General features: G+C 66.3%; 51 protein-coding genes and 1 pseudogene (1 of these 52 only partly in view). 23 read left to right on the plus strand and 29 right to left on the minus strand.

Annotation, left to right across the window (positions count from 1 at the left end; genetic code table 11):
- Positions 1-53 precede the first annotated feature (53 nt).
- The 3 genes from A5791_RS11695 (at position 54) to A5791_RS11705 (ending at position 2,901) form a co-directional block, all read left to right on the plus strand.
- A complete protein-coding gene (locus A5791_RS11695) occupies positions 54-1,007 on the plus strand; it encodes an ABC transporter ATP-binding protein (protein ID WP_067235952.1) in 954 nt (317 codons plus the stop codon).
- Positions 1,004-1,777 (plus strand): ABC transporter permease, encoded by a 774-nt coding sequence (locus A5791_RS11700; protein ID WP_067235954.1) that lies wholly within the window; start codon positions 1,004-1,006, stop codon positions 1,775-1,777. Before A5791_RS11695 ends, A5791_RS11700 begins: the two co-directional genes overlap by 4 nt.
- Before the next feature lie 143 nt (positions 1,778-1,920).
- A complete protein-coding gene (locus tag A5791_RS11705) occupies positions 1,921-2,901 on the plus strand; it encodes a heme A synthase (RefSeq protein ID WP_067235957.1) in 981 nt (326 codons plus the stop codon).
- Here the strand turns inward: A5791_RS11705 and A5791_RS11710 are convergent.
- Positions 2,848-3,717, minus strand: coding sequence for a hypothetical protein (locus tag A5791_RS11710; RefSeq protein WP_067235960.1), 870 nt, complete (start codon positions 3,715-3,717; stop codon positions 2,848-2,850). The two genes, A5791_RS11705 and A5791_RS11710, sit on opposite strands and share 54 nt — an antisense overlap.
- A gap of 19 nt (positions 3,718-3,736) precedes the next feature.
- On the opposite strand from A5791_RS11710, the gene A5791_RS11715 reads away from it, so the two are divergent.
- Complete coding sequence (locus A5791_RS11715) at positions 3,737-4,717, plus strand: quinone oxidoreductase (RefSeq protein WP_067235965.1); 981 nt, start codon at positions 3,737-3,739, stop codon at positions 4,715-4,717.
- Positions 4,718-4,878: 161 nt separating this feature from the next.
- Here the strand turns inward: A5791_RS11715 and A5791_RS11720 are convergent, their stop codons facing one another.
- Positions 4,879-5,850, minus strand: a complete 972-nt coding sequence (locus A5791_RS11720; protein WP_156661171.1) for a heme o synthase — start codon at positions 5,848-5,850, stop codon at positions 4,879-4,881.
- Between the two features lie 269 nt (positions 5,851-6,119).
- Between A5791_RS11720 and tkt the strand changes: the two genes are divergently transcribed.
- Genes tkt through A5791_RS11750 form a run of 6 tightly spaced genes read left to right on the plus strand, consistent with a single transcriptional unit; the run spans position 6,120 to position 13,016 of the window.
- The gene (gene tkt, locus A5791_RS11725) at positions 6,120-8,210 is read left to right on the plus strand and encodes a transketolase (protein ID WP_067235973.1); all 2,091 of its coding nucleotides are present in this window, start codon (positions 6,120-6,122) and stop codon (positions 8,208-8,210) included.
- A 15-nt stretch (positions 8,211-8,225) separates the two neighbouring features.
- Entirely contained in the window at positions 8,226-9,347 is a 1,122-nt protein-coding gene (gene tal, locus A5791_RS11730; RefSeq protein WP_067235976.1) for a transaldolase, read from the plus strand.
- Positions 9,344-10,897, plus strand: a complete 1,554-nt coding sequence (gene zwf / locus A5791_RS11735) for a glucose-6-phosphate dehydrogenase (RefSeq protein ID WP_067235980.1) — start codon at positions 9,344-9,346, stop codon at positions 10,895-10,897. The genes tal and zwf (A5791_RS11735) overlap by 4 nt, the downstream gene beginning before the upstream one ends.
- 58 nt (positions 10,898-10,955) lie before the next feature.
- A complete protein-coding gene (gene opcA, locus A5791_RS11740; RefSeq protein ID WP_067235983.1) occupies positions 10,956-11,867 on the plus strand; it encodes a glucose-6-phosphate dehydrogenase assembly protein OpcA in 912 nt (303 codons plus the stop codon).
- Positions 11,864-12,601: a 6-phosphogluconolactonase gene (gene pgl / locus A5791_RS11745; protein ID WP_067235986.1), complete on the plus strand. Its 738-nt coding sequence runs from the start codon at positions 11,864-11,866 to the stop codon at positions 12,599-12,601. Before opcA ends, pgl begins: the two co-directional genes overlap by 4 nt.
- A 16-nt stretch (positions 12,602-12,617) precedes the next feature.
- A complete protein-coding gene (locus A5791_RS11750; RefSeq protein ID WP_067235992.1) occupies positions 12,618-13,016 on the plus strand; it encodes an ATPase in 399 nt (132 codons plus the stop codon).
- A 23-nt stretch (positions 13,017-13,039) separates the two neighbouring features.
- Here the strand turns inward: A5791_RS11750 and A5791_RS11755 are convergent, their stop codons facing one another.
- Together A5791_RS11755 and ppc are read right to left on the minus strand one after the other, a co-directional pair.
- A complete protein-coding gene (locus tag A5791_RS11755; protein WP_067235995.1) occupies positions 13,040-13,852 on the minus strand; it encodes a DUF1206 domain-containing protein in 813 nt (270 codons plus the stop codon).
- Between the two features lie 16 nt (positions 13,853-13,868).
- Positions 13,869-16,670, minus strand: coding sequence for a phosphoenolpyruvate carboxylase (gene ppc, locus A5791_RS11760; protein ID WP_067236001.1), 2,802 nt, complete (start codon positions 16,668-16,670; stop codon positions 13,869-13,871).
- A gap of 194 nt (positions 16,671-16,864) precedes the next feature.
- Here ppc and secG point away from each other — a divergent pair, with 194 nt between their 5' ends.
- Both secG and A5791_RS27215 read left to right on the plus strand, forming a co-directional pair.
- Positions 16,865-17,104: a preprotein translocase subunit SecG gene (secG, locus tag A5791_RS11765; RefSeq protein WP_067236004.1), complete on the plus strand. Its 240-nt coding sequence runs from the start codon at positions 16,865-16,867 to the stop codon at positions 17,102-17,104.
- A gap of 8 nt (positions 17,105-17,112) precedes the next feature.
- A complete protein-coding gene (locus A5791_RS27215; RefSeq protein WP_231995868.1) occupies positions 17,113-17,727 on the plus strand; it encodes a hypothetical protein in 615 nt (204 codons plus the stop codon).
- A gap of 46 nt (positions 17,728-17,773) precedes the next feature.
- On the opposite strand, the gene tpiA is transcribed toward A5791_RS27215, so the two are convergent.
- The 6 genes from tpiA to A5791_RS11800 all read right to left on the minus strand — a co-directional run bounded on the left by tpiA (position 17,774) and on the right by A5791_RS11800 (position 25,015).
- Positions 17,774-18,559 (minus strand): triose-phosphate isomerase, encoded by a 786-nt coding sequence (tpiA, locus tag A5791_RS11775; protein WP_067236010.1) that lies wholly within the window; start codon positions 18,557-18,559, stop codon positions 17,774-17,776.
- The gene (gene pgk, locus A5791_RS11780) at positions 18,556-19,815 is read right to left on the minus strand and encodes a phosphoglycerate kinase (protein WP_067236014.1); all 1,260 of its coding nucleotides are present in this window, start codon (positions 19,813-19,815) and stop codon (positions 18,556-18,558) included. Before pgk ends, tpiA begins: the two co-directional genes overlap by 4 nt.
- 2 nt (positions 19,816-19,817) lie before the next feature.
- Entirely contained in the window at positions 19,818-20,837 is a 1,020-nt protein-coding gene (gene gap / locus A5791_RS11785) for a type I glyceraldehyde-3-phosphate dehydrogenase (RefSeq protein ID WP_067236018.1), read from the minus strand.
- A gap of 264 nt (positions 20,838-21,101) precedes the next feature.
- Complete coding sequence (locus A5791_RS11790) at positions 21,102-22,652, minus strand: wax ester/triacylglycerol synthase family O-acyltransferase (RefSeq protein ID WP_067236021.1); 1,551 nt, start codon at positions 22,650-22,652, stop codon at positions 21,102-21,104.
- A 14-nt stretch (positions 22,653-22,666) separates the two neighbouring features.
- Complete coding sequence (locus A5791_RS11795; RefSeq protein WP_067236024.1) at positions 22,667-24,226, minus strand: long-chain-fatty-acid--CoA ligase; 1,560 nt, start codon at positions 24,224-24,226, stop codon at positions 22,667-22,669.
- 24 nt (positions 24,227-24,250) lie between these two features.
- Positions 24,251-25,015: an SDR family NAD(P)-dependent oxidoreductase gene (locus tag A5791_RS11800; RefSeq protein ID WP_067236038.1), complete on the minus strand. Its 765-nt coding sequence runs from the start codon at positions 25,013-25,015 to the stop codon at positions 24,251-24,253.
- 165 nt (positions 25,016-25,180) lie between these two features.
- On the opposite strand from A5791_RS11800, the gene A5791_RS11805 reads away from it, so the two are divergent.
- The gene (locus A5791_RS11805) at positions 25,181-25,777 is read left to right on the plus strand and encodes a QsdR family transcriptional regulator (RefSeq protein WP_231995869.1); all 597 of its coding nucleotides are present in this window, start codon (positions 25,181-25,183) and stop codon (positions 25,775-25,777) included.
- On the opposite strand, the gene A5791_RS11810 is transcribed toward A5791_RS11805, so the two are convergent.
- Positions 25,772-27,541, minus strand: a complete 1,770-nt coding sequence (locus A5791_RS11810; RefSeq protein WP_067236039.1) for a DUF3556 domain-containing protein — start codon at positions 27,539-27,541, stop codon at positions 25,772-25,774. The genes A5791_RS11805 and A5791_RS11810 overlap by 6 nt on opposite strands.
- 250 nt (positions 27,542-27,791) lie before the next feature.
- On the opposite strand from A5791_RS11810, the gene A5791_RS11815 reads away from it, so the two are divergent.
- Genes A5791_RS11815 through A5791_RS11825 form a run of 3 tightly spaced genes read left to right on the plus strand, consistent with a single transcriptional unit; the run spans position 27,792 to position 31,441 of the window.
- The gene (locus A5791_RS11815) at positions 27,792-28,532 is read left to right on the plus strand and encodes a lysophospholipid acyltransferase family protein (protein WP_067236285.1); all 741 of its coding nucleotides are present in this window, start codon (positions 27,792-27,794) and stop codon (positions 28,530-28,532) included.
- Between the two features lie 3 nt (positions 28,533-28,535).
- Entirely contained in the window at positions 28,536-30,158 is a 1,623-nt protein-coding gene (fadD12, locus tag A5791_RS11820) for an acyl-CoA ligase FadD12 (RefSeq protein ID WP_067236041.1), read from the plus strand.
- Complete coding sequence (locus A5791_RS11825; RefSeq protein WP_067236044.1) at positions 30,155-31,441, plus strand: alpha/beta hydrolase; 1,287 nt, start codon at positions 30,155-30,157, stop codon at positions 31,439-31,441. Before fadD12 ends, A5791_RS11825 begins: the two co-directional genes overlap by 4 nt.
- A gap of 4 nt (positions 31,442-31,445) precedes the next feature.
- On the opposite strand, the gene A5791_RS11830 is transcribed toward A5791_RS11825, so the two are convergent.
- The 5 genes and pseudogenes from A5791_RS11830 to uvrC form a co-directional block, all read right to left on the minus strand.
- Positions 31,446-32,834 (minus strand): wax ester/triacylglycerol synthase family O-acyltransferase, encoded by a 1,389-nt coding sequence (locus A5791_RS11830; protein WP_067236047.1) that lies wholly within the window; start codon positions 32,832-32,834, stop codon positions 31,446-31,448.
- Between the two features lie 407 nt (positions 32,835-33,241).
- On the minus strand, positions 33,242-34,219 hold the full coding sequence (gene whiA / locus A5791_RS11840; RefSeq protein ID WP_067236052.1) for a DNA-binding protein WhiA: 978 nt from the start codon (positions 34,217-34,219) through the stop codon (positions 33,242-33,244).
- A pseudogene (gene yvcK, locus A5791_RS11845) lies at positions 34,216-35,305 on the minus strand (uridine diphosphate-N-acetylglucosamine-binding protein YvcK). Before yvcK ends, whiA begins: the two are co-directional and overlap by 4 nt.
- Positions 35,302-36,186, minus strand: a complete 885-nt coding sequence (gene rapZ / locus A5791_RS11850) for an RNase adapter RapZ (protein ID WP_067236056.1) — start codon at positions 36,184-36,186, stop codon at positions 35,302-35,304. The pseudogene yvcK and the gene rapZ overlap by 4 nt, the downstream one beginning before the upstream one ends.
- Positions 36,183-38,126, minus strand: a complete 1,944-nt coding sequence (gene uvrC, locus A5791_RS11855; protein ID WP_067236057.1) for an excinuclease ABC subunit UvrC — start codon at positions 38,124-38,126, stop codon at positions 36,183-36,185. Before uvrC ends, rapZ begins: the two co-directional genes overlap by 4 nt.
- 130 nt (positions 38,127-38,256) lie before the next feature.
- Between uvrC and zwf (A5791_RS11860) the strand changes: the two genes are divergently transcribed.
- Positions 38,257-39,753 carry a glucose-6-phosphate dehydrogenase gene (gene zwf, locus A5791_RS11860; protein ID WP_067236060.1) on the plus strand — a complete coding sequence of 499 codons (1,497 nt, stop codon included), beginning with the start codon at positions 38,257-38,259 and terminating at the stop codon, positions 39,751-39,753.
- Positions 39,754-39,779: 26 nt separating this feature from the next.
- Here the strand turns inward: zwf (A5791_RS11860) and A5791_RS11865 are convergent, their stop codons facing one another.
- The 6 genes from A5791_RS11865 to A5791_RS11890 form a co-directional block, all read right to left on the minus strand.
- A complete protein-coding gene (locus A5791_RS11865; protein WP_067236063.1) occupies positions 39,780-40,433 on the minus strand; it encodes a hypothetical protein in 654 nt (217 codons plus the stop codon).
- Positions 40,430-40,894 (minus strand): PH domain-containing protein, encoded by a 465-nt coding sequence (locus A5791_RS11870; protein ID WP_067236066.1) that lies wholly within the window; start codon positions 40,892-40,894, stop codon positions 40,430-40,432. The genes A5791_RS11865 and A5791_RS11870 overlap by 4 nt, the downstream gene beginning before the upstream one ends.
- Positions 40,891-41,373: a 6,7-dimethyl-8-ribityllumazine synthase gene (ribH, locus tag A5791_RS11875; protein ID WP_067236069.1), complete on the minus strand. Its 483-nt coding sequence runs from the start codon at positions 41,371-41,373 to the stop codon at positions 40,891-40,893. The genes A5791_RS11870 and ribH overlap by 4 nt, the downstream gene beginning before the upstream one ends.
- A 10-nt stretch (positions 41,374-41,383) precedes the next feature.
- On the minus strand, positions 41,384-42,661 hold the full coding sequence (locus A5791_RS11880) for a bifunctional 3,4-dihydroxy-2-butanone-4-phosphate synthase/GTP cyclohydrolase II (protein ID WP_067236073.1): 1,278 nt from the start codon (positions 42,659-42,661) through the stop codon (positions 41,384-41,386).
- 92 nt (positions 42,662-42,753) lie between these two features.
- Positions 42,754-43,311, minus strand: a complete 558-nt coding sequence (locus A5791_RS11885; RefSeq protein ID WP_156661173.1) for a hypothetical protein — start codon at positions 43,309-43,311, stop codon at positions 42,754-42,756.
- 23 nt (positions 43,312-43,334) lie between these two features.
- Positions 43,335-43,970 (minus strand): riboflavin synthase, encoded by a 636-nt coding sequence (locus A5791_RS11890; protein WP_067236079.1) that lies wholly within the window; start codon positions 43,968-43,970, stop codon positions 43,335-43,337.
- 252 nt (positions 43,971-44,222) lie between these two features.
- Between A5791_RS11890 and A5791_RS11895 the strand changes: the two genes are divergently transcribed.
- Together A5791_RS11895 and A5791_RS11900 are read left to right on the plus strand one after the other, a co-directional pair.
- The gene (locus tag A5791_RS11895) at positions 44,223-44,993 is read left to right on the plus strand and encodes an LppX_LprAFG lipoprotein (RefSeq protein ID WP_082966879.1); all 771 of its coding nucleotides are present in this window, start codon (positions 44,223-44,225) and stop codon (positions 44,991-44,993) included.
- 5 nt (positions 44,994-44,998) lie between these two features.
- Positions 44,999-46,555 (plus strand): MFS transporter, encoded by a 1,557-nt coding sequence (locus A5791_RS11900; RefSeq protein WP_156661175.1) that lies wholly within the window; start codon positions 44,999-45,001, stop codon positions 46,553-46,555.
- 4 nt (positions 46,556-46,559) lie between these two features.
- Here A5791_RS11900 and ribD read toward each other — a convergent pair whose 3' ends face one another.
- From ribD to A5791_RS11925, 5 genes are all read right to left on the minus strand, one after another.
- Positions 46,560-47,585, minus strand: a complete 1,026-nt coding sequence (ribD, locus tag A5791_RS11905) for a bifunctional diaminohydroxyphosphoribosylaminopyrimidine deaminase/5-amino-6-(5-phosphoribosylamino)uracil reductase RibD (RefSeq protein ID WP_067236083.1) — start codon at positions 47,583-47,585, stop codon at positions 46,560-46,562.
- 18 nt (positions 47,586-47,603) lie between these two features.
- On the minus strand, positions 47,604-48,293 hold the full coding sequence (rpe, locus tag A5791_RS11910; RefSeq protein ID WP_067236086.1) for a ribulose-phosphate 3-epimerase: 690 nt from the start codon (positions 48,291-48,293) through the stop codon (positions 47,604-47,606).
- 24 nt (positions 48,294-48,317) lie between these two features.
- Complete coding sequence (locus A5791_RS11915) at positions 48,318-49,718, minus strand: RsmB/NOP family class I SAM-dependent RNA methyltransferase (RefSeq protein ID WP_067236088.1); 1,401 nt, start codon at positions 49,716-49,718, stop codon at positions 48,318-48,320.
- The gene (fmt, locus tag A5791_RS11920; RefSeq protein ID WP_067236295.1) at positions 49,715-50,653 is read right to left on the minus strand and encodes a methionyl-tRNA formyltransferase; all 939 of its coding nucleotides are present in this window, start codon (positions 50,651-50,653) and stop codon (positions 49,715-49,717) included. The genes A5791_RS11915 and fmt overlap by 4 nt, the downstream gene beginning before the upstream one ends.
- Before the next feature lie 62 nt (positions 50,654-50,715).
- Positions 50,716-51,198, minus strand: coding sequence for a MarR family winged helix-turn-helix transcriptional regulator (locus A5791_RS11925; protein WP_067236091.1), 483 nt, complete (start codon positions 51,196-51,198; stop codon positions 50,716-50,718).
- A gap of 176 nt (positions 51,199-51,374) precedes the next feature.
- On the opposite strand from A5791_RS11925, the gene A5791_RS11930 reads away from it, so the two are divergent.
- Positions 51,375-52,199, plus strand: coding sequence for a class I SAM-dependent methyltransferase (locus A5791_RS11930; RefSeq protein ID WP_067236093.1), 825 nt, complete (start codon positions 51,375-51,377; stop codon positions 52,197-52,199).
- A 108-nt stretch (positions 52,200-52,307) separates the two neighbouring features.
- Here A5791_RS11930 and A5791_RS11935 read toward each other — a convergent pair whose 3' ends face one another.
- Both A5791_RS11935 and A5791_RS11940 read right to left on the minus strand, forming a co-directional pair.
- Positions 52,308-54,266 carry a primosomal protein N' gene (locus A5791_RS11935; protein ID WP_067236298.1) on the minus strand — a complete coding sequence of 653 codons (1,959 nt, stop codon included), beginning with the start codon at positions 54,264-54,266 and terminating at the stop codon, positions 52,308-52,310.
- 134 nt (positions 54,267-54,400) lie between these two features.
- Positions 54,401-55,186 carry a lysoplasmalogenase gene (locus A5791_RS11940; RefSeq protein WP_067236096.1) on the minus strand — a complete coding sequence of 262 codons (786 nt, stop codon included), beginning with the start codon at positions 55,184-55,186 and terminating at the stop codon, positions 54,401-54,403.
- On the opposite strand from A5791_RS11940, the gene A5791_RS11945 reads away from it, so the two are divergent.
- The 3 genes from A5791_RS11945 to A5791_RS11955 form a co-directional block, all read left to right on the plus strand.
- On the plus strand, positions 55,185-56,150 hold the full coding sequence (locus A5791_RS11945) for an alpha/beta hydrolase (RefSeq protein WP_067236098.1): 966 nt from the start codon (positions 55,185-55,187) through the stop codon (positions 56,148-56,150). The genes A5791_RS11940 and A5791_RS11945 overlap by 2 nt on opposite strands.
- Positions 56,151-56,218: 68 nt before the next feature.
- Positions 56,219-57,202 carry an alpha/beta hydrolase gene (locus tag A5791_RS11950; RefSeq protein ID WP_067236101.1) on the plus strand — a complete coding sequence of 328 codons (984 nt, stop codon included), beginning with the start codon at positions 56,219-56,221 and terminating at the stop codon, positions 57,200-57,202.
- 76 nt (positions 57,203-57,278) lie between these two features.
- Positions 57,279-57,552, plus strand: partial view of an NAD(P)/FAD-dependent oxidoreductase gene (locus A5791_RS11955; protein ID WP_067236106.1) — the 5' portion only. The gene runs 1,211 nt beyond the window's last position; the window shows 274 of its 1,485 coding nt (coding positions 1-274); its start codon is at positions 57,279-57,281; its stop codon lies off the right edge, out of view.

A 57,552-nucleotide genomic window follows, 5' to 3' on the forward strand; every position in this document is an offset into this window, starting at 1 on the left:
CCTCCGCCCACCCCCCGCTCCAAGTCGGCACCCGACGCCTACGCTGATTCCACGTGAGCTCGGCCCCTCAGATCCCCGATACGGTCGTTCGGCTGCGCGGGGTCAGCAAGCAGTACGGGTCGGGCGCGTCGGTGTGCAATGCCGTCTCCAACCTCGATCTCGAGGTACACGCTGCCGAGGTGCTGGCCCTGCTGGGACCCAACGGCGCCGGAAAGACGACGACGGTCGAGATGTGCGAAGGATTCGTGCGGCCGGACGCCGGAACCATCGAGGTGCTTGGGCTGAACCCGATCACCGACAACGCGCGGTTGCGCCCGCGCATCGGCGTCATGTTGCAGGGCGGCGGCGGCTATCCCGCGGCGCGCGCAGCCGAAATGCTGAACCTCGTAGCCGCCTACGCCGCCGACCCGCTGGACCCGCAGTGGCTGCTGGACACCCTGGGCCTCACCGAGGCCGCACGCACCACTTATCGACGGCTATCCGGCGGACAGCAGCAACGGCTCGCGCTGGCATGCGCGCTGGTCGGGCGTCCCGAGCTGGTATTTCTCGACGAGCCAACCGCGGGCATGGACGCTCACGCCCGCCTGCTGGTGTGGGAGCTGATCGATGCGCTGCGCCGCGACGGCGTGACCGTTGTGCTGACCACCCACCAGCTCAAGGAGGCCGAAGAACTCGCCGACCGGCTGGTCATCATCGACAACGGGGTGACGGTCGCCGCGGGCACACCGACCGAGTTGACACGCGCCGGCGCCAAAGACCAATTGCGGTTCAGCGCGCCGCCGCGGCTCGAGCTCTCCCTCTTGGCCACGGCGCTACCGGAGGATTACAAGGTCACTGAGGTGACACCGGGCGAGTATCTGGTCGAAGGCCCGGTTGATCCGCAAGTGCTGGCCACCGTGACGGCGTGGTGCGCCCAGATCAACGTGCTCGCCACCGACATGCGCGTCGAGCAACGCAGCCTCGAGGATCTGTTCCTCGATCTCACCGGGCGGAGCCTGCGGCCATGACTGACGTGTTTCCGCCGGGCACCTTCACCCCGGACCCGCGGCCCAACGCCGTGCCCCGGATGCTGGCCGCGCAGTTCGGCCTGGAGCTGAAGCTGCTGCTACGCAACGGCGAACAGCTGCTGTTGACCATGTTCATTCCGATCACGCTGCTGGTCGGGCTGACCTTGCTGCCGCTGGGCTCGTTCGGCCCGCACCGCGCCGCGGTGTTCGTTCCCGCCATCATGGCGCTGGCGGTCATCTCCACCGCCTTCACCGGACAGGCCATCGCCGTGGCGTTCGATCGCCGCTACGGGGCGTTGAAGCGGCTCGGAGCAACACCCCTGCCGGTGTGGGGAATCATCATCGGCAAGGCACTGGCCGTGGTCTTCACCGTCTTCCTGCAGGCAATTCTGTTGGGCGTCATCGGGTTTGCGCTCGGCTGGCGACCGGCGCTGGCGGCGCTGGCCCTGGGCGCGGCAGTCATCGCGCTGGGCACCGCGGGGTTTGCGGCGCTCGGCCTGTTGCTCGGCGGCACCTTGCGCGCCGAGATCGTCCTGGCGCTCGCCAACCTGCTGTGGTTCGTCTTCGCCGGGTTGGGTGCCCTGACTCTCGAAACCGGCATGATCCCGCCCGCGGTCAAGTGGGCCGCCCGGCTCACCCCGTCGGGAGCGCTCACCGAGGCGCTGTCGCAGGCCATGAGCCTGTCGGTGGACTGGTTCGGGTTCGCCGTGCTGGCGGTGTGGGGTGCGCTCGCCGCTCTGGCCGCGCGCCGCTGGTTCCGCTTCACCTGACGTCCCCTACGGACCGACGCCGCGACATTTAATCCACGGACTCGACACGCCGAAGCGGGTGTGCGTGGTTTACATCTCGATGCCAAACCCGCTCGGCGCGGCCCGTTTCTACTACGTGACGTAGTTGTCGTTACGATCGGGCGATGCCCGTCGGACGAGCACTGCTGCGGTTGGTGGACCTGCTCCCCGACCCCAGCCTGCGCGTCCAGCGGGTCATCGCCGCCGCCGTCATCCTGACTCAGGGCGGCATCGCCGTCACCGGCGCGATCGTTCGGGTCACCGCCTCAGGCCTGGGCTGCCCGACCTGGCCGCAGTGTTTTCCGGGCAGCTTCGTCCCGGTAGCGGTGGCCGAAGTGCCGCGTATCCATCAGGCGGTCGAGTTCGGCAACCGGATGGTCACCATCGCGGTGGTCATCACCGCGATACTGGCCGTGCTGGCCGTCACGCGGGCCAGACGGCGCACCGAGGTGCTCGTCTACGCATGGCTGATGCCGGCGTCGACGGTCGTGCAGGCGGTGATCGGCGGCATCACCGTGCGCACCGGGTTGCTGTGGTGGACGGTGGCCGTCCACCTGCTGGCGTCGATGACCATGGTGTGGTTATCCGTGCTGCTCTACGTCAAGGTCGGCGAGCCCGACGATTATCCCCGGGAAGGCGTGGTCGAGCATCGGGTGGCAAAGCCGCTGCGTGCGCTGACCGCGCTCAGCGCGGTGAATCTGGCCGCTGTGCTGGTGACGGGCACACTGGTGACCGCCGCCGGACCGCACGCGGGCGACAGGAGCCCCAGCCGGACCGTGCCACGGCTGAAAGTCGAGATCACCACCCTGGTGCACATGCATTCGTCGCTGCTGGTCGCCTACCTGGCACTACTGGTCGGACTGGGCTTCGGATTGCTGGCCGTCGGCGCCGCCCGGCCCGTCAGAGTGCGGCTGGCCGTGTTGGTGGCCCTGGTGTTCGCGCAGGCCGCCGTCGGCACCACGCAGTACTTCACCGGAGTGCCGCCCGCGCTGGTCGCCATCCACGTCGCGGGCGCCGCGGCATGCACCGCGGCCACCGCCGCGCTCTGGGCCTCAATGCGGGAACGGTCGCGAGAACGGGCCGAGGCCCAACCGCTCCAGAGCTGACTCGACACCCAGCGCGAACTCGCGCTGGGCCAGGTCGCGGGTGCGGGCATCCAGGTTTCGCCAGCCCAGCGACGGCTCCACCAACTGAAGTTCCAGCAGTCGCGGATTGTCGGCACCGCCTATCACATGGGCGCGCGCGTACAGCAAATCGCTTGTGCTGATGCCGATTTGGGTCGCCGCGCCGGCCAGCGCCGCAGCTCCGGCATCCCAGATTTCGAAATCGGGTTCGGCCTGGTGCAACGCGCCGGCCCGCAGAGTGAAGGCATGCGACTGCTCGCCACACAAGAAAACCAGCACGGTCTCGGGAGCCGAATCGCAGGGCTGCACGAACACACTGCGACCGGCCGCCTGCAGTTCGGCGGCGCACTCGGCGGCCGCCGACCGGTCGGGGCAACGCCGCGTTCCCGACCCGAGGGTCGCGCTGACGAAAACCTGCTCGGTGCGCGGCAACCGGACCTGATCGCCGGGGGCGAAGATCTCGCCAGGCACCGTCGGCACCTGCTGGTTCGCGAGCTTGTCCAGATAGTGCCGGTCGGCGTTCCAGGCCACCGCCGGGGGCGGGTTCAGCAGGTTTTTCACCTCCAGCGTCCAGGCCAGGAATTCGCCGAGCCGGTCCGCGTAGTCGCGGGCAGCCCGCAGTATCACCAGGTCCGCGCGGCGTATCTCGGGATCGTCCCAGGACATCCAGTGAGCGTGCAGGCCGCGGTGTCGCAAGGCGCCAAGCAGCCCGGCGTCATCGCCGTCGCCGGCGACTTGTCGCGGACACCCGGCCAGCACGATGCGCGGGTGGAAGACGTCTGGCCGCGCTAACTTCATTCACGGGCATGATAACCACATGCATGCGATCGAAGTGTCCGAAACCGGTGGCCCCGATGTCCTGCGCTACGTCGACGTCCCGCGACCCGAGCCCCGGCAGGGCGAGCTACTGATCAAGGCCGACGCGATCGGCGTCAACTTCATCGACACCTATTTCCGTTCGGGGCAGTATGCACGCCCGTTGCCGTTCATCGTCGGATCCGAGGTGTCCGGGACGGTCGCCGCCCTCGGAGACCAAGCGGACAGTGTTGGCCTAGCCGTGGGCGATCGGGTGGTGAGCCCCTCGGCAAACGGCGGCTACGCCGAATTCTGCACTGCGCCAGCACTTTTGACTGCGAAAGTGCCCGAATCGGTGGCTTCCGACGTGGCGGCTTCGGTACTGCTGAAGGGCCTCACCGCCCATTACCTGCTGAAGTCGGTATATCCGGTGCAAAGCGGCGACACAGTGCTGATACACGCCGGCGCCGGCGGGGTCGGGCTGATCCTGACGCAATGGGCCACCCGCCTCGGTGCGCGGGTGATCACCACCGTGTCGACTCCCGAGAAAGAGCGGCTGTCGCGGCAGGCCGGCGCCACCGAGGTGCTCCCCTACCCCACCGACGCGGCTGAATTCGGCAGCAAGGTGCGTGCGATGACCGGGGGCGCCGGCGTCGCCGTGGTGTATGACGGCGTCGGCGCCAGCACGTTCGACGCCAGCCTGGCCAGCCTGGCCGTCCGCGGAACGCTGGCGTTGTTCGGCGCCGCCAGCGGACCCGTCCCGCCCTTCGATCCGCAGCGCCTCAACTATGCCGGCTCGGTATACCTCACCCGCCCCTCGCTGGCGCACTTCATCCGCACCGGCGAGGAGTTCAGCTGGCGCGCAGCCGAGCTGTTCGACGTGATCGGCAGCGGGGCTGTGACCGTCGAAGTGGGCGGACGTTATCCGCTATCCGATGCGGCGCGGGCGCACGAGGACTTGCAGGGCCGCAAAACGGCCGGCTCGATCGTGCTGCTCCCATAGCGGCAAGCAGAGGCCGGCCCTCCAAATCCCATCTGCCACACCAGTATCGGCAGAGGAAGGGCTTGTCGTTTTCCGAATCCGCTAGCGCCGGTGATATCGCATTCCCAACTCGAATGTCGTAGCCCGTGGCGGTGCTGAAGTGACCTGTGTGACTACGTGGCTCAGATCAACGTCGGCAGCGCGATCACCGAATCGACCGCCAAAGCGCAGAAGACGAGCGCCAGGTAGTTGTTCGACTGCAGGAACAGCCGCAGCGGCTTCACCGGTTCTCCCGCACGCACCCCGGCGTACAACTGGTGGGCCATCGCCAGGAACCACACCCCTGCCACCACCGCGACCGCCGCGTACAACCAGCCGGTGGCCAGCGCCAGAGCCAGCGTCGCCAGCACGGTCAGCCAGGTGTAGACCAGAATCTGCTTGGTGACCTGACGTTCGGTGGCCACGGCCGGCAGCATCGGCACACCGGCCGCTTTGTAGTCCTCCTTGTACCGCATCGCCAGGGCCCAGGTGTGCGGCGGCGTCCACAAGAAGATGATCGCGAACATCGCCAACGCCGGCCACCCGATGCCGCCGGTCACCGCCGACCAGCCGATCATCACCGGCATGCAGCCCGCCGCGCCGCCCCAGACGACGTTCTGTGACGTGCGGCGCTTGAGCAGCAGGGTGTAGACGAACACGTAGAAAGCGATGGTCGCCACGGCCAGCAGCCCCGACAACAGATTCGTCGTCCACCACAGCCAGAAAAAGGAGCCGATGCTCAAGACCAGGCCCAGCACTAATGCGTTTCGCCGGGGCACCGCTTCGCGGGCCAGCGGCCGCCGCGCCGTGCGCTTCATCACCTTGTCGATATCGGCGTCGGCCACGCAGTTGAGCGTGTTGGCGCCGCCTGCGGCCATCATGCCGCCGATCAGCGTGTTAAGGATCAACAGGGGGCTCACGTGTCCCCGATCGGCCAGCAGCATCGCGGGTATCGCGGTCACCAACAGCAGCTCGATCACTCGAGGCTTGGTCAGCGCCAGGTAAGCCAGGACGATGCCGGCTGCCCGGCTCCTTGCCTTTCCGGCGTCCGGCCCGGCTCGTCGCCGGGCGGCGCCGGTCATCCGGCTCGACGTAACGCGCCCGCGAACGCTCAACGCTTTTACTCCTCGGGGTCGCAGCAGCGCGCAGCTTCTACTACACACGATGGTAGACAGCATGCCCACCGCCGCCGCGCTGCAGGGTCTATTCACCGACTTTTTCGGCGGATCGCCGGATTGATCGGACAGCGTATGCGGCCGGCACGTAATTTTCACATTGGATTTCGCAGGGCCGGCCCTGGGTACCCGAAATCCGGCCCTGCAATAGCAAGCCCTCCCGCACTAGGGTGAGGATTGATCAGCTTCATGACCCAAGGACTGCGTCTGTGACCACACTCGAAGAGATCTCCACGCTTACCCAACCGCGCCACCCCGACGACTGGACCGAGATCGATTCGGCTGCGGTGGACACCATCAGGGTGTTGGCCGCCGACGCGGTACAAAAGGTCGGCAACGGTCACCCCGGCACGGCGATGAGCCTGGCCCCCCTGGCCTACACCCTGTTTCAGCGCACGATGCGTCACGACCCCAGCGACCCGCACTGGCTGGGCCGCGACCGGTTCGTGCTGTCGGCCGGGCACAGCAGCTTGACTCTCTATCTGCAGCTCTACCTCGGCGGCTTCGGCCTGGAGCTCTCCGATATCGAGTCGCTGCGCACCTGGGGCTCCAAGACCCCGGGGCATCCAGAGTTCCGGCATACCAAAGGTGTTGAGATCACTACGGGTCCGCTGGGACAGGGCCTGGCCTCGGCGGTCGGCATGGCGATGGCGTCGCGCTACGAGCGCGGGCTTTTCGACCCGGACGCCGAACCGGGGACCAGCCCGTTCGACCACTACATCTTCGTGATCGCCTCCGACGGCGACATCGAGGAGGGGGTCACTTCGGAGGCGTCGTCGCTGGCCGCGGTTCAGCAGCTGGGCAACCTCATCGTGTTCTACGACCACAACCAGATCTCGATCGAGGACGACACCAACATCGCGCTGTGCGAGGACACCGCGGCCCGCTATCGCGCCTACGGCTGGCACGTACAAGAGGTGGAGGGCGGCGAGGACGTCGTCGCCATCGAGGAAGCCATCGCCAACGCGAAAGCCGCCACCGACCGACCGTCGTTCATCTCGCTGCGCACCATCATCGGGTATCCGGCACCCAACCTGATGAACACCGGCAAGGCGCACGGCGCCGCCCTCGGCGATGACGAAGTGGCCGCCGTCAAGAAGATCCTCGGCTTCGACCCCGACAAGAACTTCGAGGTCCGCGACGACGTCATCGCCCACACCCGCAAGCTGGTCGAGCGGGGCCGCGAAGCGCACGAGAAGTGGCAACCCGAGTTCGATGCCTGGGCACAGCGCGAACCCGAACGCAAGGCCCTGCTGGACCGGTTGACTGCCGAGGACCTGCCCGACGGCTGGGACGCCGACCTACCGCACTGGGAAGCCGGTTCGGACGAAATCGCCACCCGGAAAGCATCCAACGCGGTGCTTGACGCGGTGGGACCGAAGCTGCCCGAGCTGTGGGGCGGTTCTGCCGACCTCGCCGGCAGCACCAACACCACCATCAAGGGTGCGGATTCCTTTGGCCCGCCGTCGATTTCCACCAAGGACTACACGGCGCACTGGTATGGGCGCACTTTGCATTTCGGTGTTCGCGAACACGCGATGGGCGCCATCCTGTCCGGCATCGTGCTGCACGGCCCGACCCGGGCCTACGGCGCCACCTTCCTGCAGTTCTCGGACTACATGCGCCCGGCGGTCCGGCTGGCGTCGCTGATGGACATCGACACCATCTATGTGTGGACGCACGACTCGATCGGCCTGGGCGAAGACGGCCCGACCCACCAGCCGATCGAACACCTTTCGGCCCTCCGCGCGATTCCCAACCTTTCGGTGGTGCGCCCGGCCGACGCCAACGAGACGGCGTACGCCTGGCGCACGATTCTGGCCCGCGGTAACGGCAGCGGGCCGGTCGGGCTGATCCTGACCCGCCAGAATGTGCCGGTGCTGGACGGCACCGACGCCGACGGGGTCGCCCGCGGCGGCTATGTGCTGGGCGACGACGGAGGTGAGGAACCCGACGTCGTGCTGATCGCCACCGGCTCCGAGGTCCAGCTTGCGGTTGCGGCACAGAAGTTGTTGGCGGACAAGGACATCATCGCCCGGGTCGTGTCGATGCCGTGCGTGGAGTGGTTCGAGTCGCAGTCGCACGAATACCGCGACAGCGTCCTGCCCCCGTCGGTGTCGGCCCGGGTGGCCGTCGAGGCCGGCGTCGCGCAATGCTGGCACAAACTCGTCGGCGACACCGGGAAAATCGTTTCTATAGAGCACTACGGAGAATCCGCGGATTACAAGACATTGTTCCGTGAGTACGGCTTCACAGCGGAGGCCGTCGCAGATGCCGCGGAACAGGTAGTGGACAACTGAGAAGAGGTAATTGGCATGACCACTCAAAACGCCAACCTCGCGGCGTTGAGTGCCGCGGGGGTATCGGTATGGCTGGATGACTTGTCGCGGGAGCGACTGCGTTCGGGCAACCTGCAGGAGCTGATCGACACCAAATCCGTGGTCGGAGTGACCACCAACCCGTCGATCTTCCAGAAGGCGTTCGCCGAAGGCGACGTCTACAACGACCAGATCGCCGAGCTGGCCGAGCGTGGTGCCGACGTCGATGCCACCATTCGTACCATCACCACCGACGACGTGCGCAGTGCCTGTGATGTGCTGACCCGTGAGTGGGAGGCCTCCGATGGCGTCGACGGCCGGGTGTCCATCGAGGTCGACCCGCGCCTGGCCAACGAGACCGAAAAAACCATCCAGCAGGCCGTCGAATTGTGGAAGATCGTCGACCGGCCGAACCTGTTCATCAAGATCCCGGCCACCAAGGCGGGCTTGCCGGCCATCACGGCTGTTCTGGCAGAAGGCATTTCGGTCAACGTCACGCTGATCTTCTCCGTCGAACGGCACCGCGAGGTGATGGACGCCTACCTGGCGGGCCTGGAGAAGGCCCGCGAAGCCGGTCACGACCTGTCCAAGATCCATTCGGTGGCATCGTTCTTCGTGTCCCGGGTGGACACCGAAGTCGACAAGCGGCTGGAGAAGATCAACTCCGAAGAGGCGCTCGCGTTGCGCGGGCAGGCCGGTGTCGCCAACGCCCGGCTGGCCTACGCCGCCTATCAGGAGGTGTTCGAGGGCGGCGACCGCTATCAGGCGCTGCTGTCCGACGGAGCCCGGGTACAGCGGCCGCTGTGGGCGTCGACGGGCGTCAAGAACCCCGACTACTCCGACACCCTCTACGTGACCGAACTGGTGGCTCTGAACACCGTTAACACCATGCCGGAGAAGACGATTGACGCCGTCGCCGACCACGGTGTGATCAACGGCGACACCGTCACCGGGACGGCTTCGGCCGCCCAGGGGGTGTTCGACCAGCTGTCGGCGGTCGGCGTAGATCTGACCGACGTGTTCGTCGTCCTGGAAAACGAAGGTGTGGAGAAGTTCGTCGACTCCTGGACGGAGTTGTCGACCGAGACGCAGAAGCAATTGGACTCTGCCGCCAAATGACGCCGGCCCGTGCCTCGGCCGACGCCGCCCAGTGGCGAAATCCTCTGCGCGACAAGCTGGACAAGCGGCTGCCGAGAATCGCCGGCCCCTGCGGGATGGTGATTTTCGGCGTCACAGGTGACCTGGCCCGAAAAAAGGTGATGCCGGCCATCTATGACCTGGCCAACCGCGGTCTGCTGCCACCGTCGTTCGCCTTGGTGGGATTCGCCCGCCGGGACTGGACCACGCAGGATTTCGGCGAGGTGGTGTACAACGCGGTCAAGCAGCACTGCCGCACGCCGTTCCGGCAGCAGAACTGGGAACGGCTGGCCGAGGGATTCCGTTTCGTCCCAGGGTCTTTCGACGACGACGATGCGTTCGCGCGGCTGGCCGAGACGCTGGAGAAGCTCGACGCCGAGCGCGGCACCGGCGGTAATCATGCCTTCTATCTGGCGATCCCGCCCAAGTCGTTCCCGGTGGTGTGCGAGCAGCTGCACAAGTCGGGACTGGCCCGGCCGCAGGGCGACCGGTGGAGCCGGGTGGTCATCGAGAAACCGTTCGGTCATGACCTGAAAAGCGCTCAGGCCCTGAACAAGTCGGTGAATACGGTCTTTCCGGAGGAGGCGGTCTTCCGCATCGACCACTACTTGGGCAAGGAGACGGTGCAGAACATCCTGGCGCTGCGGTTCGCCAACCAGCTCTTCGACCCGATCTGGAATTCGCACTACGTCGACCACGTGCAGATCACCATGGCCGAGGACATCGGATTGGGCGGTCGCGCAGGCTATTACGACGGCATCGGTGCGGCCCGCGACGTCATCCAGAATCACCTGATGCAGCTGCTGGCGCTGACCGCGATGGAAGAGCCGGTCAGCTTCAACCCGTCGTCGCTGCAAACCGAGAAGATCAAGGTGCTTTCGGCGACGCAGCTCGCCGAGCCACTCGACGAGACCACCAGCCGCGGGCAGTACACCGCCGGCTGGCAGGGCGGCGAGAAGGTGGTCGGGCTGCTCGACGAGGAGGGGTTCTCCAAGGACTCCACCACCGAGACGTTCGCCGCCATAACGCTTGAAGTCGACACACGGCGGTGGGCCGGCGTGCCCTTCTACCTGCGTACCGGAAAACGACTGGGGCGCAGGGTCACTGAGATCGCACTGGTTTTCAAACGCGCGCCGCACCTGCCGTTCGACGCCACCATGACCGACGAGCTGGGCACCAACGCCATGGTCATCCGGGTGCAGCCCGACGAGGGCATCACATTGCGGTTCGGTTCCAAGGTGCCCGGTACCGCGATGGAGGTCCGAGACGTCAACATGGACTTTTCCTACGGCTCGGCGTTCGCCGAGGAGTCACCGGAGGCCTACGAGCGGCTGATCCTCGACGTCCTGCTCGGCGAGCCCTCACTGTTTCCCGTCAACGCGGAGGTCGAATTGGCTTGGGAAATACTAGATCCCGCCCTCGACCGCTGGGCGGCGCACGGGAAGCCCGACCCATATGAGGCGGGCACCTGGGGACCGGAGTCGGCGTTCGAAATGCTTCGCCGCACCGGCCGGGAATGGCGGCGGCCGTGATCCGCGCCGCGACGATGCAGAACGCAGCGAAGCGGCGTGATGAGGAGGAGCGGCGCAAATGATCGTCGATCTACCCGCAACGACCACCACGGCGGTCAACAAGAAGCTCGACGAGCTCCGCGAGGAAATCGGTGCCGTCATGATGGGCCGAGTGCTCACCCTGATCATCGCGCCGGACAGCGACGCCGTGGTGGAAGAGTCCATCGAGGCGGCCAACGACGCCAGCCATGAGCACCCCAGCCGGATCATCGTCACGATGAGGGGTGACCCGTACGCAGACGAAGCGCGGCTTGATGCCCAGCTGCGGGTAGGAGGCGATGCCGGCGCCGGAGAAGTCGTGGTGCTGCGGCTGTCCGGGCCGCTCGCCGGGCACGCCGAGAGCGTGGTGATCCCGTTCTTGCTTCCGGACATTCCGGTGGTGGCGTGGTGGCCCGACATCGCCCCTGCGGTGCCTGCCCAGGATCCGTTGGGCAAGTTGGCGATCCGCCGCATCACCGACGCCACCAACGCGATCGACCCGTTGGCGGCTATCACCAGCCGGCTACCCGGCTACACCGCTGGCGACACGGACCTGGCCTGGGCGCGCATCACCTACTGGCGGGCACTGTTGACTTCCGCGGTTGACCTGCCGCCGCACGAGCCCATCGAGTCGGCACTGATCTCCGGATTGAAAACCGAACCGGCGCTGGACATCCTGGCCGGCTGGCTGGCCAGCCGGATCGACGGGCCGGTGCAACGCAGAGTGGGCGAACTCAAGGTCGAGCTGGTACGCAAGAGCGAGACCATCGTGCTAAGCCGTCCGCAAGAGGGCACCACGGCCACCCTGAGCCGGACGGCCCGGCCCGACGCCCTGGTTCCGTTGGCGCGCAGGGTAACCGGCGAATGCCTGGCCGAAGACCTGCGCCGGCTCGATCCGGACGAGATCTACCTGTCGGCACTCGAAGGCATCAAGAAGGTCCAGTACATATGAGCACCGCCGTTGAAATCTTCCCGGACAGCACGACGCTGGTGGATGCCGCGGCCAAGCGGCTGACCGAGGCCATCGAGTCGGCCGTCGCGGCGAGGGGCCGGGCGCTGATTGTGCTGACTGGCGGCGGCAACGGCATCGCGCTGCTGCGCCAGCTGGGCACGCAACAGATCGACTGGGCAAGAGTGCATCTGTTCTGGGGCGATGAGCGCTACGTTCCCGAAGACGACGACGAGCGCAACGACAAGCAGGCGCGCGGCGCATTGCTCGGTCACATCGACATCCCGTCGAGCAACGTGCACGCCATGCCGGCCAGTGACGGTGAGTTCGGTAGCGATATGGCCGCTGCGGCACTGGCGTACGAGCAGGTGCTGGCCGCCAACGCCGAACCCGGCCAACCGGTGCCCAATTTCGACGTGCACCTGCTGGGAATGGGGCCGGAAGGCCATATCAACTCGCTGTTCCCGGATACCCCCGCGGTGCGGGAGACCAGCCGCATGGTGGTCGCGGTCGACGACTGCCCGAAACCGCCGCCACGGCGAATCACCTTGACACTGCCCGCTGTTCAGCGTTCTCGCGAGGTCTGGCTGATGGTGTCCGGTGCCGCGAAAGCTGACGCGGCGGCCGCTGCAATCGGTGGCGCCGACCCGGTCTCGGTACCGGCGGCCGGAGGCGTCGGGATGCAGACCACGCTCTGGCTGCTCGACGAGGAAGCGGCGGCCAAGCTTCCTGGCTAACCCGTGCGGGGTGATAATGACCGTCATGACAGACAAGACCGACCGTCCCACACCGGTGCGGAAGCGGATGAAGACCCTCACCCAGGCGGCGCTGAACGCGGACAAGACGGTCGAGCAGGTCGAGGACGTTCTCGACGGCCTGAGCAACACGATGGTCGAGCTCAACAGCTCGCTGTCGGCGCTGAACGCCACGGTTGAACGACTTGAGACCGGCCTGGATCATCTCGAGGGCACCCTGCACAGCCTCGACGACCTCGCCAAGCGGCTCATCGTGCTGGTCGAGCCGGTGGAAGCAATCGTCGAGCGCATCGACTACATCGTCAGCCTGGGCGAAACCATGGTGTCCCCGCTCTCGATGACCGAGCACGCCGTGCGCGGCGTGATGGACAGGTTGCGCAACCGGAGCTTGCGCTAGGTTGCCGACGCGCCTGGCGTCGACTACATCTTGGTCAATCGGGCCATGGCGAAGCTGTAGAGGCCGTAGGTGATGATCCCAAGGGCGGCGGCGATCAGCAGCGCAGCCCCGTAGGGCTGAGCCCCGAGTGTTTTGAGGGCCCCGTCTAGTCCGGTGGCTTTTTTCGGCTCTGAGCGCAACGCAGCGACGACGACCAGCCCGCCGGCGCCGGCGAGAACCACGCCTTTGCCGATATAGCCGAGCATGCCCACCCGTCGAACCAGGTTGCCCGATTTGCCTTTCAGGTCGCCCAGGAAGTTGCGGCTGGCCCCTTTGTAAACGTGGTAAACACCCACCGCGACGATGCCGATTCCGCAGGCGACGAGGGCGACGGTGCCGATGGTGGTCTGCATCAGGCGCGCACTGATGGTCGAATTTTGCTCACCGGTCGAGTGCCCCGCGCCGCGGGCGAATCCGAATGCGGAGTAGGCAAAGCCGAAGTAGACAATTGCCAGACCGAAGGCTTTTGTCCGTTCCATCGCTCCCGACGAGGTGCCGCCGTCGGGCCTGCGGTCGGTCGCCCGGCCCAGGGCCGTCTCGACCAGCCGCCACAGACCCATCGTCAGAAGGGCGGCGGCGGCGATCCAGAGCGCGATCCGGCCGCCCGGTTGGGCTGCCAGTGCCGCCAGTGCCCCGGATTGGTCAGCAGTGCCGCCGTTGCCGAGCGCGATTCGGATGGCCAGGTAGCCGACGATCAAGTGCAGCGACCCGCTTACGACGTACCCAGCGCGGGCGAAACGCTCGAAGACCTTGTTTTGGGCCAACTCGGTCGGGGTGACGGATGCATCGTCGGACATCTGGGCTAAATGCCCGTTATCCGCTGTTGCGTAACGCGCTGGCCAAGCCGTTCATCGTCAGCAGGATGCCGCGCTGCACCAGTTCGTCGTCATCACCCGAACGGTAGCGGCGCAGCAACTCCACCTGAAGGTGATTCAGCGGCTCCAGATACGGGAAGCGGTTGAACACCGAACGCGCCAGCGCCACATTGTCGGCGAGCAGGTCCTCTTGGCCGGTGATGAGCTTGTGCATGGCGATGGTGCGCTGGTGTTCGTCGGCGATCTTGTCGAAGACCCTGCGCCGCAATGATTCATCGGGCACCAGCTCGGCATAGCGAGCGGCCAGGCCCAGGTCACTTTTGGCCAGCACCTGCGCCAGGTTTGAGAGCACGCTGCGGAAGAACGGCCAGCGCTCATAGAGGTCGCGCAGTACCTGCACCCGCTCTGCTTCGGTACCCGCGGCGATCCACTGCTCGAACGCCGAGCCGGTGCCGTACCAGCCGGGCAGCATCACCCGCGACTGGCTCCAGGCCAACACCCACGGAATCGCGCGCAGATCGGCGATCGACTCGGTGGGCTTGCGCGAAGTCGGCCGGCTGCCGATGTTCAGTGACCCGATTTCGCTGACCGGCGTGGAGGCCTTGAAGTAGTCGACGAAACCCGGTGTGTCGTGGACTAATTCGGCGTAGGCGCGTTGCGCCAGCCCGGCCACCTCGTCGAGGACGGCGTAGGCGGGCTCTGCGGCATCACCAAGGCCCTCCACGTCCAGCAGCGTGGATTCCAGGGTGGCGGCCACCAGGCTCTCCAGGTTGCGTCGCGCCATGCGGGGTTCGGCGTACTTGGCGGCGATCACCTCGCCTTGCTCGGTCAGCCGCAACGACCCGCTGACAGCTCCGGGCGGCTGCGCCAGAATGGCCTGGTAGCTTGGGCCGCCGCCGCGGCCGACAGTGCCACCTCGACCGTGGAAGAGCCGCAACCGGATTCCGGTCTTGCGGGCCACTTCCACCAAGGCCAGCTCGGCCCGGTAGACGGCCCAGTTGGCGGCCAGATAACCGCCGTCCTTGTTGGAGTCGGAGTAGCCCAGCATCACCTCCTGCGAGTCGCCGCGCGCGGTGACCAGCGCCCGGTACAGCGGAAGCTCCAGCATCGAATGCAGAATGGTCGCCGCGTTGTGCAGATCGTCGATTGTTTCGAACAGCGGCGAGATGCCAACGGGGCAATACAATTCCGGCCCGGAAGCGTCCAGCAGGCCGGCCTCCTTGAGCAGGATCGCGGCCTCCAGTACATCCGACACCGACCGGCACATGGAGATCACGTAGTTGGGCACTGCGGCGGAACCATAGATCTCGACCGCGCGCGCCGCCGCCGCGACGACACCCAACTCGCCGCGGGCCAGCTCCGACAATTGCGCGCGGTCGCCCAACAGCGGGCGTCTGGTGCTCAGTTCGTCCGCCAACAGTTCGACCCGCTGGTCCTCGGACAGGGAGCTGTAGTCCGGATGCACCCCGGCCCATGCCAGCAGCTCGGTGATCACCTCTTCATGCACGTCGGAGTTTTGTCGCAGGTCCAGGCCGCACAGGTGAAACCCGAAGACTCCCACGCCTTCCCGTAGCAGGGCCAGCCGGTCATCGGCCAACAGGGCGGCGCCGTGGGTGCGCAGCGAGGTGTCGATGGCGTCCAGATCGGTCCGCAGTTCTGTCGGCGTGGAATACGCCGGCAAACCCATGTCCAGCACATCCTGGGGCTGCCGGTCCAGGATCTGGCTCGCGGTTGCGGTGAGTCGACCCCGGATCACCCGCAACGCCCGCCGGTACGGCTCGTCGGCGCGGGCCTTCTCCGTGCAGCCTTCGGCCAGTTCGGCCAGCTCGGAGGTCACCGTGATCAGCCGCCCCGACATCGTCAGCTCCTGCTCGAGGGCGGTGAGTTCGGCCAGGTAGTGCGCCAAGGCGGTATAGGCGGCGCTCCCGGTGGCCAGGCGCACCACGTCGGCAGTCACATTGGGATTGCCGTCGCGGTCGCCGCCGATCCAGGAGCCGGGCTGCAGAATCGGCCCGGAGAGCAGGTCGGCGTCGGGCCAGCGAGTGCGCAATGCTTCCCGGACTTCGGCATTGACCTGTGGGACCACCTCGAAGAACGACGATGGGTACAGCCGCAGCCCGGCCTCGATCTCGTCGCTGATCTGCAATCGGGACAGCCGCACCAACGCGGTCTGCCACAGGGTGAGGACCTGGCGCCGCAACTCGAATTCGATGTTGCGCCCGGCGTCGGTCTCAGTGTGCCCCTCCGCGTGCAGTCGCATCAGCTCGGTGATCCGGTGCTGGGTGACGAACACCGTGCGCCGCCGCGTTTCGGTCGGGTGGGCGGTGCTGACCGGCGAGACCAGTGCACCTTTCAGGGCCTCGGCGACGGTAGCCGAATCCAACTCTGCGCGATCGAGTTTGGCGTAGGTGGCGGCCAGACTGCTGTCCTGAGGCGGCTCTCCCGCTTTGACGTGAATGGCGCGGCGACGCTCCCGGTGGATGTCTTCAGCGACGTTGGCCAGCAGCGCGAAATGGCTGAACGCCCGGATGACCGGGATCGCCAGACGAATGTCGATCCCGTCGAACATGCGCGACATCTCGGCCCGGTCGATCTCGGAGCGGCGCACCCGGAACGCTTCCACCCGGGCTCGCTCGACGAGGTCGAACACCTCGTCGCCGTTCTGCTCGCGGACGGTGTCGCCGAGGATGGTGCCCAGCAGCCTGATGTCGGCGCGCATCGGCTCGGTCGCCTCGCGGCCGACCCGTGTCCGGTGCACGGCACCGATGGGTTCCAGCGCGGTGTCGATGGTGTCAGCCATGCGTCTCAGTATCGACGCGGATCGTCGGCGCCGCCTGCTGCGGGTGTCTGCGCTGTCGAGTCTGCATTCATGGCATCGAGCCTGCGGCCGCGGCGGAGTCTCATCGGCAGTTCACGCCCTCATTGCAGGATCAGTTAGTACCGCCGGGTGCGGCGCCTTTGGCGGGCCCGACGACGTTCGGTAGGCTGCGCCTCATGGTTTTGGCCCTGCAGATCACCCTCGTGGTCACCAGCGTGCTGGTGGTGTTGCTGGTGCTGCTGCACCGTGCGAAGGGCGGCGGTCTGTCGACGCTGTTCGGCGGTGGTGTGCAGTCCAGCCTTTCCGGGTCGACCGTCGTCGAGAAGAACCTGGACCGCTTGACGCTGTTCATCACCGGCATCTGGCTGGTCAGCATCATCGGCGTCGCGCTGGCAATCAAGTACCACGTGCACTGACAGCACGCATGAACTATCCACAGGGGCCGGGGCCCTATCCCCCGCCTGAGCCTCATCGGCCGTCGGGCCCCTATCCGCCGGGTCCCTATCCGCCGCAATACGGCCAGCCGCCCCGGTACGGCCAGCAGCCCGGACCGCCTCAGCCGTATCCCCAGGCACCGCAGCCCAGTCCGTACCAGGCCCGCCCCTCCTACCCGCCCCAGCAACCCGGTCCGCAGGGGTACGGACAGCCCGCCGAAGGCATCGCCGTGACCACCCAGTACTTCCCGCTGGGATTCACGATGGCCCTGTTCAAGCCTAAGATCGTCGTCGACGGGTACGAGGCGCCGGTGGCAGGTTGGGGCCGCACGGTCGTCCCGGCTCGGCCAGGTCCGCATCACGTGCACGTACATGTGCCGTATTGGCTGCCGCCGCAGATCGGACCGGCGGACACGTCGGTCGAGGTTCATCCCGGCAGGCTGGTTGAGCTCGAATACAAGGCGCCGGTGTGGGGGTTCAGCCGCGGTTCGCTGGGTGCCCCGCCGCAGAGCTACAACGGCGTCGGCATCACCATCGGCGTGATAGCGGTGTCGATGTTCCTGGCGGTCGCGCTCCCGCTACTCATGATCCTGGCCAGGATGTGATGCGCACGCGAATCTTCGTGCGATGCCACGCGGCTGCTGAGGAGTTTTAGGGCAGCGGTCCGCCGGCGGCGATGGCAGCCAGGGTCGCGAACTGTTCCCCGTCCAGCGACGCCCCGCCGACCAAGCCCCCGTCGACGTCGGGTTGAGCGACGAGGTCGCCGACGTTTTTCGCGTTCATCGAGCCGCCGTAGAGCACCCGCACGGATTCGGCAATCCTCGACGAGGCTAGTGACGCCAACTCCTTCCGGATCGCCGCGCACACCTCTTGAGCATCGGACGCACTGGCCACCCGTCCGGTTCCAATCGCCCAAACCGGTTCGTAGGCGATGACGACCTGCCCGATCTGCTCGGCCGACAGCCCATCCAGCGAGCCGCGCAACTGCTCGACGTTGTGGGACACGTGGTTTCCCGCCTCGCGTACCTCGAGGTGCTCGCCGATACAGACGATCGGGGTCAGTTCGTTTCGGAGCGCCGCTGCGGCCTTGGCGGCCACCAGTGCGTCGTCCTCGTGGTGATAGGTGCGCCGCTCGGAGTGCCCGACGACAACGTAGGTGCAGCCCAGCTTGGCCAGAAAGACGCCGCTGATGTCGCCGGTGTAGGCACCCGAGTCATGTTGCGACAGGTCCTGGGCGCCGTAGGTCAGCCGCAGCTTGTCGCCGTCGACCAGGGTCTGCACGCTACGCAGGTTGGTGAACGGCGGCAGCACCGTGACGTCAACCTTGTCGTAGTATTTGTCCGGCAGCGCAAAAGCGACCTTTTGCACAAGCGCGATCGCCTCGAAGTGGTTGAGGTTCATCTTCCAGTTGCCGGCTATCAGCGGCTTGCGGCTCACGAGTCTCCTGCTCCCTTGTCTTGATCGGGCTGCGCACTCCGCAGTACTTCGATACCTGGAAGCGCTTTGCCCTCAAGGTATTCCAGCGACGCACCGCCGCCGGTGGATATGTGCGAGAAGTCCCCTTCGGGGATGCCCAGAGCACGCACCGCGGCTGCGGAGTCACCGCCGCCCACCACACTGAACGCGCCCTTGCGGGTCGCTGCGGCGATCGCTTCGGCAACACCGCGGGTGCCGACGGCGAACGCCGGAAATTCGAACACACCCATCGGGCCGTTCCAGAACACGGTGCTGGCGTTGGACAGCAACGCTGCGAAGCGTTTGACCGATCCCGGGCCGATATCGAGCCCCATCATGCCGTCCGGGATGGCGTCGCAGGCCACGGTTTGCGATGGCGAGTCGGCGGCGAACTGCTCGGCAACGACGATGTCGCGGGGCAGTCGCAGGACGTCGGCGTAAGTGTCCAGCAACCGGCGGCAGGTCTCCACCATTTCGGTTTCCAGCAACGACTTACCCACCGAAAACCCCTGTGCGGCAAGGAATGTGAAGCACATACCACCGCCGATCACGATGCTGTCGGCTTTCGTTGCCAACGACTCGATGACGCCGAGCTTGTCCGATACCTTCGACCCGCCCAAAACCACCGCGTAAGGGCGTTTGGTCGAGCTGGTCAGCTGCTCCAGCACGTTGATCTCGTCAGCGACCAGCGTGCCGGCGTAATGCGGTAGCAGGGTGGCAACGTCGTACACGGAGGCCTGCTTGCGATGCACCACGCCAAAGCCGTCGGAGACGAATGCGCCTCCCGGCGAGACCAATTCGGCCAACTGCTTGGCCAGCGCAAGTCGCTGGCCGTCGTCCTTGCTGGTTTCGCGCGGGTCGAACCGGATGTTCTCCAGCAGCAGGATGTCGCCGTCGGTCAGGCCCTCGGCGCGGGCCAGCGCGTCGGCGCCCACCACGTCGTTGGCCAACTGCACGTGCCGGCCCAGCTGCTCGGCGAGTGCCGCGGCGACCGGCGCCAGCGACAGCTTCGGATCGGGACCGTCCTTGGGACGGCCCAGATGAGCGGTCACCACGACTTTCGCGCCGGCGTCGAGCAGCGCTTTCAACGTCGGCGCCGACGCGGTGATCCGGCCGGCGTCGGTGATGTTGCCGTCATCGTCGAGCGGCACGTTCAGATCGCTGCGCACCAGCACGCCGCGACCCGAAACACTCTCGGCCAGCAGGTGTTTCAGAGTTGGAAGCGAAGATCCTGCCACGGCTAGAGCGACTTGCCGACCAGCGCGACCAGGTCAACGAGACGGTTGGAATAGCCCCACTCGTTGTCGTACCACGAAACCACTTTGGCCTGGTTGTCGATCACCTTGGTCAGACCGGAGTCGAAAATCGAGCTGTGCGGGTCGGTGACGATGTCGCTCGACACGATCGGCGCGTCGTAGTACTTCAGGATGCCTTTGAGCTTGCCCTCGGCAGCGGCCTTGAACGCCGCATTGATCTCCTGGGCGCTGGCGGACTTGGACAGGTCGGCAGTCAGGTCGGTGACCGAGCCGGTGGGAATCGGCACCCGCAGCGCATACCCGTCGAGCTTGCCCTTGAGACCTGGCATCACCAAGCCGATGGCCTTGGCCGCACCGGTGGACGTGGGCACGATGTTCAGCGCGGCAGCACGGGCCCGCCGCAGATCCTTGTGCGGACCGTCCTGCAGGTTCTGGTCCTGGGTGTAAGCGTGGATGGTGGTCATCAGGCCCTTGACGATGCCGAACTCGTCGTCGAGGACTTTGGCAAGCGGCGCAAGGCAGTTCGTCGTGCATGACGCGTTGGAGATGATGTTCTGGCTGCCGTCGTACTTGTCGTCGTTGACCCCGAGGACGATGGTGATGTCCTCGTCGGTGGCGGGCGCGGAGATGATCACCTTCTTGGCGCCGGCCTCCAGGTGGCCTTTGGCCTTGGCCGCGTTGGTGAACAGCCCGGTCGATTCCACCACGACGTCGACACCGAGGTCGCCCCACGGCAACGCGGCGGGACCCTCCCTGACCGCGAGCGCCTTGATCTTCGCCGGCCCCACGACGATGGTGTCCTCGCCTTCGAGGGAGATGTCGTGGGGCAACCGGCCCAGGATGGAGTCGAACTTGAGCAGGTGCGCCAGCGTGCTGTTGTCGGTGATGTCGTTGACCGCGATCACTTCGATGTCGGCCGTGCCCTCTTCCTGTTGAGCCAATAAGGCCCGGTAGAAGTTTCGTCCGATTCGACCGAAGCCGTTGATGCCTACTCGGACCGTCACGTGTCTCTCCCTGTCTTCTCCGCTGTCTCACTGATGAACCGCTCGTGGTCAGCCTAGATCAGTCGTTGACAACGGTCGCGGGGTCGGTAACAGTCCCAGTGCCGGGGCTCTGTGACGGATGTGCCTCAAGGGTTTCGATGGACACGAGTGACGACCAGCGAGGCCGAGCCTGCGGTGAGAGCGTGCCGGGCGCGAAACAGCACGCCGTGTACGCAGGCTCGACGCCAGGAACGCAGTCTCGAAGCAGCGCGACCGGCCGGACAGCTAGGTGATCGGCTTTTCGTCGGACGGCGCGGTCTTCGGCCGAGCACGCTTCATCGGACCGCGGCGCGGGTGAGCCGGCTGCGGCGGCTGAGCCCATTCGGCGCCGGTGGCCTCGAACAGACGGGTGATCTCGGCCACGTGCATGTCGGCGAGATCCCACACGTCGGGGATCAGGTCGCGGTCGGCGATGAAGCCGAAGTCGAGACGGTCCAGATAGCTGACGACGGTGATGTTGAGGCCCTGCCCGTCGGTGACGATCGACACCGGGAACTGGTGGGCCAGCTTGGCGCCGGCGAAGTACAACGGCTGGCGCGGCCCGGGAACGTTGGAGATCACCAGGTTGAACGGCAGCGATACGCGGTCCGCCAATCGCAGCCGGGACGCCAGCCGTACGGCGGCGGTGGACAGCACCGGCGGCGAGTACCGGGTGAGGTCGACCAGTTCGGCCGCCGGCACCAGCTCATGCGTGCGCTTGGCGTCTTGCATGGCCTTGCGGCAGCGGGCGACACGTTCCACCGGATCCGCACAGTCGGTCGGCAACTCGGCGACGATGGCCGATACCCGGTTGGTCCACGGGTCCGTCTCGTCGCCACTGCGGATCGACACCGGCACCATCGCCCGCAGCGGGCGGTCCGGCAGTGCGTCATGAGCCAACAGATACTGGCGCAGGGCGCCGGCGCAGATCGCCATGACGATGTCGTTGACGGTGCTGCCGGTGGCGTCCTTGAGCCGCTTGACGTTCTCCAGCGACGTGGTGCGCATGGCGAACCGGCGGTGCGGGGTGATCGATTTGTTCCACGGCGTCGGGGGCGCGGTGACCGTGGGCAAGGGGATGTTGGGCCGGTTTCCCCGGCCCAGCTGGGCCACCCACTTGACCGCCGCCCCGGCGCGACTGGCAGCGCTGCTCACGCTGTGAATCCCGGCGGCGTCGGCGAGTTGACCGACGATCCGGGCCTGCACCAGCATCGCCCGGAACGGGTTACGAGCCAGTTCGCCCGCCGTGCGGCGCAGCAATTCGGCGCTCGACGGCAGCGCCTCGGGCTCCCAGGCTGGGCCCGGGCCCGGCGGCGGCACATCAGGTTCGGTGTCGGTGACGATTTGCAGCATCAGCTGCCCGGAGGCCCCGTCGATGGTGGCGTGGTGGTACTTGGTCAGCAGCGCCCAGCGGCCGTCGGCCAGGCCGTCGATGACGTACACCTCCCACAGCGGCCGGGTGCGGTCCATCGGTCGCCCGACGATTCGGCACACCTGATCGGCCAGCTGGTCTACGAGACCCGGTCGGGCCAAATGCAATTCGCGGATGTGGTAGTCGAGGTCGAAGTTGGGATCGAAGATCCAGTAGGGATGGTCGAGTCCGAATGGCACTTCCACCAAACGTCGACGCATGGGCTCCAGCTCGCCGACGAGCGACGCGTATTTCTCGTACACCGCCGCATACGGGTCGTAGTCCGGGCTGGGCCGTTCGAAGATCATCAGGCCGGTGACATGCCCGAATGTCGTCGACGTCTCCATGTGCAGGAACGCGGCGTCCAGGCCGGTGAGTTGCTTCACGATTAACTCCTAGGTTATTCGGGTGCCGCGAACGAAAACTGCTCGCGCAGAGCGCGTTTCAGCGCCTTGCCGGTCGGGGTGCGCGGGATGGCGTCGGTGAACACCGCCCGCTTGGGCAGTTTGAAGCGCGCCAGCTTGCCGCTGCAGTGCTCGAGCACCGCCGCTTCGTCGAGTTCCGGATCCGCGCGCACCACCACCGCCAGCGGCGATTCACCCCACTTCGCCGAAGGCATGCCCAGCACCGCGACATCGGCGATGCCCGGGTGCGACAACAGGACGTCCTCGATCTCGGCCGGGTACACGTTCTCTCCGCCGGAGATGATCATGTCCTTGATCCGGTCCTGGATGTAGACGAAACCGTCGGCGTCGCGGACGGCGACATCGCCCGTGTGCAACCAGCCGTCGGTGATGGTCTCCGCGGTCGCCTCCGGACGGTTCCAGTAGCCGGCCATGATGTGACGGCCGCGCACCAGTAACTCTCCCGCCACGCCCGGTTCCACATCGGCGCCCTGCAGGTCGACGATGCGCACATCGGTGTGAAAGAACGCCTTGCCGGTCGATCCGATGTGCGACATCGCGTCGTCGGGGCTGATCACGCAGGCCGGGCCGCAGGTCTCGGTGAGCCCGTAGACCTGGTGGACCTCGTATCCGAGACCGGCGTAGGTCTCGATGAGCGACGGCGGGACGGGCGCCGCCCCGCTGAAGAAGCAGCGCAACTGCAACTGCTCGCGCAATTCCGGCCGATATGTCGGCAGCATGAAGTTCAGCATTGCCGGCACTGCAAGCGTGGTGGTGACCCGCTCGTCGCGGAAGACGTCCCAGATCCGTTTCGCGTCGAAGTTGCGCAGCAGAATGATCGTCGCGCCACGGTAGACAGAACACGCCATCGGAGCGAGCGCGCCGACGTGAAACATCGGCATCGAGATCAGGTAGCGGTCACGGAACCGTATATCGGTGCTCGCCAACATGGTGAGCAGCGCCCACTGCACACTGTCGTGGGTATGCACTGCGCCCTTCGGCAGCCCGGTGGTGCCGGAGGTGTACATGATGAACAGCGGGTCACCCCCCTCTGCCCCGTTGCCGTCGACCAGCACAGGATCCGGCCGCGCCTGATCAACCAGGCCGTCGAAGTCCTGCGCCCACCCGGGGCCATCCGGGCCGACGCGCAACCAGTGCGTCACCGGTGTGCCTCCCTCGTCGCGGTCGTTCCCGCCACGGTCATGCAGTTCGGCGACCACAGCGTCGAACTCGGCGTCGAAGACCAAGACCGCGGCCCCCGAATCGCGCAGCATGAACGCCAGCTCGTCGGCGACCAGCCGGCAGTTCAGCGGAACGAACACCAGCCCAGCCCGGGCCGCGCCGTAGAACACCTCGATGAACTCGTGGTTGTTGGGCAGCAGCACCGCGACCCGGTCCCCCTTGCCGAGGCCCATGCCGGTCAGTACCCGCGCAGCCCGGTTGGCCCGCTCGTTGAGCTCGGTGAACGTGAACCGCAGGCCGGCGGCGTCGTCGACGAGCGCCTCCAGTCCGGGATTCAGCTCGGCTCGTTTGCTCAGATGCGATCCGATATTCATGGCTTGCCTTTCCGGGTCGGCGCGCTAGGTGGTGAGCAGTCCGCCCTCGACGGGCAATGTGATCCCGGTAACGTAGCTGCTCGCGTCACTCGCGAGGAAGACCAGTGCGGCACTGAGCTCTTCGGCGTGGCCGACACGGCCCATGAGCGTGCGCGGGATGACGGTGGTCTCGATGTAACCGTCCGGGAACTGGTCGGTCATGTCGGTCTCGAAGAAACCGGGCGCCAGGGCGTTGACCCGGATGCCTTTGCGCCCGGTCCACTGTTGGGCCAGGTCGCGGGTCAGACCGATCAGACCGGCCTTGGACGACGCGTAGGCGGCCTGCGGCAGACCGGCGGTGGTCAGGCCGAGCACGCTGCTGATGTTGATGATCGAGCTGCCGTGCGGCATGACCTGTGCGCACGCCTGCGCCATCCAGTAGCAACCGTTGAGGTTGAGGTCGATGACCGACCGGAACTCGTCGGGAGTCTCGCGGGTGGCCGGGACGGCGGTCCCGACGCCCGCGTTGTTCACCAGGATGTCGACCCGCCCGAAGGTGTCGATCGCGGCGTTCACCAGGCCCCGGCAGTGCTCTGGGTTCGTGACGTCGGTGCGCACCGCAAGGGCCTTGCGCCCCGCGGATTCCACCAGTGCTCGGGTTTCGGCCAGCCGGTCTTCGCGCCGCGCGCCGAGCACCACGTCGGCTCCGGCCTCGGCCAGGGCCTGAGCAAACGCGACGCCGAGGCCGCTCGAGGCACCTGTGACGATCGCAACCCGGTCGTCGATTCGAAAGCGGTCGAGGATGCGCATCACGCGGCGCCTGGGCATAGTCTCGAAATCACTGTTGCACCGTATCCCGATATGTTGCATCTAGGCAACGGTCTGCGATTTATTTCACTTTAGGCATCGCCTGCTAATATGTTGCAGTAGCACGCGGGATCACCGCCAGGGAGGTGCGACATCGGCGAAACACAGTTGGTTCGCCTGCTGGCAGCGACGGACCGGCGCCCCGATGCGCTGACGGCGTTCCGCATCGCGCGCCGGTGGTTCATCGCCGGCCGGCGAATCGAAATGCGGGAATTGGCAGCCGAACTCGGCGTGAACCGGGCCACGCTCTTCCGTTGGGTCGGCGGCCGCGACGATCTGCTGGCCGAGATCATCTGGTCGCTTGCCGAGCCGACGCTGGCGCGGGCGGTCAGCGACGCGGCCGGGTCGGGGGGACAACGGATCGCGGACATCATGGGCCGTTTCGTCGCCCTGCTGGACGAAGCGGACTTTTTCCGAGCTTTTCTGCAGCGAGAACCGGAACGGGCGCTTCGTATCCTCACCACACGAGCCAGCACAGTTCAGTCGCGGTTGATCGGCGCCGTCGAAACCCTTGTCGGCGAAGAGGTTACGCGCACAGGGATGCACCCGCCCCTGCCGCCGCACGACCTCGCCTACCTGATCGTGCGGATCGTCGAATCCTTTCTCTACGCCGACATCATCACCGGCGAAGAACACGACACTGCAAAGGCGGCGCTGGCGATCACCGCACTGCTCGGAAGCGATGCGCCTTCTGGCAAGTCATGACGTGGCGGGCGCGGCCTTCTGAGTCGTCACATGGACGGGGAACTCGTCGCCCGGCTCGGGCCAGGGCTGACGGGACAGCATGTCCTCGACGGTGACATAGCCCGCCTCGATCAAACCGGTCTTGGCGTCGACAATGCGGTACCACTGCTTTTGGGTGTGGATCGGCTGGCCTTCCAGGATGATGACGCGCACCTCGCCCTCCTCGAAATTGCAGCGCCGTTGCGCCGCTTCGACAAGCTGCTCGTTGTGCAGATGCCCTTCGCCGAAGTTCCAGCCGACCAGCGGGCCGGCAACGAGCTCGCCTTCGCGCACTTTGTAGTCGGCCTCGTTGGCCTCTCCACCCAGAGCGCGCGGGAGCAGGCCGTTGAGAGCCCTGCCGTGGGTGTGCATGGCGCGGAACGCAGCGACCTTGTCGGACATGATTTCGGCGGTGTCGGCGTCGTAGAGCTTGGCCAGCTGATTGACAACCAGCGCAGAGCTTTTGACGATGTTGGCCTCTATCTTGTCCTCGGCGCCCGGGCGGAAACACCAAACGCTGGTGGCCCAGTTGCCGGCGTAGTACCGCATGGCGGGCAGGAACGAAATCTTCTCGGGGAACATGTTTCCCGCGATGACCACGGCCACCGCGACCAGCACGAGCGCCAGCAACAGCGGCGACTGAAGATCGGTGGCCTTGATCGCGCCGTAGTGCCCGAACAGATAGAACAGCGAGAAGATGAAAAAGACGTTCCACTCCAATGGGACCCCCATCGGGAGGTTGGAAATGATGTTGAGGTGGAAAATCACCATGAAGCCGATGAGATACCACCGCCAGGGTTGATCGCCGGCGACGAACACCAGAACCGTCGGGATCACGAACTCCGCGGTGGTGCCGCCGACATGAGCCATCAGCTTCGGCAACCGCGACGGCCGCAGGTCGTTGACGTGGTCGAGGTACAGCAGATGCTTGACCGGGTTGAACAACCGGCTGCGTAGCAAGGCGTTGTTGCTGGTCATCACGGCAACGACGTAGGGGAAATGGTGGTTGAGTTTTGAGGTCGCCGCGCCCCACCACAGGCACAGCATGATGATCTTGAATGCCGCGATCTGGTCTGGAATGAACGGGAAGAAGAATACGAACAGTTTCAGCCAGTAGTGCTCACCGCGGGCCGCCAGAAAGATGGTCTTGTCGCGCAGGCCCAGCAGCGCCAGGGCAACGATGGTCGGGATCACCAGCTTCGGGTCGATCACACCCACATCGCCGGTACCGGTGACGGGTCCGCCGTGCCCGGGCGACAACAGCGCCCACACCCCGCCGGCCAGCACGATGGCGTACAGCGCGACGTCGACAATGGTGCGGCTGTCGCCGCTGGTCAGCGGAACCTTGCCCGGCCACGGAGGCAGCCGAATAGTGTTGGGCCGCAGCCAATAAAGAAATCCGCCGATCGGCGGCATGAACCGCCCGGTCAGTGGTCCGGATCCGCAGCCGAAGCCCATGACCTCGAACAGCAGGGTGAAGATGATGAACTTCTGATACACGATCGGCTGTGTCCACCAGTCGGCGATGCGGCTCAGGCCGCCCAGGCCGGGGGTCAGCGAGATGATCGCGGCGGGAATGGCGACGTACAGGCCGATCTTGATCAGGTAGAGCAGATACACCGCATAAGGCGTGCCGAAGCCGTGCTCGGCCCAGTGCCGGGTGACAACTTGCAGCCGCGCTGCCCGGGGCTGGTTCTGCCAAGTTTCGGGGTCGACGTCCGGAAGCTCCGGTGACATGAAACCCATCGCGACCTCATTCCCAGAAGTTGGAACCAAATCAGTTGGTAGCAAAATAAGTCGACGGCGCGGTGAATGTATAGGTCGCAGGCCATATTCGTGTGCTCAGAGCGGTTCGGCCGTCGCATCAAGGCCCGCCGGCTCCGCTCGTTACGATCTAGGGACTCGACGGCCGGTGGAGCCGCGAAGGAGGAACGTGAGCACTGACAGCGAAGACCACGAGCACGGCAAGTGGGACCCCGGCCTGACCAAGCGGCTGATGAGCGTGATGCGGCCGGTGTTGAAGACGTACTTCCGGTCGGAAGTGCACGGCCTGGATAACTTCCCGCCGGGCGGGGCGCTGGTGGTCGCCAACCACTCCGGTGGCCAATTCCCCATGGACATTCCGATCCTGAGCGTCGACTTCTACAAGAAGTTCGGCTACGACCGCCCGGTCTACACGCTGAGCCACGACATCCTGTTCACCGGTGTCACCGGGGATCTCTTCCGGCGCACCGGCTACATCCGGGCCAACCGTGAGAACGCGGCCAAGGCGCTGCGCACGGGCGGCGTGGTGGTGGTCTTTCCCGGCGGCGACTACGATGCCTACCGCCCGACGATGTCGGAAAACGTCATCGACTTCAACGGCCGCAAGGGCTACGTCAGCACGGCGATCGAAGCCGGCGTGCCGATCGTGCCGATGGTCTCCATCGGTGGACAAGAAACCCAGTTCTATCTGACCCGGGGCACTTGGCTGGCCCGTACCCTGGGGCTGAAACGCTTGCTGCGCAGCGAGATTTTGCCGCTGTCCTTCGGTTTTCCGTTCGGACTGACCAGTCCGATTCCGCCCAATCTACCGCTGCCCGCCAAGATCGTGACGCAGGTGCTGGAACCGATCGACATCGTCAAGGAATTCGGCAAAGACCCAGACATCGATCAGGTCGACGAGCACGTCCGCGCGGTGATGCAGCAAGGCCTGGATGAACTCGCCGCCAAACGTCGTTTCCCGATTCTGGGCTGAGTCATGGCATCTCGTATCGAACAAGCCGTCGGAATCATCAGCACCCTGCGGCGAGCCCGCATGATCGCCCCGATGCGCCCTGACCGCTACTTGAAGATGGCCGCCGCCATGCGTCGCGAAGGCATGGGGATGACGGTGGGTTTCGCCAGCGCCGCACAGCGTTGCCCGGACCGTCCCGGCCTGGTCGACGAGGTGGGCACGCTGACCTGGCGGCAGCTCGACGAGCGGATCAACGCATTGGCGGCAGCCTTGCAGAAGATGCCCTCCGGCCGCCCGAAGGTTATCGGGATCATGTGCCGCAATCACCGCGGTTTCGTCGAGTCGTTGGTGGCGGCGAACCGGATCGGCTCCGACGTCTTGCTGCTCAACACCTCGTTTGCCGGTCCGGCAATGGCCGACGTGGTCAACCGCGAAGGTGTCGACGCGGTCATCTATGACGAGGAGTTCACTGCGACGGTGGACCGCGCGCTGGCCGACCAACCGGATGCCCTCCGCATCGTGGCTTGGGCTGACGGTGACCACGAGCTAACGGTCGAGAAGCTGATCACCGATCACCTCGGGCAACAGCCCGAACGCACCGGCGGAAAGAGCAAGATCATCCTGCTCACCTCCGGAACCACCGGAACGCCTAAGGGCGCCAAGCAATCTGGTGGGGGCGCCGGAATCGGCACGCTCAAGGCCATCCTGGACCGCACGCCGTGGCGCGCGGAGGAGACCGTCGTGATCGTGGCGCCGATGTTCCACGCGTGGGGGTTTTCGCAACTGATCTTCGCTGCGTCGATGGCCTGCACGGTGGTCACCCGCCGCAAATTCGACCCGGAGGCCACCTTGGACCTCATCGACCGTCACCAGGCGACGGGCCTGGCGGTGGTGCCGGTGATGTTCGACCGCATCATGGATCTGCCCGACGAGGTGCGCAACCGCTACAGCGGCCGCTCGTTGCGGTTCGCCGCGGCATCCGGGTCGCGCATGCGGCCCGACGTCGTCATCTCGTTCATGGACCAGTTCGGCGACGTGATCTACAACAACTACAACGCGACCGAGGCCGGCATGATCGCCACCGCCACGCCGGAGGATTTGCGCGCCGCACCAGACACCGCCGGCCGACCGGCCGGTGGAACCGAAATCCGGATCCTGGACCAGGAATTCAACGAACTGCCGACCGGCGAAGTCGGCACCATCTACGTCCGCAACGACACCCAGTTCGACGGCTACACCTCGGGCGCCTCTAAAGATTTTCACGCCGGGTTCATGTCCTCGGGCGACGTCGGCTTCCTCGACGAGAACGGTCGGCTGTTCGTCGTCGGTCGCGATGACGAGATGATCGTCTCCGGCGGCGAGAATGTCTACCCGATCGAGGTGGAGAAGACGCTGGCGGCCCACCCCGAGGTGGCCGAGGCCGCGGTGATCGGCGTCGACGACGAGCAGTACGGGCAGCGGCTGGCGGCATTCGTGGTGCTCGAACCCGGCGGCACGGCTGACGTCGAGACCCTCAAGCAACACGTCCGCGAGAACTTGGCCAACTACAAGGTGCCCCGGGAAATAACCATCCTCGACGAGCTTCCCCGCGGCAGCACCGGCAAGATCCAGCGCAACGAACTCAAATCGCTGGTGAGTGACTCATGAGGGGCGCACGGCTGCTACGGACACTGCGAAAGCCGAGGCCACTGACCCGGGGCGCGCTGGAATTACTCAACGCCGCCAACGGATTACGTCCGCTCAGCCGCAACCCGTACGCCTCGGTGCTGGTGTTCTGGTTCGGTTGGCCGGCATCGGAGGTGCCGGGCATTTACGGTGCCGCCTCGGTACTGGACGCCGTGCGCCGTGGCCGTCGCGGCGATTTCGCCGGCGCGAAAGGCAAAGCGGCGCTTGCCCTTACCGTCGCATCATGGGGCATCCTGGGGGTGATCCGCTATCGCGGTACGACCACCGCCGGCCCGGTGCTGGAAGCCGGTCTGGCCGACCAACTCGGCCCAGACTACGAACAGGAACTCAAAGCACTGCCGACGCAGCCGACCCGCAGCGGCCGGCGCAACCTACCGCTGCGCACCACGGTGGCCCGGCGGCGCTTCGTCGACAAGCAGAACGTCGTGTCCTACGGGCCGCACGGGCACGCCAACCTGGCCGACATCTGGCGTCGCCGCGACCTCCCGCGTGACGGGAAGGCCCCGGTGCTGCTGCAGGTACCAGGCGGGGCATGGATGATCGGGTGGCGACGTCCCCAGGCGTATCCCTTGATGACTCAACTGGTTTCGCGCGGCTGGGTGTGCGTCTCGATGAACTACCGCGTCTCCCCGCTGCATACCTGGCCCGACCACATCGTCGACGTCAAGCGCGCGCTGGCGTGGGTCAAGGAGAATATCGCGGCCTACGGTGGGGATCCGGATTTCGTTGCGATCAGCGGAGGTTCGGCCGGAGGTCACCTGTCTGCCCTGGCGGCACTGACTCCCAACGACCCCAAGTTCCAGCCCGGCTTCGAAGAAGCCGACACGTCGGTGGTGGCCGCCGTCCCGTTTTACGGTCGCTACGAGTGGTACACCACCGAGGCACCGGGCCGTGCGCAATTCGTCGACGTGCTCGAAAAGCTAGTGGTCAAGCAGAAATTCAGCACGCACCGCGACATCTACCTCGACGCCTCGCCGCTGCGGTACGTACACGCCGACGCGCCGCCGTTCTTCGTACTGCACGGAACAGACGACTCGCTGATCCCGGTCGCCGAGGCGCGGGAATTCGTGGAAGAACTGCGTGAGGTTTCCAAGTCCCCCGTCGCCTATGCCGAGCTGCCGTACGCCCAGCACGCCTTCGACATCTTCGGTTCCCCACGGGCTCACCTGGCCGCCGATGCCGTCTCCCGGTTTTTGTCCTGGGTGTACGTGACGAATCCGCCTCCGTCACACGGCAAGCGCTAACGGCTTATAGCTGTTCGGCGGCGCGTTCGAGTTCGGCCAGCGCCGGCTCGATGGCGTCAGCCATCTCGTCGATGTCGTTGGCCACCTCGGGCGTGGTGACGAAGCCGAAGTCCAGGTATTCCTGGTAGGAGAAACAGGTGATGTTCAGCGCGACGTCCATCACCGGTGGCCCGAGGGGCACTAACGAATCCAGCTTGGCGCCGGCCATGTACAGCGGGAAGGGCGGGCCCGGGACATTGGAGACCACCAGGTTGATCGGCGCCAGGTTGTGCGACAGCCCGGTCGCTGTGTAGGCGCGCGCGGCGAGCTGCAGCAGGCCGGGCGGCGTGGTCTCGGTCAGTCCCATTATTTGATGAGCCGACAACGCCTTGGCCATTTCCTTTGCGCTTCGGGTACTTTCGTGAATGGCTTTGAGCCGCTCCCCCGCATCCTCGACATCGGTGGCCAGCGACGCGGTCATCGAGCTGATCTGGTTGCCGACGTCGCTGGCGGTCGCATCGGTGCGGGTCGAGACCGGGATCTGCGCGATCAGCGGCTTGGCCGGCAGCTCGTTACGCTTCTGCAAGTACTCGCGCGCGGCACCAGCCACCATCGCAAGCACCACGTCGTTGAGCTTCACACCGAACGCGTCCTTGACAGTCTTGGCCCGGGCCAGCTCGACGCGGGTACCGCTGATCCGCCGGTGCGGCGACACGGTCGCGTTGAACCGGGTCTTCGGCGCCTCGAAATAGCCGGGCGGCTTGCTGCTGACGCCCAGTGCGGCGATCTGCTGACGCACAGTTTGCTCGAGCAGCCGGGTGATGCGAAACGGCGTCTTGACCGCCACGTTGATGAGTGCGCCGAGCGCGCGGCGTTCGATGCCTGGAAGCTGAAATCCCACCAGTGACCCCACCGTCTCCTTCTGCGGCGGGCGCGGTTCCGGTGTGACATCCAACAGGATCTCGCCCAGTCCGGCGCCGGAAACGCCGTCCACGATGGCGTGATGCATCTTGGTCAGGGTCGCGATTCGGCCGCCCTCGACACCCTCGATGACCCACAGCTCCCACAACGGCCTGGAGCGGTCCAGCTTGTAGGACATCAGCCGGCCCACCAACTCCTCGACCTCGCGGCGGCCGCCTGGACCCGGAACTCCGATCCGGCGGAGATGGAAGTCGATGTCGAGATCCTGGTCCTCGACGAACCACGGCCGGTCCAGTCCGAGGGGGGCGCCGGTGACCCGCCACCGCAACTGCGGGAGCTCCGGCAGCCGCTCGATGAGCATTTCGCGGAGTCGCTGAAAGCTGTAGTCAGGAGCATGCTCGATATCGCAGATCGCCAGCGCACCCACATGCATATGCCAGCCCGCAGTTTCCGCTGACCAAAACGCCGCATCGACACTCGAAAGCCGCTTCATGCGATGACCGTAGCGCCCGTCTGGGTGCCGCGCCCAGCGATCGGCGACAATCTCACGGCGCGCGGCGGCATGACCGCGTCCGACTCGGGAATGTGCACGCTCTTCGCGCACATGGCTTGGACGCCTCGTGATTTGCCGCGCACGTGTCTGCCGGCGGCATTCGATGTCTCGCGGTTGGGTGTGAATCCTGGGCTTTGCGAGTGAATCCTGGGCTTTGCGGGTGAATCCTGGGCTTTGCGGGTGAATCCTGGGCGGAGATTCGGGCCGATCCCCCGCCCTACGCTCACAGCGAACGCCGTCAGCTCACACCCAACGCCGTCAGCTCACTCCCAACGCCGTCAGCTCACTCCGAACGCCGGCAGGCCCCTAGGGAGTGACCGGCGGGGCCGGCGATGCGAGCCCAGACGCTAGGCGTCCTCGAGCAGGTCGGGCGTCACCGCCGACTCGGTGTCGGGGATGCCGTCGACCTTCGCCTTGCGATCGGCCATCGACAAAAGCCGTCGAATGCGGCCCGCCACAGCGTCTTTCGTCATCGGAGGGTCCGCGAGCCGGCCCAGCTCCTCCAGGGAAGCCTGCCGGTGCTCGACGCGCAATTTGCCGGCCGAGGCCAGGTGATCGGGCACGGTGTCGCCGAGGATCTCCAGCGCCCGCTCCACTCTGGCGGCCGCCGCCACCGCCGCCCGAGCCGAGCGGCGCAGATTGGCGTCGTCGAAATTGGCGAGCCGGTTGGCCGTAGCACGCACCTCACGACGCAACCGGCGCTCCTCCCAGATCACCCGGGTGTCCTGGGCACCCATCCGGGTCAGCAAGGTGCCGATCGCTTCGCCGTCGCGTATCACCACCCGGTCGGCGCCGCGCACCTCGCGGGCCTTGGCGCTGACCCCCAGCCGCCGCGCCGCCCCTACCAGAGCAAGCGCGGCCTCGGGACCGGGACAACTGACCTCCAGCGCCGACGAACGTCCCGGTTCGGTCAGCGAGCCGTGCGCCAGAAAGGCGCCCCGCCATGCGGCCTCGGCGTCGCCGACGCTGCCCCCGACGACCTGGGCGGGCAGGCCCCGCACCGGGCGCCCCCGCATGTCGAGCAGCCCGGTCTGACGGGCCAGCGCCTCCCCGTCGTTGGCGACTCGCAGCACGTAACGGGTGCTCTTGCGAATCCCACTGGCCGACAACACATGCACGACGGCGTTGTACCCGTACAAGTCGAAGATGTCCTTACGCAGCCGGCGCGCGATGCCGCCCAGGTCGACCTCGGCCTCCACGACCACCCGGCCGCCCACGATGTGCAATCCCCCGGCGAACCTCAGCAGCGACGTGACCTCTGCCCGCCGTGCACTGACAGATTTCACCACCAGGCGGCTGAGCTCTTCCTTGACTTCGGTCGTCATCGCCACGCGTCGTCACCCCTTGGTCCGTTGTCGACCCGGCCCATGCACGCCACTCTGTGAACGTTCACCGTCGATCGAGATCTCTTCGGTGGCCGTCGCAGCAGGCGCCGCCGGGCCATCATCACCCACGCGTACCCCATCCAAAGCCGCCGCCAGCTTGCCCGGGTCATGTAAAGGTGTACCAGGTCTGGCCACGTCGACGAAGTGGACCTCGGCTTGCAGCAGTGTTGCGGTGCGGCGCAGCTGATCCCGTTCCCGCTCACTTGGCACTCGTTCGGCATCGATGATGATGTCGTGCACGGTGAACCCGGACGGTGCATGCTGGGCCAGCACGTGCAGGTGCCGCTCCACCGAGAAGCCGGCGGTCTCCCCCGGTTCGGCCACCAGGTTGAGCACCAGCGCCCGTCGGGCCGTGGTGGCCCGCAGGGCCGCGGCCAGCCCAGGCACCAGCACGTGCGGGATCACGCTGGTGAACCACGATCCGGGTCCCAGCACCACCAGGTCGGCGGCCATGATGGCGTCGATGGCCTGCCGGGTCGCCCGCGGGTCGGCGGGTAGCAACCGGACTCGCCGGACCTTCCCCGGAGTGGTGGCGATCGCCACCTGGCCGCGGATCACCCGGAACATTCGCGGGTCGGCTTCCAGGCCCGACACGTCGGCTTCGATCTGCAGCGCGATCGGGCACATCGGCAGCACCCTGCCCTTCACGCCGAGGATGCGGCCGAGCTCGTCGAGGGCGGCGACCGGATCGGCAAGCATTTCGTTGAGCCCGGCCAGCAGCAGGTTGCCGATCGGATGTCCGGCCAGGGCACCACTACCGCCGAACCGGTGTTGCAGGATAGTAGCCCACAGCCGTCCGTATGGACTGTCGGATGCCAACGCCGCCAACGCCATTCGCAGATCTCCGGGTGGCACCACCTCTAGTTCGCTGCGCAGCCGGCCCGAGGAGCCACCGTCGTCCGCGACCGTCACGATGGCGGTGACGTAGGGCGTCAGCCGGCGGGCGGCCGACAATGTTGCGTACAGGCCGTGTCCGCCACCGAGGGCAACGATGCTTTGGTTCGCGGGGCTGACGGGTGAGGTCATTCGCGACCCAGATCCCGGTGCAGCACCCGCACCGACAGTTGCGGATCGGACCGCAGCAGTCCCATCAATGCCTCGGCGATCGCGACGCTGCGGTGCTTACCGCCGGTGCAGCCGATGGCGACCGTCATATAGCGCTTCCCCTCTCGGCGGTAGCCCTCGACGACCAACGACAGCAACTGATGGTAGGCGTCGAGAAAGTCGGCCGCGCCAGGTTGGCCCAACACGTATTCGCGGACCGCAGGATGTTGGCCGGTGAGCGGTCGCAACTCGTCGACCCAGTGCGGATTGGGGAGAAACCGGACATCCATCACCATGTCGGCATCCATCGGCAGGCCGTATTTGAAGCCGAACGACTCGACGGTGACGCTGGTGGTCGCTCCGGCGTCGCCGCCGAACGCGCGCTCGATGCTCTCCCGTAAACCGCGCACGGACAATGTCGACGTGTCGATGATCAGGTCTGCGGTGGCGCGGACCTGGGCCAGCATCCTGCGTTCGGCGGCAATTCCTTCGGCCAGGGTCTGCTGGCCCTGCAACGGATGACTGCGGCGATTCTGTTCGTAGCGGCGGACCAGCATGTCGTCTGATGCCTCCAGAAACACGACGCGGGGGGTGATGTGGCGGGTAGCCAATTCGGTGCGCACCGAATCCAGGTCGCCGGTGAATCCGCGGGACCGCACATCCATCACCACCGCCAGCTGGGTGATCCGCGATCCGGCCGCCAGCCCGAAATCGACCATCCGGGTGATCAGCTGGGGCGGCAGATTGTCGGCCACGTACCACCCGAGGTCCTCGAGCACTTTGGCCGCGGTGCCGCGCCCGGCACCGGACAACCCGGTCACCAGCACGACGTCGATATCGGCCGGCGAATCCTCGACGGTCATTCCGGCGCTCCGGAGGAGTCGGGCCGCAGCGCCTCGAGCACGGCCGTGGCAGTGGCCACGCCGATACCCGGAACGGCGGTGATCTGGTCGACGGTGGCCTCCTTGAGGCGGGCTATGGATCCGAAGTGGGTGACCAGAGCTTTGCGACGATGCTCTCCCAACCCGGGCACCGAGTCCAGCACCGATGCCGTCATGCGCTTGGATCGTTTGCTGCGATGGTAATTGATGGCAAATCGGTGTGCCTCGTCGCGGATCCGCTGCAACAGATACAGCCCCTCGCTGTTGCGCGGCATGATGATCGGATCCGGTTCCGAGGGCACCCACACCTCTTCGAGTCGCTTCGCCAAACCTATAACCGCGACGTCGCTGATACCGAGCTCGTCGAGCACCCCACTTGCCGCATTGACCTGCGGGGCGCCGCCGTCGACGACGAACAGGTTGGGCGGGTAGGCGAAGCGACGTGATTTGCCTTCCGGGGAAAGCAGATTCGGATCGCTCTGGTCCTGCAGGTGGCGCCAGAACCGGCGTCGGGTGACCTCGGCGATGGACGCGACGTCGTCGGAGCGTCCCTGCCCCGCGGCGTCGCGGATGCCGAAGTGGCGGTAGTCCGATTTGCGCGGCAGGCCGTCTTCGAATACCACCAGTGACCCCACCACGTCGGTGCCCTGCACGTGACTGACGTCGACACACTCGATCCGCAGTGGCGCAGCAGCCAACCCCAGCGCTTCCTGAATGTTCTGCAACGCAGCAGATCTCGCGTTGAAGTCGCCAGCACGCTTCAGCTTGTGTTGTTGCAGAGCGTCTTTCGCATTGCGCTGTACGGTTTCGGCCAGCGCACGCTTGTCGCCACGGCGGGGCACTCTCAGGACCACACGCCCGCCGCGCAGGCCGGACAGCCAGCTGGCCAGCTCTTCGGCGTTGGACGGCAGGCACGGCACCAGCACCTCGCGGGGCACCGGGTTGGCGGATTCGTCGGCCGCGCCGTCAAGTTCGGCCTGCTCGCCGTAGAACTGGGTGAGAAATTGCTCGACGAGTTGCTCCTCGCCCGAATCACCCGGGTCACCGGGCTTTTCGACGATCCAGCCGCGCTGGCCACGAACCCGGCCACCGCGGACGTGGAACACTTGCACCGCCGCTTCCAGTTCATCGTCGGCGAAGGCGACCACGTCGGCGTCGGTGCCGTCGCCGAGCACCACGGCCTGTTTCTCCATGGCCCGCTTCAGCGCGGACAAATCGTCGCGCAGCCGCGCGGCCCGTTCGAAATCGAGCTGCTCGGCAGCGGCATTCATCTGCTGTTCGAGATTCCGGGCAAAACGGTCGGTCTTGCCGGACAGGAAATCGCAGAAATCCATGACGATTTGGCGATGCTGCTCGGCAGTGACCCGGCCGATACACGGCGCCGAGCATTTGTCGATGTAGCCGAGCAGGCATGGACGGTCGATTTGCTTGTGCCGCTTGAACACTCCGGCCGAACAGGTACGGGCCGGAAACACCCGGGTGAGCAGATCCAGCGTTTCCCGGATCGCCCAGGCGTGTGAGTAGGGCCCGAAGTAGCGCACGCCCTTGCGCCGCGGGCCGCGATAGACCATCAACCGCGGAAACTCCTCGTTGAGGGTGACGGCCAGCGCCGGATAGGACTTGTCGTCCCGGTAGCGGACGTTGAAGCGTGGATCGAACTCCTTGATCCAGTTGTATTCCAGCTGCAACGCCTCGACTTCGGTGTTGACCACCGTCCACTCGACCTTGGCGGCGCTCGTCACCATCTGGCGGGTCCGCGGGTGCAGGCTGGCGACGTCGGCGAAGTAAGACGTCAGCCGGCTGCGCAGACTCTTGGCCTTGCCGACGTAGATGACTCGGCCGTGCGGGTCCCGGAATCGGTATACGCCCGGCTCGACCGGGATGGACCCGGGCGGGGGGCGATACGTCGCGGGATCTGGCACGTATCCCAGGCTATCGGGCGCTTAAGGGGTGGCGGCATCGGTGCCGAGCAGACGCAAAAGCACCACATTCGAGCCTGAATTAGGTGCTTTTGCGTCTGCTCGCGGCACCAAAAGTGGAAGTATCGCGAGGGTGGCTACCAAGAAACCGCAGACAATCTCTTATCCGGCACCAGGGTCGCGCCCGCGTCGCCACGACGCTGAGCCTCTCGATCCCCACGTCATCGTGCTGTTCGGCGCGACGGGCGACCTGGCTAAACGCAAGCTGCTGCCCGGCCTGGCGTATCTGGACCAGTCCGAGCTAGCGCCCGACATCCAGATCGTCGCGACGTCGCTCGAAGATTTCAACGACGACGAGTTCCGCGATCTCGCCAGAAAAGCCATCGACTCGTTCGGCACGCACAAGCTCACGCCCGAACAGTGGGACAACTTCGCACGGATTGTCACCTACGTCCCGCAGGACGCCGGACCCGAAGCACTCGCCGAGGCGGTCGCTCAAGCCGAGGACAAATTGGGGGGCGACGTGCGGCGACTGCATTACCTATCGGTTCCTCCCAAAGCGGCACGCGACGTCATCACCACACTGCGCGACGCCAAGCTCGTGGAGCGTTCCCGGGTGGTTATGGAGAAGCCATTCGGCACCGACCTGGATAGCGCGGTGTCGCTCAACGACTTCCTGCACGAAACATTCGAGGAATCCCAGATTTTCCGTATCGACCACTTCCTCGGCAAGGAGGCAGCCCAGAACATCTTGGCGTTCCGCTTTGCCAACGGCCTGTTCGAGCCAATCTGGAACCGCAACTTCATCGATCACATTCAAATCGACATTCCCGAAGAACTCGGCCTCGACCAGCGCGCCAACTTCTACGAAAGCACTGGCGCCTACAAAGACATGGTGGTAACGCATCTGTTCCAGGTGATGGCGTTCGTGGTGATGGAGCCACCGACGGCGCTTGAGCCGCGTGCCATCAGCGAAGAAAAGAACAAGGTGTTCCGGTCGATGCTGCCGGTCAAGACCGCGAATGTGGTGCGGGGCCAGTATGCCGGTTACCGCCAGGAGAAAGGCGTGGCGAAGGATTCCGACACCGAGACGTTCATTGCGCTCAAGGTCGGCATCGACAACTGGCGGTGGGCCGGGGTGCCGATCTATCTGCGCACCGGCAAGAAGATGGCCGAGGGCATCCGGGTCATCTCGATCGCGTTCAAGGAGGCTCCCCGAACCATGTTCCCGCCCGGGTCGGGCGTTGGAACGCAGGGCCCCGATCACCTCACGTTCGACCTCGCTGACAACTCGAAGGTTTCGCTGTCCTTCTACGGCAAGCGGCCCGGTCCCGGTATGAAGCTCGACAAATTGTCCATGCAGTTCGCTACGCAGGAGATCGACAGCGTTGTCGATGTGCTCGAGGCTTATGAGCGGCTCATCCTGGATGCGATGCGTGGCGATCACACATTGTTCAACACTGCCGAGGGCATCGAATCGTTGTGGGAGCGTTCAGAACAACTGCTCAACGACCCGCCGCCGGCCAAGATGTACCAGCCAGGTACGTGGGGCCCCAACGCAATTCATCAGTTGATCGCGCCCAACGCGTGGCGGTTGCCGTTCGAACGGGAATGGCGCGAGAAACGCTGAAGGGCACCTGCTCTGGCTGCCGGCCTTCAGGCTCTGCTGTTTAGCTGGTCCCGTCTTTTCGCCGCCCAGTCGGCCATCGGAAATCCTGCGTTGGAATCGCAAGCCGACATGACCAGAACCACTCGCGGGATCACGGCCAGCCCGTACTCACAGGTCCAATCCGGACGGGTCATGGTCCACACCAGGACGCCGTCGGACGTCGTGCCGAAGAAGCTCAGCCTCATCGGGCCGAAATCGCCCGACGGGGACACGCCGGTCGCGTCGCCACGGCAGTTGGACACGGCGCTGAAGCCATTCCACACCACATCGTGGGTATTCAATGCGCCGTCGTAGACGTCGATCGATTCGGCGTACAGCGCCTGGCTGTCGAACTTGTACGACGATTCGGCATGATCCCTGGACCCGGGCGGCCGAAGCGGCGAACCTTCGAAAAGCATTGCCGCCGAGCACTCTGCAGGGCGGGCGCTGGTGAAAAAGTTTGTGCCCACCGACGCCGCCGTCGCAGGCCCGAGCGGAGTCGTGTCCCCGTCCTGCAGCAACAGGTCTCGGGCCGCGATCGTGTGCGGCGGCGGTTCCCCAGAAGCCCGAACCGCTTTACCGGACACCGGCGTCGTGCACCCACCCAATGTCAGCATGACGATCAAAGTGACTGCCGTCCGCAATGGGCCGCGCACAATCATCGTTTCAGGTCCGGCCGGTATTGGGCCAGCAACGACCGCACGGCGTCCATGGCCGCCACGGCACGCTCCTTGTCGACGGCCTGGATCGCCATCACCGGAATGTATTCGTCGTCGGGCAAATCGATTCGCGCCCAGCGACTTCCGGCGGGGAATGACACACCGACCACGTCCGACCAGTCGACCAGCCTGTCGCCGAACAGATTACGCACCGACAGCCCGGGACGACCCACCCTCAGACGCGGCCGCGTGAAGAGCAGTATCACACCGGCGATGACTAGTCCAAGCGCGGCCATCGCTACCTGGTCCGCGGTCTGGAAGATCACTCCACTGGATTTGATCTTCAGCAGCAAGCCCACGACGATATGCGCCGAAGCGATCAGAAACGCTGCGATACAGGCGAATATCGGTGTCAGATGGGAACGCAGCTCGACATCCCAATCGGCGGGAGGCGGCGGGTTCACGGCTCAGCGCGCAGGTCGCGCAAGGTCAGCGCGGTGGCCAAAGCCGCCGCCGTCGCCTGGGCACCCTTGTCCTCAGCCGAGTCCGGGAGCCCGGCCCGATCCAGCGCCTGCTCTTCGGTGTTTGTGGTCAGTACACCGTTGGCGACCGGCGTCGACTCGTCCAGCGAAACCCGCGTCAGGCCCTGCGTCACCGCATCGCAGACATAGTCGAAATGCGGTGTTTGACCGCGAATTACGACACCCAGTGCGACGACCGCATCGTGGCTGCGGGCGAGTTCCTGTGCTACCACCGGAATCTCGATCGCGCCCAGCACGCGGACCACCGTGGGGTTGTCGATCCCGGACTCAGTGGCCACCTTGCGTGCGCCGGCCAGCAGCGCATCGCAGATTTCGCTGTGCCAGGTGCTGGCAACGATCGCGAGCCGCACCCCCGCAGCGTCCAGCAACGGTACGTCCGGCACCCCGGCGCCACCGCTCACAGAGCATCACTCACAAAGCACCGCCGAATTCACCGGGCAGATGCACGGATTCGTGGAAGTCGTCCAGCCCGACCAGGTCGTGGCCCATCTTGTCGCGTTTGGTCATCAGATACCGAATGTTCTCGGCGTTGGCCCGCACCGGCAGCGGTACCCGCTCGATGATGTGCAATCCGTAGCCATCGAGGCCGACTCGCTTGGCCGGGTTGTTGGTCAGCAGCCGCATCGAGCGTACGCCCAGGTCCACCAGGATCTGCGCGCCAATCCCGTAATCCCTTGCATCGGCCGGCAATCCGAGCTTGAGGTTGGCCTCCACCGTGTCTTCGCCGGCGTCCTGCAGCTGGTAGGCCTGTAGCTTGTGCATCAGGCCGATGCCGCGGCCCTCGTGGCCGCGCATGTACAGCACGACGCCACGTCCCTCTCGCGCGACCATCGCCATCGCGGCGTCCAGCTGTGGTCCGCAATCGCAACGGCGGGAACCGAACACATCGCCGGTCAGACATTCGGAGTGCACCCGGACCAGCACGTCGTCGCCGTCGGCGTTCGGGCCGGCGATCTCGCCCCGGATCAGCGCGATGTGCTCCACATCCTCGTAGATGCTGCTGTAGCCGATAGCGCGAAACTCGCCGTGCCGCGTCGGGATGCGGGCCTCGGCGATCCGCTCAATGTGCTTTTCGTGTTTACGCCGCCATTCGATCAAATCGGCAATGGTGATCATCGCCAGACCGTGCTCGTCGGCGAACACCCGCAGCTCGTCGGTCTGGGCCATCGAGCCCTCGTCCTTCTGGCTGACGATCTCGCAGATCGCTCCCGCCGGGTGCAACCCCGCCATGCGAGCCAAGTCGACGGCGGCCTCGGTGTGACCGGGACGACGTAACACACCACCGTCCTTGGCGCGCAACGGAACAACGTGACCGGGACGGGTGAAATCGTCGGCGACGCTAGTGGGATCGGCCAGCAACCGCATCGTGGTCGCCCGGTCGGAGGCCGAAATTCCGGTACCCACACCCTTTTTGGCGTCGACGGTAACCGTGTAGGCGGTGCCGTGCTTGTCCTGGTTCACCGCGTACATCGGTAACAGACCCAGCCGGTCGCAGATCGCCCCGTCCAGCGGGACACACAGATAGCCCGAGGTGTAACGGACCATGAAGGCCACCATCTCCGGTGTCGCCATTTGCGCAGCGAAGATCAGGTCGCCCTCGTTCTCGCGATCCTCGTCGTCGATGACGACGACGGCCTTGCCGGCCGCGATGTCGGCAACCGCCCGTTCGACGGAGTCCAACCTCGTCATCGCTACTACCTTGCTGTCGGAAGGGCGCGTACTGAGTGCCCAAGTGTTGCATTCAGTATGAACCACCGCACCCCTGGCATTATTGCCACGGTTTATTCAACGGGACGGTTCACGTGCAAAGTCGCGGGATCCAGCGCCTGACGCCATTGCTGGCGGACACCGCGCGTTTGGAAGGCCCTGAAGACGTGGAAGTAGCGGACGAAGTCGAAGTCTTCGTAGTCCGCGGGCAGGGTGAATGAAATGACCCAAGGCTCGGCCTGCCCTTGGCGGATCTCACACAGATTGCCCAGGCTGGTATCCGGCCAGCTGATCTCGTAACCGTCGCGCGGGTATTCGAAGACTGTCACCGGACGGCCGCTTTTCAGTCGCTTCTTGAGGTCCGGTACTTGAATTCGCCGCGCCAGCCACCCGGCATACCCGCTTTTGTCGACGAGGGTGCAGCGCAAAGTCTGATCGGTGAGCTCTAGGCGCGCGATCGGCGGCGACCCCCGATGCAGCAATCCGGCGTAAGGCAGCCCCCAGAACACACTCAACATCGGGCTACGACGCAGCAGATAGACATCGGTCACCGGTGGCGGGGTCGTCGACATGAGAAACGTCGCCGAATTCAGGGCTAGTAACCGGTGTGGTGAATATCGGAAGACGCTCACGACCTTCTCCTGTCACGCTCCTGTCACGGGGCTTCCGCTATTTTCGCAGCGTTTCCCCCACTCGCGCCCAGCAACCGCTCCACGTACTTGGCGATCACGTCGACTTCGAGGTTGACCTGAGTCCCGGCCGGCGCGGTGCCCAGCGTGGTCAGTTCGCGGGTGGTCGGGATCAGCGAGACCTCGAACCAGTCTCGCGGTTCTGAACCCAGACCTGACACGGTCAGCGAAATCCCGTCGACAGTGATCGAGCCCTTCTCCACGATGTACCGGGCGACCGAAGGGGGCACTTCGATCCTCACCACCTCCCAGTGCTCGGACGGCGTACGGGCAATTACTACGCCGGTGCCGTCCACGTGCCCCTGCACGATGTGTCCGCCCAGCCGGCTGTTGACGGCCGCGGCGCGTTCCAGGTTCACCCGGCTGCCGACCGCGAGTTCACCCAAGTTGGACCGCTGAAGCGTCTCGGCCATCACGTCGGCACTGAACTGGCCGTCCGGGAGCACCTCCACGACGGTGAGGCAGACGCCGTTGACCGCGATCGAATCTCCGTGGCCGGCGTCTGCGGTCACCACAGGACCCCGGACCACCAATCGCGCGGCATCAGACAGGCTCTCCCGGCCGGTCACCTCTCCGAGTTCCTCGACAATTCCGGTGAACATCGCACCAGGTTAATGAGTGTTGCGACGCTCCGGCACCCCAGTGGTTCACTGGCCGCGTCAGCAGCACCCTCTACGATGGCAGACTATGCAGATTTATAGGTTGTGGTCGCAGTCGCGTCATTGTCCGAGGCGATGGAACGCATGACGAATCCAGATGAAGGTAAGGGCGTCCCGCATGGTGAAGGGTTAGACCCCGTGGCGCCACCTACTGAGGACAATCCACCCACAGCACCAGGCACCGCAAACATGGGCATGCAACCCCCACCAGCCGCCGTGGAACCGGATGCAGTCGCCCGGCCGTCCCGGACACGGCTACTGCTGGGCTTGGGCGTGCTGCTGATCGTTGGCGTTGTGGTGGCGGCTGCGGTGGTGATCTTCTTTCTCCAGCACGATTCCAAGAAGAGCGGCGCACCCCTCCCGGACGCGAAGACGTTGGTCAAGCAATCCGCAGACGTCACCAAGACCGTCAAAACCGCGCACCTGGACCTTACGGTGAACGGCAAGATTCAGGGGCTGCCGCTCAAAGCACTGACCGGCGATCTCGCTACCACCCCCACCACCGCGGCGAAAGGCAACGCCAAGATCTTGCTCGGCGGGAGCAGTGAGATAGATGCCGACTTCGTGATCCTGGACGGCGAGCTGTACAGCACCGCGCTGAGCCCCGGCAAATGGGACGACATGGGGAAAGTGGACGACCTCGTCCATTACGATCCGTCGTCGATCCTGAACCCCGACACCGGTCTCGCCAACGTGCTGGCAAACCTCACCGACCCCAAGGCCGAGGGTCGCGACACCATCAATGGGCAGACCACCATCCGGATCAGTGGGAAAGTCAGCGCGGATGTCCTCAACAAGCTGGCACCTCTGAATGTGTCCCAGCCGACGCCGACTACCGTGTGGATCCAGGAGACCGGCGACCACCAGTTGGCGCAGGTGAAGGTGGACAAGGGTTCGGGCAATTCGATCCAGATGGCCCTGTCGAACTGGAACCAGCCGGTCCAGGTCACCAAGCCGGAGAGCTGATCAGCATGCGGGCCGGACGCCGAGTCGCGATCAGCGCGGGCAGCCTCGCAGTACTGCTGGGCGCCCTGGACACCTATGTCGTCGTGACCATCATGCGCGACATCATGACGGACGTCGGCATCCCGATTAACAAGCTGCAGCGGATCACCTGGATCGTCACGCTGTACCTGCTGGGTTACATCGCCGCGATGCCGCTGCTGGGCCGCGCCTCCGACCGGTTCGGCCGCAAGATGCTGCTGCAGGTCAGCCTGGCCACGTTCATGGTCGGATCGGTGGTCACAGCCTTGGCCGGTCATTTCGGCGACTTCCACATGCTGCTCGCCGGCCGCACCATCCAGGGCGTGGCCAGCGGCGCGTTGCTGCCGGTCACCCTGGCACTGGGCGCCGATTTGTGGTCGCAGCGCAACCGCGCCGGAGTGCTCGGCGGTATCGGCGCCGCCCAGGAACTGGGCAGCGTGCTGGGGCCCCTGTACGGGATCTTCATCGTCTGGCTTTTCCACGACTGGCGTTACGTGTTCTGGATCAACGTCCCGCTGACCTTGATCTCGATGGCGATGATCCAGTTGAGTCTGCCGTCACACGACCGCAGCGCCGAGCCGGAGCGGATCGACCTGGTCGGCGGGCTGCTGTTGGCCATCACGCTGGGTCTGGCCGTGATCGGGCTGTACAACCCCAACCCAGACGGCAAACATGTGCTGCCGAGCTATGGGTTGCCGTTGGTGATCGGTGCGGTCGTCGCGGCGGTGGTGTTCTTCGTCTGGGAGCGTTACGCACGCACCCGATTGATCGACCCGGCCGGCGTGCACTTCCGGCCTTTCCTGTCCGCTCTGGGCACATCCGTCACTGCGGGCGCGGCACTGATGGTGACGCTGGTCGACGTGGAACTGTTCGCGCAGGGCGTGCTGGGCAAGAGCCAAACCGAGGCGGCCGGACTGCTGCTGTGGTTCCTCATCGCGCTGCCGATCGGGGCACTGCTGGGCGGCTGGATCGCCACCAAGATCGGCGACCGCGCGGTGACCTTCGTCGGGATGCTCATCGCTGCCTTCGGCTACTGGCTGATTCACTACTGGCGGGAAGACCTGCTGGACCGCCATCACAGTATCTTCGGGTTGTTCGATGTGCCCTGGGTGCACGCCGACCTGCTGGTTGCCGGTCTGGGCCTGGGCCTGGTCATCGGGCCCCTTTCTTCGGCCACCCTGCGCGTTGTGCCCGCGGCGCAGCACGGCATCGCCTCAGCGGCGGTGGTGGTGGCCCGGATGACCGGCATGCTGATCGGTGTGGCGGCGCTGAGCGCCTGGGGTTTCTTCCGGTTCAATCAGATCCTCGCGGAGAAGCTGTCCCACATACCCCCAGAGCTCAAGGGGATTTCCCGGATGCTCGCGCAGCGGCCACTGATCACGCAGGCATTCGGAGAGATGTACGGCGACATTTTCACGGCCACCGTCCTCATTTGTATCGTCGGTGCGCTATTGGGTCTGCTGATCAGCGCCCGCAAAGAGCACGCCGAAGAACCCGACGTTGCCGAGGCGGAACCCGTAACAGACCCAGCCCCCACGGCTTGATTGTTCAGCCGCGCGACACCAGGCTGAGCATCAGGTCCGATCCGACACGCTCGACACAGTCGAACTGCCAGCGCAACGCACGCGAGATGCTGGATACCCCCACGTCGTCGACCGCGACGACGGGACCACCCAGCAGGATCGGCGCCACATAAGCCAGAATGCGGTCGATCGCCCCCGCCCGCAGGAAAGAACCGGCGAGGGTCGGCCCACCCTCCAACAGCACATCGGTACGGTCGGAAAGCGCCTTGAGCACCTCCAGCGGATCGTGGGTCCGGATCACCATAGTGCGCGCATCGTCGTTGAGAACCTTTGCCTCGGAAGGTATTTCACGCATACCCACAACTACGCGCAGCGGCTGCCGCTCGGCCAGCGAGCCGTCCGGCAACCGCGCCGTCAAGGCCGGATCGTCGGCCAGCACGGTGCCGGTGCCCACCACAATCGCGTCGGCAGCGGCGCGACGCCGATGCAGGTCGGCTCGGGCCGCCTCACCGGTGATCCACTGGCTGGATCCGTCGGCGGCGGCGCTGCGCCCGTCGATGCTGGTGGCATACTTCCAGGTCACGTGCGGGAGCCCGGTCCGCTGCTTGTGCAGCCACTCTCGCAGCGGCCCGCTGGCCACCTGATCGGCGAGCACACCGGAGCGCACCCGCACTCCCGCCGCCGCCAGCCGTTGCGCCCCACCTGCCGCGATCTCGTGGGGGTCGGCGACCGCGTAGATCACCTCCTCGACGCGCGCTTCGATCAAAGCGTCCACGCACGGCGGAGTCTTGCCGAAGTGGTTACACGGCTCGAGCGTGACCACCGCGATGCCGCCGGCGGCCAGGCCCCCCGCCCGGCGCAGCGCGATGACCTCGGCGTGATCGCCGCCCGCCGGCTGGGTGACGCCGACGCCCACCACCCGGCAGTCCTGGTCCAAGATCACCGCCCCGACCGGCGGATTGGGATACGTAGTGCCCTTGACCTGGCAGGAGTGCTCGATCGCCAGGCGCATCGCCTCGTCGATGCTGTCGACCTTTTCGACGCTGCTCATGACCTGCTCTGGGACCGATCAGACGCCCAGATGTGGCGAGGCGGCACCGGCCTGGCGCCGCAGAGCCTCGACGGCGGCCTCGGGGTCATCCGCGCCGTATACCGCCGACCCGGCGACAAAGCAGTCGACGCCGGCCTCGGCCGCCTGCTCGATGGTGTCCTCGTTGATGCCGCCGTCTATCTCGACGAGGATTGTCAGCTCGCCCGCATCGACCATCTTGCGCACGATGCGCACCTTCCCCAGCACGTCGGGGATGAAGTCCTGACCGCCGAAGCCAGGCTCTACCGACATGATCAGCAAGGTGTCGAAGTGCGGAAGGATATCCAGGTAGGGCTCCAACGGAGTGCCCGGCTTGACGCTGATCCCGGCCTTGGCGCCGGCAGCCCGGATGTCCCGGGCCACCGCGACCGGATTATCGGTTGCCTCGGCGTGGAAGGTGACGTTGTAGGCGCCCGCTTCGGCGTACGGCGGCGCCCACCGGTCCGGGTTCTCGATCATCAGATGGCAATCCATCGGGATGTCGGTGACGGCCAACAGGCTCTCCACCACCGGCAGGCCGATCGTCAGGTTCGGCACGAAGTGGGCATCCATCACGTCGACATGCAACCAGTCGGCGCCGTTAACAGCTGCTGCCTCGTCGGCGAGCCGGGCGAAATCGGCGGCCAGGATGGACGGCGCTATCAGCGGTCGCGTGTTGCCGGCAGACATGTGCGCCACACTACTTACTTCCGGTTAGGTCCGGGCACACCGGCGCAGCGCGGCGGCGAACATGGCATCGGTGCCGTGGCGGTGCGGCCAGAGTTGCACATGCGGGCCGCAACCCAAACCTTCGCGAACCGGCTCGAACAGCGGCCGAGTGTCCATGGCGCACACCGGATGACGGCGCAGCGCGTCGGCGACGACGCCGGTGGTTTCGGCCAGATGTGGCGAACAGGTCGCATAGAGCACCACCCCGCCCGGCCGGGTGAGTTCGATTGCGGCCGCCAGCAGCTCACGTTGCAACCTGGCCAATGCGGGTACGTCGGCCGGTTGACGCCGCCAGCGCGCCTCGGGCCGCCGGCGCAATGCGCCCAACCCGGTGCACGGCACGTCAACGAGCACTCGGTCGAAACCGGGCTCGAGATCGCTATGCCTCCCGTCCACCTGCAGCACCTCGACGGGCAGCCCGCGGGTGTTCTCGGCCACCAGCTCTGCACGACGCGGCGACGGCTCGACGGCGATAACCCGTGCCAACGGGCCGGCGCACTGGCTCGGCAGCAAAGCGGCCAGCAGCGCGGTCTTGCCGCCGGGACCGGCGCACAGGTCCAGCCAGCGTCCGGCGTCGTCGTCGACCGGCGCCAGTGTCAGCGCGCGGGCAACCAGTTGGCTGCCCTCGTCCTGGACCAAAGCCCTACCGTCGCGCACCGCCTCCAGCTGCGCGGGATCGCCGCCCGGCAGGTACACCGCATACGGCGAATAACGTCCCACGGTGCCGTGCCCCTCCGGGCCTGATTCAGCGGCCAAGTCGGCGGCGGTCAGCACTCCCGGGCGTGCCGCCAGATGCACTTGAGGCCGTTCGTCGTCGCTGGCCAGTAACGCGTCGAGTTCTCCGGCTGCCGCGCCCAACGCGTCGGCGAAGGCCTGGGCGATCCAGCGCGGGTGTGCATGCACGAACGCCGCGTGACCGATCGGATCCCGCGACCGGTCGGGAGCCAGCTCGTCGACCCAGGACCGCTCGTCGCGCCCGGCGATGGTACGCAGTACAGCGTTCACGAAACCCGCTCGCGCCGAATCGAATTCGATTCCAGCCTGTTCCACGGTGGTGGACACCGCAGCGTGCGCGCCGACGCGGGTGCGCAGCAGTTGGTAAGTGCCGAGGCGGAGCAGGTCGAGCAGCTCCGGGTTGATCGCCTGCGTCGGACGTCCGGCCGCCGCACTGATCACCGCATCGAGCAGACCCAGGGTGCGGCAGGTGCCGTAGGTCAGCTCGGTGGCGAACGCGGCGTCGCGTCCGCTGATGCCGCGTTGACGGAGCAGCGCGGGCAAGGCCAGGTTCGCGTAGGCGCTGCGTTCGCTGACCGCCCGCACCACGTCGTAGGCTGCGCGACGTGCCGGGTCCAGCGGCCGGCGGCGCTGCGGGCGTTTGGGAGTCATGACGCCCGCGCGTTGGGATCGAGCCGGGCGCCGCGGGCCCAATCGACGGCGTTCATGGCTTTCTTGCCGGGCGGCTGAATCTGGCCAAGCCGCACCGGATCCGAGCCGGTCCCGATCCAGACGCTCTTGCGTCCTACCTGAATAGCCCCGGGCGGCAAGGATTCCGGTGCCTCAGGGCCGGAGTCGAAGTGGACCGGGCCGAGCTTTACCCGCCGATCTCCGATGAGTGTCCACGCCCCGGGATTCGGTGTCACAGCGCGAATCCGGCGATCCACGACCGGCGCGGGCAGATCCCAGCGCACCCGGGCCTGCTCGACGGTGATCTTCGGGGCCACGCTGACTCCGTCGGTCGGTTGCGGTCGCGGCGTCAGTGTCCCGTCGGCGATGCCGTCCAGGGTCGTCGACAGCAGCACGGCACCTGAATCCGCCAGCCGCGCAAGCAGATCGCCCGCCGTGTCGGTGGGCCGGATCGTCTCGGTGACCACCCCGTAAACCGGCCCGGAGTCCAGGCTTCGCTCGATCTGAAATGTCGTCGCTCCAGTGATGGTGTCCCCCGCGGCGATCGCAGCCTGCACCGGCGCCGCACCGCGCCACGCCGGCAGCAGCGAGAAGTGCAGGTTGATCCAGCCGTGTGGCGGCACCGCCAGCAACGCGTCACCGAGCAGCGCGCCGTAGGCCACTACCGCGCAACACTCCGGTGCCACCTCCGAGAGCTCGCCGACGAACTCCGGCGAGTTCGGCCGCGACGGTCGCAGCACCGGAATACCGCGATCCAGCGCCTCGCGAGCCACAGCTGACGGCTCTGGCCTGCCCCGCCTGCCGGAGGCGGCATCGGGTCGAGTCAGCACCGCCACCACGTCGTGGCGCGGCGAGTCGACGAGCAGACGCAGCGCAGGCAATGCGGTTTCCGGGGTGCCGGCGAAGACGAGGCGCACCGGCACAGTCTAAGAAAGAGCCGAGCCAGAAAACGCCGGAGCCAGCGGGGCGCCGCGGAGTTCTACATTTCGTCGTCGAGGTACGCCGCCGGTTCACCGCCGGCGGTGGTGAACGCGTTGAGCGCACGCACCAGCCCGTGGCGGTCCTGAAGCGGCATTTGCTCGACTATGCGGGCGATCTCGGCGCGTCGGTGCGCAGTGACCTGCCGGACGATTTTGCGTCCGTGCGGCGTCAGCGCGGCCAACAGCTCGCGGCGCGAGGTCGGGTGCGGCATCCGATCGATGAGGCCGGCGCTGACCAGCCGATCGACCATGCGGCCGGTAGCCGACGGCTTGACGCCTAACAGCCCGGCCAGCGTCGCGAGGTTGATCGGACCCTGGCTGGACAGGATCACCAGGGTCCGGAATTGCGGGATGGTGATGCTCTCGTCCACCAAAGCTATCGAGCGGGCAGAGATCGCCACCAACAACCGAGACGCGGTCAGCAACGCGTCGGTGATCGCGTCCAGGGAGTCGTCGACCGGTAAAGCATTGTCCGCCGGCATCCTGGGTTCCCCTTTTCCCGAGCCGTCTATTCGTTTCCGCATCACCGTAAAAGCTATGGCGCGGTGAGTCTAGCAAAGCCCGAATGTAGTAGGTGTACATTATTGCTTATGTATACTGTTGCTGATACCGTCGACGGCGACGTTGCCCCCATTCTTCGCACCCCCAGGAGCTACCCATGACGATCGACACGCCTATTCGCGAGGACCAGGACCTTGCGGCCACACACCGTGCGGTATGGGCATCGGGCGACTACGCCCTGATGGCCGAGGAGGTCATGGCCCCGCTCGGCCCAATCCTGGTTGCAGCGACGGGGATTGGCCCCGGTCAGCGGGTGCTCGACGTCGCCGCCGGGTCTGGCAATATCTCGCTTCCGGCAGCCCGGGCGGGCGCCAGTGTGGTATCCACCGACCTCACCCCGGAACTGCTGGACCGATCCCGAAGCAGGGCAACAGAGCTGGGCCTGACGCTGCACTGGCAAAACGCCGACGCACAGGCCCTGCCGTTCGGCGACGGCGAGTTCGACACCGTGATCTCGGCGATCGGCGTGATGTTCGCACCGGATCAGCAGCGTGCCGCCGACGAACTGGTGCGGGTATGCCGCCCCGGCGGCACGATCGGCGTAATCAGTTGGACACCAACGGGATTCTTCGGCCGGATGCTGGCCACCATCCGGCCGTACCGCCCCACCCTTACGGCCGCCGTCCCACCGGCGGCGCTGTGGGGTCGCGAGGATTACGTCCGTGGCCTGCTGGGCGATCGGGCCGACGACGTCAGCATGCGTCGAGAGACGTTGACGGTCAACCGCTTTGACAGTGCCGAGGACGTGCACTACTACTTCAGGAATCACTACGGCCCGACGATCGAGGCGTTCGCGAACATCGGCGAGAATGCGGTTCTGGCGGCCGCGCTGGATGCGGAGCTGATCGCACTCGCGCAGGAGTTCCTGGTCGGCGGGGTCATGGAGTGGGAGTATCTGCTGCTGACCGCGAAGAAACGATGAGCCGGCCTGCACTAGCGTCGTGGGTCGTTTTGAACATCTTCTAATGCCGTGACTTCCGTCGAGATCTAATTGGCGCCTATCCGTCCGCCCGTTCGTCGATGATTCACGTCAGCCGACGTGCAATGGGTCGATCTGTACCCGGACCGGCTCGTGGGTTTGTCTGGTGCTGAGCACACTGACGGCACGCCGCAGTGCCGCTGCCAGCTCCAGCCCGCGCTCCCGCGGTACCCGAACCAACATTCTGGTGACGACGGCGCCGGTAGGCGTGCCCGCTGGGCGGCGTGATCCCGGCGGCAGGTCCACCGGTCCGAGCAGGTCGGCTTGGAGACGTTCCAGGTCGGGCGATCGGATGGCATCCAGCAGCGCCGCAACGGCTTCGGCAGAGCCGTCCAGGGCGGCCAGATGCACGCTCGGCGGCAGCCCGACTTCGGTGCGAGCGGCCAGTTCGGCCTCAGCGTGACCGACCGGATCCCACCGGATCAGCGATTGCACCGTCGGGATGGACGCGTCGGCAACCACGGTCACCACACCGCCGTCACCGCGGGGCCGCACCAGCGCCGCCGCGGTCATCCACCGCCACAACGCGTCCTCGGCCGCGCGCAGGTCCTGCCTGCCCAGCAACGCCCAGGTGTCCAGCAGCAGCGCCGACCCGTATCCGCCTGATGCGCGGGGTTCGGCCCCCGGGGTGGCCACCACCACCGCCGGCCGGGCAGGGACCTCGGAAACGACGGCCTCCCCCGCCGACGTGACGACTGGCGTACCCGGGAATGCGCGGCCGAGTTCCTCGGCAGTGCGCCGCGCCCCGACGACGACGGCGCGCACCGAATCCGATCCGCAGCGCGTGCATTTCAGCGTCGGCTCCACCCGCCCACACCAGCGGCACGCTGTGCCCGGTGCACCACGCTCCTGCAACGACAGTGGGCCCGTGCAGTGCCGGCAACGCGCTATCGTGCGGCAACGTCCGCAGGCCAGCGACGGCACATACCCGCGGCGTGGAACCTGCACCAGCACCGGTGCCCCACCGTCAAGCGCGGAACGGGCGGCCCGCAGCGCGATAGACGGGATTCGCGCGGTGCGGGCCGCGGGGTCGCGTTCGTCGGCGTAGCCACGGTCGTCCAGCGCGACCACCCGCGGAGTGCGAGCACGCACCACCGGCCGCGCCGCGACGATGTCGTGGGCCCAGCCGCTGCGCACCAGCGCATGCGCTTCGGCGGTGCGCGCATAGCCGCCGATCAGCGCCGCGCACCGCGCCTGATGCGCGCGCAGCATCGCCACCTCCCGGGCATGCGGATACGGCGCCCGCGGCTCGGCCAGCGTGTCGTCGGCATCGGCCCATATCATGACCAGGCCCAGGTCATTCAGCGGCGCGAACACCGCACTGCGGGTACCGATCACCAGCCTTGCGCTGCCCCGCAGCGCGGCCAGCCAGCGCCGGTAGCGGGCCGCCGGCCCCAGCCCCGCCGACAGCGCCACCACACTGTGCTCGTCGACGCATGCCGTCGCGGCCTGCCACAGTGCGTCCAGATCGCGCTGGTCGGGCACGACAGCCAGCACCGAACGACCGGTCCGCACGGTTTGGGCGGCGGCCTCGGCGAACCGGTCGGCCCACGAGTCGCCGGGTAACGCCTGCCAGACGGCGCGCGCGGCGCGCGATTCGGCCAATGCGGTCAGGAACTGCCCGCCTCGGCCGTACACCTCCCATCCGCACGGGTCGACGGGCGCGATCTCCGGGCGAGCGGGGATCGCGATGGGTTCGCGCTCCACCCTGGCGTGCCGGGCCGGCACTGCCAGTCGCAACACGTCCGGCCGGGTGCCGGCATACCGCGCCGCGACCGCGTCGACCAACCGCCGAATCTCCGGGGTGAGCACCGGTTCGGGCGAGACGACCCGGTCGAGCCAGCCCAGGCTGCCGGTGTGGTCGGTGTCGTTGCGCCGCTCCAGCAGGAACCCGTCGACCAGCCGCCCATGAAATCGCACCCGCACTCGCACTCCGGGCTGCGCATCGTCGGACTGCTCGGCCGATACCAGGTAGTCGAACTCGCGGTCCAGGTGTGGCACGGACAGCATCGGCAGCACCCGCGCGATCGGCTCCACCTGGAGGGGTGTGCGGGCTGTGCCGCCGCGCGTCACCGGTTACCGCCCGGCGCAGCGAGATTCATGGTTTGACGACATGGTTCTTTGTTACCGGCGCCCACCGACACTCAGTCGTCGGCGGTGACGACAGCGTCGTCGGCTTCGCCGGTTTCGTCGGCTTCTTCGGTTTCGTCGTCGGATCCGTCGAGGGGTTCTCTGCCGAAGAAGAACCCGGCGGTGATCAGGATCAACGCCGCCGCGTACGACCACCAGACCGGCACCGCCAACAGCTCGTTGCCCAGGATGAACCGGCCGATGGCGATCATCGCGTCCGACACCGCGAAACACACGGCCCCCACCGCGGTCCACATCGTCGGCAGCTTTGCCAGCAAGGCCGTGCACACCATCGTGCACAACACGACGATGTACACCGTCACCGGGAGAGTCAGCTTTTCCGCGCCCAAGTGAGGCCAGAACCAGCTCAATAGCGCGACGCACAGCACGACCATCAGCCCGGCGGCGGAAAGGCGAGCGCGCGACGGGCCCGAGCGCCACGCCAGCGGAAGCAGTGCGCCCAGGAAACACAAGTGCGCCAACAGGAATGCGCCGAGCCCGAAAACGAACGACTGCGCCAGCCAGGGAACCGCCAGCAGCCAGTCGCCGACCGCCGAGAGCAGCAGCGCCGGCATTAGCCACCGTCGCTCGCGGACGACGGGGTGCGCTACGGCGGCCAGCGTCAGCAACGCTGCCATCGAAGCCTTGAACGGCGGTTGCAGGATCCACTGGCCGGTCAGCGCGGCGCCCGGAGGCGAGCTCAACGCGATCACGGTCAGATATACGCCGTAGGCGATGCCGGCCCATCCGGCGACCACCCAACCGCCGGTCACCAAGCGGTGTGCGTACGGTTCCTCCATGCCCAACTTGGACACCACTGCCGACGAGAAACCTGACATCGACCCCATCCTGATGAAGGTACTGGATAAGGTTCCGTTCCGGCTATCAGCCGAAGATGGGATCGAGGCAGCCCGGCAGCGATTGCGCGACCTGAAGCGCCGCGCTCTGCATCCCGAGTTGCGGGTGGAAGACCGCACCATTGTGGGGCCGGGCGGCCCGCTTGGGCTTCGAATCTATTGGCCGCCAAGCGATTCCACCCCTGTCGCGGCGCCGCCGGTGGTGATGTTCTTCCACGGCGGCGGCTTCGTCATGGGCGATTTGGACACACACGACGGCACATGTCGTCAGCATGCGGTCGGCGCCGGGGCGATTGTCGTGTCGGTCGACTACCGGCTGGCTCCCGAGCACCCGTACCCCGCCGCGGTCGAAGACGCTTGGGCCGCAACGGTATGGGTTGCCGAGCACGGCCCGGAAATCGGTGCCGACACCAACCGGCTCGCCCTCGCCGGTGATTCGGCGGGCGGCACCATCGCCGCGGCGGTGGCGCAGCTTGCCCGGGATCGCGGAGGTCCGTCGGTCGCGTTCCAGCTGTTGTGGTATCCCTCCACGCTGTGGGACATTTCGCTGCCGTCCTTCACCGAGAATGCGCACGCGCCGATCCTCGACACCGCCGCAATCGGCGCGTTCTCTCGTTGGTACGCAGGCGAAGTCGACTTGTCCGACCCGCCGGCAGGCATGGCGCCGGGCCGGGCGGAGAATCTGGGCGGCCTGCCGCGCGCCTACATAGGCGTAGCGGGCCACGACCCGCTTCGCGACGACGGCATCCGATACGGCGAGCTGCTGTCCGCCGCCGGCGTTCCCGTCGAGGTGCACAACGCCGAGACCATGGTGCACGGCTACCTTGGCTACGCCGGCGTGGTGCCGGCGGCCACCGACGCAATGGAACGCGGACTGGCCGCGTTGCGGGCTGCGTTACAGGCCTGACGCGCGGGCAGAGCAGGCGCGAAGCAGGCGCGAATCAACCTAGATCAGCAGTTGCGTACGGTAGGCGGATGACCGACCCGACCACTGCCCGGCCACCCATCGATCCGGTGTTCAAAGCGCTGCTCGATTCGGTTCCGCTGACGTTCAATGCCGCCGAAGGCGTCGAGGTCGCACGCGCCCGGATGAAACAGCTGCAAGCACCCCCGGAAATGCTTCCCCAGCTGCGGATCGAGAATCGGACGATCGGCTACGGCGAGCTGACCGATATCCCTGTCCGGATCTACTGGCCTCCGGCCACATCCGAGGCGGGCGGCCAGGGCCTGCCCGTCGTCGTCCTGTACCACGGCGGCGGCTGGTCGATCGGCGACCTGGACACCCACGACCCCGTCGCACGCACACACTCGGTCGGCGCGGAAGCGATCGTGGTGTCCGTCGACTACCGGCTGGCGCCCGAGCACCCCTTCCCCGCCGGGATCGACGACAGCTGGGCCGCACTGCGCTGGGTCGGCGAGCACGCCGCCGAACTGGGCGGTGACCCCACTCGAATCGCTGTGGCCGGCGATTCCGCGGGCGCCAACATCGCAGCGGTCATGGCGCAATTGGCCCGCGACAATGCTGATCAGGGCGGGCCGGCACTGGTTTTCCAATTGCTGTGGTACCCGTCGACCACAGCCGACCTGACATTGCCGTCGTTCGCCGAGAATGCCGACGCACCGATACTGGACCGCGACGTGATCGACGCATTCATGCAGTGGTACATCCCCGGTGTCGATATCACCGACCACGCGACGTTGCCCGCCACCCTGGCCCCGGCCAACGCCGCTGACTTGTCCGGCCTGCCCCCGGCTTTCATCGGCACCGCCGAACACGACCCGCTGCGTGACGACGGGGCGCAGTATGCCGAGTTGCTCAGGGCGGCCGGCGTGCCCGTGGAGTTGTGCAACGAGCCCAACCTGGTACACGGCTACGTCAGCTTCGCGCTGGTGGTTCCGGCCGCAGCCGAGGCCGCCAACCGCGGAGTGGCGGCTTTGAAAAAAGCTCTGCACGGCTGACAACGCTGATGGCGACCCGATGGTGGCTACGCTGGCACTACGGCCACAGCTTGGCGGCGTCGGAAGGAGAAGCTGAATGACTGCACAGCCTGACCACCACGTGCTGATCGTGGGCGCCGGCTTCTCCGGCATCGGGGCCGCGATCCAGCTCGACCGGGCGGGGTTTCACGATTTCCTGATGCTCGAGGCCGGCGATGGAGTCGGCGGCACCTGGTACTGGAACACCTACCCCGGTATCGCCGTTGACATTCCGTCGTTCTCCTATCAGTTCTCTTTCGAGCAGAGCCCGGACTGGACAAGGACCTATGCGCCCGGCCGGGAACTCCAGGCGTACGCCGAACACTGCGTCG

The sequence above is a fragment of the Mycobacterium sp. 852002-51163_SCH5372311 genome, from assembly GCF_001667115.1.
GTDB lineage: Bacteria > Actinomycetota > Actinomycetes > Mycobacteriales > Mycobacteriaceae > Mycobacterium.

Excerpts from the sequence above, each read along its gene's own strand:
- A5791_RS11700 (WP_067235954.1), top strand. The coding sequence starts at position 1,004 with ATGACTGACGTGTTTCCGCCGGGCACCTTCACCCCGGACCCGCGGCCC.
- A5791_RS11705 (WP_067235957.1), top strand. The coding sequence starts at position 1,921 with ATGCCCGTCGGACGAGCACTGCTGCGGTTGGTGGACCTGCTCCCCGAC.
- A5791_RS11710 (WP_067235960.1), bottom strand. The coding sequence starts at position 3,717 with ATGAAGTTAGCGCGGCCAGACGTCTTCCACCCGCGCATCGTGCTGGCC.
- A5791_RS11715 (WP_067235965.1), top strand. The coding sequence starts at position 3,737 with ATGCATGCGATCGAAGTGTCCGAAACCGGTGGCCCCGATGTCCTGCGC.
- tal (WP_067235976.1), top strand. The coding sequence starts at position 8,226 with ATGACCACTCAAAACGCCAACCTCGCGGCGTTGAGTGCCGCGGGGGTA.
- zwf (WP_067235980.1), top strand. The coding sequence starts at position 9,344 with ATGACGCCGGCCCGTGCCTCGGCCGACGCCGCCCAGTGGCGAAATCCT.
- opcA (WP_067235983.1), top strand. The coding sequence starts at position 10,956 with ATGATCGTCGATCTACCCGCAACGACCACCACGGCGGTCAACAAGAAG.
- pgl (WP_067235986.1), top strand. The coding sequence starts at position 11,864 with ATGAGCACCGCCGTTGAAATCTTCCCGGACAGCACGACGCTGGTGGAT.
- A5791_RS11750 (WP_067235992.1), top strand. The coding sequence starts at position 12,618 with ATGACCGTCATGACAGACAAGACCGACCGTCCCACACCGGTGCGGAAG.
- A5791_RS11755 (WP_067235995.1), bottom strand. The coding sequence starts at position 13,852 with ATGTCCGACGATGCATCCGTCACCCCGACCGAGTTGGCCCAAAACAAG.
- ppc (WP_067236001.1), bottom strand. The coding sequence starts at position 16,670 with ATGGCTGACACCATCGACACCGCGCTGGAACCCATCGGTGCCGTGCAC.
- secG (WP_067236004.1), top strand. The coding sequence starts at position 16,865 with ATGGTTTTGGCCCTGCAGATCACCCTCGTGGTCACCAGCGTGCTGGTG.
- A5791_RS27215 (WP_231995868.1), top strand. The coding sequence starts at position 17,113 with ATGAACTATCCACAGGGGCCGGGGCCCTATCCCCCGCCTGAGCCTCAT.
- A5791_RS11795 (WP_067236024.1), bottom strand. The coding sequence starts at position 24,226 with ATGAATATCGGATCGCATCTGAGCAAACGAGCCGAGCTGAATCCCGGA.
- A5791_RS11800 (WP_067236038.1), bottom strand. The coding sequence starts at position 25,015 with ATGCGCATCCTCGACCGCTTTCGAATCGACGACCGGGTTGCGATCGTC.
- A5791_RS11810 (WP_067236039.1), bottom strand. The coding sequence starts at position 27,541 with ATGGGTTTCATGTCACCGGAGCTTCCGGACGTCGACCCCGAAACTTGG.
- A5791_RS11815 (WP_067236285.1), top strand. The coding sequence starts at position 27,792 with ATGAGCGTGATGCGGCCGGTGTTGAAGACGTACTTCCGGTCGGAAGTG.
- fadD12 (WP_067236041.1), top strand. The coding sequence starts at position 28,536 with ATGGCATCTCGTATCGAACAAGCCGTCGGAATCATCAGCACCCTGCGG.
- A5791_RS11825 (WP_067236044.1), top strand. The coding sequence starts at position 30,155 with ATGAGGGGCGCACGGCTGCTACGGACACTGCGAAAGCCGAGGCCACTG.
- A5791_RS11830 (WP_067236047.1), bottom strand. The coding sequence starts at position 32,834 with ATGAAGCGGCTTTCGAGTGTCGATGCGGCGTTTTGGTCAGCGGAAACT.
- whiA (WP_067236052.1), bottom strand. The coding sequence starts at position 34,219 with ATGACGACCGAAGTCAAGGAAGAGCTCAGCCGCCTGGTGGTGAAATCT.
- rapZ (WP_067236056.1), bottom strand. The coding sequence starts at position 36,186 with ATGACCGTCGAGGATTCGCCGGCCGATATCGACGTCGTGCTGGTGACC.
- A5791_RS11865 (WP_067236063.1), bottom strand. The coding sequence starts at position 40,433 with ATGATTGTGCGCGGCCCATTGCGGACGGCAGTCACTTTGATCGTCATG.
- A5791_RS11880 (WP_067236073.1), bottom strand. The coding sequence starts at position 42,661 with ATGACGAGGTTGGACTCCGTCGAACGGGCGGTTGCCGACATCGCGGCC.
- A5791_RS11890 (WP_067236079.1), bottom strand. The coding sequence starts at position 43,970 with ATGTTCACCGGAATTGTCGAGGAACTCGGAGAGGTGACCGGCCGGGAG.
- A5791_RS11895 (WP_082966879.1), top strand. The coding sequence starts at position 44,223 with ATGCAACCCCCACCAGCCGCCGTGGAACCGGATGCAGTCGCCCGGCCG.
- A5791_RS11900 (WP_156661175.1), top strand. The coding sequence starts at position 44,999 with ATGCGGGCCGGACGCCGAGTCGCGATCAGCGCGGGCAGCCTCGCAGTA.
- ribD (WP_067236083.1), bottom strand. The coding sequence starts at position 47,585 with ATGAGCAGCGTCGAAAAGGTCGACAGCATCGACGAGGCGATGCGCCTG.
- rpe (WP_067236086.1), bottom strand. The coding sequence starts at position 48,293 with ATGTCTGCCGGCAACACGCGACCGCTGATAGCGCCGTCCATCCTGGCC.
- A5791_RS11915 (WP_067236088.1), bottom strand. The coding sequence starts at position 49,718 with ATGACTCCCAAACGCCCGCAGCGCCGCCGGCCGCTGGACCCGGCACGT.
- A5791_RS11925 (WP_067236091.1), bottom strand. The coding sequence starts at position 51,198 with ATGCCGGCGGACAATGCTTTACCGGTCGACGACTCCCTGGACGCGATC.
- A5791_RS11930 (WP_067236093.1), top strand. The coding sequence starts at position 51,375 with ATGACGATCGACACGCCTATTCGCGAGGACCAGGACCTTGCGGCCACA.
- A5791_RS11935 (WP_067236298.1), bottom strand. The coding sequence starts at position 54,266 with ATGCTGTCCGTGCCACACCTGGACCGCGAGTTCGACTACCTGGTATCG.
- A5791_RS11945 (WP_067236098.1), top strand. The coding sequence starts at position 55,185 with ATGCCCAACTTGGACACCACTGCCGACGAGAAACCTGACATCGACCCC.
- A5791_RS11940 (WP_067236096.1), bottom strand. The coding sequence starts at position 55,186 with ATGGAGGAACCGTACGCACACCGCTTGGTGACCGGCGGTTGGGTGGTC.
- A5791_RS11950 (WP_067236101.1), top strand. The coding sequence starts at position 56,219 with ATGACCGACCCGACCACTGCCCGGCCACCCATCGATCCGGTGTTCAAA.